51 protein-coding genes (1 of these 51 running past the window's edge) are annotated in these 57,671 nt (G+C 55.5%); 24 read left to right on the top strand and 27 right to left on the bottom strand.

Annotated features, from left to right (window positions below; genetic code table 11):
* A protein-coding gene (katG, locus tag ACR0AD_RS18155; RefSeq protein WP_480488844.1) for a catalase/peroxidase HPI crosses the window boundary here: on the bottom strand, positions 1 to 198 show its 5' portion. It extends 1,983 nt beyond the left edge of the window; only the first 198 of its 2,181 coding nucleotides appear in the window; its start codon is at positions 196 to 198; its stop codon lies off the left edge, out of view.
* Between the two features lie 107 nt (positions 199 to 305).
* Here katG and ACR0AD_RS18150 point away from each other — a divergent pair, with 107 nt between their 5' ends.
* Complete coding sequence (locus tag ACR0AD_RS18150) at positions 306 to 1,238, top strand: hydrogen peroxide-inducible genes activator (RefSeq protein WP_480488842.1); 933 nt, start codon at positions 306 to 308, stop codon at positions 1,236 to 1,238.
* Positions 1,239 to 1,269: 31 nt separating this feature from the next.
* Here ACR0AD_RS18150 and ACR0AD_RS18145 read toward each other — a convergent pair whose 3' ends face one another.
* From ACR0AD_RS18145 to ACR0AD_RS18135, 3 genes are read right to left on the bottom strand one after another with little or no spacing between them, the layout of a single operon-like run.
* Positions 1,270 to 1,605 carry a carboxymuconolactone decarboxylase family protein gene (locus tag ACR0AD_RS18145; protein ID WP_480484652.1) on the bottom strand — a complete coding sequence of 112 codons (336 nt, stop codon included), beginning with the start codon at positions 1,603 to 1,605 and terminating at the stop codon, positions 1,270 to 1,272.
* 11 nt (positions 1,606 to 1,616) lie between these two features.
* A complete protein-coding gene (locus ACR0AD_RS18140; RefSeq protein ID WP_480488840.1) occupies positions 1,617 to 2,375 on the bottom strand; it encodes an amino acid ABC transporter permease in 759 nt (252 codons plus the stop codon).
* Positions 2,376 to 2,384: 9 nt separating this feature from the next.
* Entirely contained in the window at positions 2,385 to 3,125 is a 741-nt protein-coding gene (locus ACR0AD_RS18135; RefSeq protein WP_480488839.1) for an amino acid ABC transporter ATP-binding protein, read from the bottom strand.
* A gap of 121 nt (positions 3,126 to 3,246) precedes the next feature.
* Here ACR0AD_RS18135 and ACR0AD_RS18130 point away from each other — a divergent pair, with 121 nt between their 5' ends.
* A complete protein-coding gene (locus ACR0AD_RS18130) occupies positions 3,247 to 4,017 on the top strand; it encodes a transporter substrate-binding domain-containing protein (RefSeq protein WP_480488837.1) in 771 nt (256 codons plus the stop codon).
* 73 nt (positions 4,018 to 4,090) lie between these two features.
* Here the strand turns inward: ACR0AD_RS18130 and ACR0AD_RS18125 are convergent, their stop codons facing one another.
* From ACR0AD_RS18125 to ACR0AD_RS18095, 7 genes are all read right to left on the bottom strand, one after another.
* Positions 4,091 to 5,047, bottom strand: a complete 957-nt coding sequence (locus ACR0AD_RS18125) for a dipeptide ABC transporter ATP-binding protein (protein ID WP_480488835.1) — start codon at positions 5,045 to 5,047, stop codon at positions 4,091 to 4,093.
* Entirely contained in the window at positions 5,044 to 6,021 is a 978-nt protein-coding gene (locus ACR0AD_RS18120; RefSeq protein WP_480488833.1) for an ABC transporter ATP-binding protein, read from the bottom strand. Before ACR0AD_RS18120 ends, ACR0AD_RS18125 begins: the two co-directional genes overlap by 4 nt.
* A gap of 4 nt (positions 6,022 to 6,025) precedes the next feature.
* The gene (locus tag ACR0AD_RS18115) at positions 6,026 to 6,928 is read right to left on the bottom strand and encodes an ABC transporter permease subunit (RefSeq protein ID WP_480488831.1); all 903 of its coding nucleotides are present in this window, start codon (positions 6,926 to 6,928) and stop codon (positions 6,026 to 6,028) included.
* The gene (locus ACR0AD_RS18110; RefSeq protein WP_480477613.1) at positions 6,928 to 7,935 is read right to left on the bottom strand and encodes an ABC transporter permease subunit; all 1,008 of its coding nucleotides are present in this window, start codon (positions 7,933 to 7,935) and stop codon (positions 6,928 to 6,930) included. Before ACR0AD_RS18110 ends, ACR0AD_RS18115 begins: the two co-directional genes overlap by 1 nt.
* Positions 7,935 to 9,029 (bottom strand): M24 family metallopeptidase, encoded by a 1,095-nt coding sequence (locus ACR0AD_RS18105; RefSeq protein WP_480488829.1) that lies wholly within the window; start codon positions 9,027 to 9,029, stop codon positions 7,935 to 7,937. The genes ACR0AD_RS18110 and ACR0AD_RS18105 overlap by 1 nt, the downstream gene beginning before the upstream one ends.
* 68 nt (positions 9,030 to 9,097) lie before the next feature.
* Entirely contained in the window at positions 9,098 to 10,681 is a 1,584-nt protein-coding gene (locus ACR0AD_RS18100; protein ID WP_480488827.1) for an ABC transporter substrate-binding protein, read from the bottom strand.
* A gap of 303 nt (positions 10,682 to 10,984) precedes the next feature.
* The gene (locus tag ACR0AD_RS18095) at positions 10,985 to 11,359 is read right to left on the bottom strand and encodes a hypothetical protein (RefSeq protein ID WP_480488825.1); all 375 of its coding nucleotides are present in this window, start codon (positions 11,357 to 11,359) and stop codon (positions 10,985 to 10,987) included.
* 492 nt (positions 11,360 to 11,851) lie between these two features.
* Here ACR0AD_RS18095 and ACR0AD_RS18090 point away from each other — a divergent pair, with 492 nt between their 5' ends.
* Genes ACR0AD_RS18090 through ACR0AD_RS18080 form a run of 3 tightly spaced genes read left to right on the top strand, consistent with a single transcriptional unit; the run spans position 11,852 to position 15,079 of the window.
* Entirely contained in the window at positions 11,852 to 13,036 is a 1,185-nt protein-coding gene (locus tag ACR0AD_RS18090) for a M24 family metallopeptidase (protein ID WP_480488824.1), read from the top strand.
* Between the two features lie 3 nt (positions 13,037 to 13,039).
* Positions 13,040 to 14,197: an acetylornithine deacetylase gene (argE, locus tag ACR0AD_RS18085; RefSeq protein WP_480488823.1), complete on the top strand. Its 1,158-nt coding sequence runs from the start codon at positions 13,040 to 13,042 to the stop codon at positions 14,195 to 14,197.
* On the top strand, positions 14,198 to 15,079 hold the full coding sequence (locus ACR0AD_RS18080) for a DMT family transporter (RefSeq protein WP_480484641.1): 882 nt from the start codon (positions 14,198 to 14,200) through the stop codon (positions 15,077 to 15,079).
* Between the two features lie 90 nt (positions 15,080 to 15,169).
* Here the strand turns inward: ACR0AD_RS18080 and ACR0AD_RS18075 are convergent, their stop codons facing one another.
* The 9 genes from ACR0AD_RS18075 to pcaQ all read right to left on the bottom strand — a co-directional run bounded on the left by ACR0AD_RS18075 (position 15,170) and on the right by pcaQ (position 24,582).
* A complete protein-coding gene (locus ACR0AD_RS18075; protein ID WP_480488821.1) occupies positions 15,170 to 16,669 on the bottom strand; it encodes a mannitol dehydrogenase family protein in 1,500 nt (499 codons plus the stop codon).
* Positions 16,669 to 17,442, bottom strand: coding sequence for an L-iditol 2-dehydrogenase (locus ACR0AD_RS18070; RefSeq protein ID WP_480484639.1), 774 nt, complete (start codon positions 17,440 to 17,442; stop codon positions 16,669 to 16,671). Before ACR0AD_RS18070 ends, ACR0AD_RS18075 begins: the two co-directional genes overlap by 1 nt.
* Positions 17,439 to 18,443 (bottom strand): ABC transporter ATP-binding protein, encoded by a 1,005-nt coding sequence (locus tag ACR0AD_RS18065; RefSeq protein ID WP_480488819.1) that lies wholly within the window; start codon positions 18,441 to 18,443, stop codon positions 17,439 to 17,441. The genes ACR0AD_RS18070 and ACR0AD_RS18065 overlap by 4 nt, the downstream gene beginning before the upstream one ends.
* A 12-nt stretch (positions 18,444 to 18,455) precedes the next feature.
* Positions 18,456 to 19,286, bottom strand: coding sequence for a carbohydrate ABC transporter permease (locus tag ACR0AD_RS18060; RefSeq protein ID WP_480488817.1), 831 nt, complete (start codon positions 19,284 to 19,286; stop codon positions 18,456 to 18,458).
* A 12-nt stretch (positions 19,287 to 19,298) separates the two neighbouring features.
* The gene (locus tag ACR0AD_RS18055; RefSeq protein ID WP_480488815.1) at positions 19,299 to 20,165 is read right to left on the bottom strand and encodes a carbohydrate ABC transporter permease; all 867 of its coding nucleotides are present in this window, start codon (positions 20,163 to 20,165) and stop codon (positions 19,299 to 19,301) included.
* A 106-nt stretch (positions 20,166 to 20,271) separates the two neighbouring features.
* Positions 20,272 to 21,573 (bottom strand): ABC transporter substrate-binding protein, encoded by a 1,302-nt coding sequence (locus ACR0AD_RS18050; protein WP_480484636.1) that lies wholly within the window; start codon positions 21,571 to 21,573, stop codon positions 20,272 to 20,274.
* A gap of 93 nt (positions 21,574 to 21,666) precedes the next feature.
* Positions 21,667 to 22,692, bottom strand: coding sequence for a LacI family DNA-binding transcriptional regulator (locus tag ACR0AD_RS18045; RefSeq protein WP_480488813.1), 1,026 nt, complete (start codon positions 22,690 to 22,692; stop codon positions 21,667 to 21,669).
* 247 nt (positions 22,693 to 22,939) lie between these two features.
* Positions 22,940 to 23,596: a class II aldolase/adducin family protein gene (locus ACR0AD_RS18040; RefSeq protein WP_480488811.1), complete on the bottom strand. Its 657-nt coding sequence runs from the start codon at positions 23,594 to 23,596 to the stop codon at positions 22,940 to 22,942.
* Between the two features lie 44 nt (positions 23,597 to 23,640).
* Positions 23,641 to 24,582 (bottom strand): pca operon transcription factor PcaQ, encoded by a 942-nt coding sequence (gene pcaQ, locus ACR0AD_RS18035; protein WP_480488809.1) that lies wholly within the window; start codon positions 24,580 to 24,582, stop codon positions 23,641 to 23,643.
* A gap of 97 nt (positions 24,583 to 24,679) precedes the next feature.
* Here pcaQ and pobA point away from each other — a divergent pair, with 97 nt between their 5' ends.
* From pobA to ACR0AD_RS18000, 7 genes are all read left to right on the top strand, one after another.
* Positions 24,680 to 25,849: a 4-hydroxybenzoate 3-monooxygenase gene (pobA, locus tag ACR0AD_RS18030; protein WP_480488807.1), complete on the top strand. Its 1,170-nt coding sequence runs from the start codon at positions 24,680 to 24,682 to the stop codon at positions 25,847 to 25,849.
* Positions 25,849 to 26,637, top strand: a complete 789-nt coding sequence (gene pcaD, locus ACR0AD_RS18025) for a 3-oxoadipate enol-lactonase (RefSeq protein WP_480488805.1) — start codon at positions 25,849 to 25,851, stop codon at positions 26,635 to 26,637. The genes pobA and pcaD overlap by 1 nt, the downstream gene beginning before the upstream one ends.
* Complete coding sequence (gene pcaC / locus ACR0AD_RS18020) at positions 26,630 to 27,007, top strand: 4-carboxymuconolactone decarboxylase (RefSeq protein WP_480488803.1); 378 nt, start codon at positions 26,630 to 26,632, stop codon at positions 27,005 to 27,007. Before pcaD ends, pcaC begins: the two co-directional genes overlap by 8 nt.
* Positions 27,008 to 27,059: 52 nt before the next feature.
* Entirely contained in the window at positions 27,060 to 27,788 is a 729-nt protein-coding gene (gene pcaH / locus ACR0AD_RS18015) for a protocatechuate 3,4-dioxygenase subunit beta (protein WP_480488801.1), read from the top strand.
* Between the two features lie 2 nt (positions 27,789 to 27,790).
* On the top strand, positions 27,791 to 28,408 hold the full coding sequence (pcaG, locus tag ACR0AD_RS18010; RefSeq protein ID WP_480488799.1) for a protocatechuate 3,4-dioxygenase subunit alpha: 618 nt from the start codon (positions 27,791 to 27,793) through the stop codon (positions 28,406 to 28,408).
* Positions 28,409 to 28,456: 48 nt separating this feature from the next.
* Positions 28,457 to 29,278: a 3-oxoadipate:acetyl-CoA acetyltransferase gene (locus ACR0AD_RS18005; RefSeq protein ID WP_480488797.1), complete on the top strand. Its 822-nt coding sequence runs from the start codon at positions 28,457 to 28,459 to the stop codon at positions 29,276 to 29,278.
* Positions 29,279 to 29,344: 66 nt separating this feature from the next.
* The gene (locus ACR0AD_RS18000) at positions 29,345 to 30,406 is read left to right on the top strand and encodes a 3-carboxy-cis,cis-muconate cycloisomerase (protein ID WP_480488795.1); all 1,062 of its coding nucleotides are present in this window, start codon (positions 29,345 to 29,347) and stop codon (positions 30,404 to 30,406) included.
* 453 nt (positions 30,407 to 30,859) lie between these two features.
* Here ACR0AD_RS18000 and ACR0AD_RS17995 read toward each other — a convergent pair whose 3' ends face one another.
* Positions 30,860 to 31,642, bottom strand: a complete 783-nt coding sequence (locus tag ACR0AD_RS17995; RefSeq protein ID WP_480488793.1) for a DeoR/GlpR family DNA-binding transcription regulator — start codon at positions 31,640 to 31,642, stop codon at positions 30,860 to 30,862.
* A 146-nt stretch (positions 31,643 to 31,788) separates the two neighbouring features.
* Here ACR0AD_RS17995 and ACR0AD_RS17990 point away from each other — a divergent pair, with 146 nt between their 5' ends.
* The 11 genes from ACR0AD_RS17990 (at position 31,789) to ACR0AD_RS17940 (ending at position 47,447) form a co-directional block, all read left to right on the top strand.
* A complete protein-coding gene (locus tag ACR0AD_RS17990; protein ID WP_480488791.1) occupies positions 31,789 to 34,212 on the top strand; it encodes a GcvT family protein in 2,424 nt (807 codons plus the stop codon).
* A gap of 15 nt (positions 34,213 to 34,227) precedes the next feature.
* The gene (locus ACR0AD_RS17985) at positions 34,228 to 35,160 is read left to right on the top strand and encodes a phosphotransferase (RefSeq protein ID WP_480488789.1); all 933 of its coding nucleotides are present in this window, start codon (positions 34,228 to 34,230) and stop codon (positions 35,158 to 35,160) included.
* Positions 35,161 to 35,881: 721 nt separating this feature from the next.
* Positions 35,882 to 36,454 (top strand): helix-turn-helix domain-containing protein, encoded by a 573-nt coding sequence (locus tag ACR0AD_RS17980; RefSeq protein ID WP_480484623.1) that lies wholly within the window; start codon positions 35,882 to 35,884, stop codon positions 36,452 to 36,454.
* 221 nt (positions 36,455 to 36,675) lie between these two features.
* Positions 36,676 to 38,262, top strand: coding sequence for an ABC transporter substrate-binding protein (locus tag ACR0AD_RS17975; RefSeq protein WP_480488787.1), 1,587 nt, complete (start codon positions 36,676 to 36,678; stop codon positions 38,260 to 38,262).
* A 54-nt stretch (positions 38,263 to 38,316) separates the two neighbouring features.
* Positions 38,317 to 39,258 carry an ABC transporter permease gene (locus ACR0AD_RS17970; protein ID WP_480484621.1) on the top strand — a complete coding sequence of 314 codons (942 nt, stop codon included), beginning with the start codon at positions 38,317 to 38,319 and terminating at the stop codon, positions 39,256 to 39,258.
* Positions 39,259 to 39,362: 104 nt separating this feature from the next.
* Complete coding sequence (locus tag ACR0AD_RS17965; RefSeq protein WP_480488785.1) at positions 39,363 to 40,121, top strand: ABC transporter permease; 759 nt, start codon at positions 39,363 to 39,365, stop codon at positions 40,119 to 40,121.
* Between the two features lie 10 nt (positions 40,122 to 40,131).
* Entirely contained in the window at positions 40,132 to 41,127 is a 996-nt protein-coding gene (locus ACR0AD_RS17960) for an ABC transporter ATP-binding protein (RefSeq protein WP_480484619.1), read from the top strand.
* Entirely contained in the window at positions 41,124 to 42,125 is a 1,002-nt protein-coding gene (locus ACR0AD_RS17955; RefSeq protein ID WP_480484618.1) for an ABC transporter ATP-binding protein, read from the top strand. The genes ACR0AD_RS17960 and ACR0AD_RS17955 overlap by 4 nt, the downstream gene beginning before the upstream one ends.
* The gene (locus ACR0AD_RS17950; protein WP_480488783.1) at positions 42,115 to 43,914 is read left to right on the top strand and encodes an aminopeptidase P family protein; all 1,800 of its coding nucleotides are present in this window, start codon (positions 42,115 to 42,117) and stop codon (positions 43,912 to 43,914) included. Before ACR0AD_RS17955 ends, ACR0AD_RS17950 begins: the two co-directional genes overlap by 11 nt.
* A gap of 173 nt (positions 43,915 to 44,087) precedes the next feature.
* Complete coding sequence (locus tag ACR0AD_RS17945) at positions 44,088 to 45,191, top strand: M24 family metallopeptidase (protein WP_480488781.1); 1,104 nt, start codon at positions 44,088 to 44,090, stop codon at positions 45,189 to 45,191.
* A gap of 276 nt (positions 45,192 to 45,467) precedes the next feature.
* On the top strand, positions 45,468 to 47,447 hold the full coding sequence (locus ACR0AD_RS17940; protein ID WP_480488779.1) for a bifunctional 2',3'-cyclic-nucleotide 2'-phosphodiesterase/3'-nucleotidase: 1,980 nt from the start codon (positions 45,468 to 45,470) through the stop codon (positions 47,445 to 47,447).
* Between the two features lie 709 nt (positions 47,448 to 48,156).
* Here the strand turns inward: ACR0AD_RS17940 and pbfA are convergent.
* The 4 genes from pbfA to ACR0AD_RS17920 form a co-directional block, all read right to left on the bottom strand.
* Positions 48,157 to 49,509, bottom strand: coding sequence for a (R)-1-hydroxy-2-aminoethylphosphonate ammonia-lyase (pbfA, locus tag ACR0AD_RS17935; RefSeq protein ID WP_480488777.1), 1,353 nt, complete (start codon positions 49,507 to 49,509; stop codon positions 48,157 to 48,159).
* A gap of 106 nt (positions 49,510 to 49,615) precedes the next feature.
* Positions 49,616 to 51,064 carry a phosphonoacetaldehyde dehydrogenase gene (phnY, locus tag ACR0AD_RS17930; RefSeq protein ID WP_480495829.1) on the bottom strand — a complete coding sequence of 483 codons (1,449 nt, stop codon included), beginning with the start codon at positions 51,062 to 51,064 and terminating at the stop codon, positions 49,616 to 49,618.
* 18 nt (positions 51,065 to 51,082) lie between these two features.
* Positions 51,083 to 52,327 (bottom strand): phosphonoacetate hydrolase, encoded by a 1,245-nt coding sequence (gene phnA / locus ACR0AD_RS17925; protein WP_480484613.1) that lies wholly within the window; start codon positions 52,325 to 52,327, stop codon positions 51,083 to 51,085.
* Between the two features lie 18 nt (positions 52,328 to 52,345).
* Positions 52,346 to 53,533, bottom strand: coding sequence for a 2-aminoethylphosphonate--pyruvate transaminase (locus tag ACR0AD_RS17920; RefSeq protein ID WP_480484612.1), 1,188 nt, complete (start codon positions 53,531 to 53,533; stop codon positions 52,346 to 52,348).
* Positions 53,534 to 53,653: 120 nt separating this feature from the next.
* Here ACR0AD_RS17920 and ACR0AD_RS17915 point away from each other — a divergent pair, with 120 nt between their 5' ends.
* The gene (locus ACR0AD_RS17915) at positions 53,654 to 54,544 is read left to right on the top strand and encodes a LysR substrate-binding domain-containing protein (protein WP_480484611.1); all 891 of its coding nucleotides are present in this window, start codon (positions 53,654 to 53,656) and stop codon (positions 54,542 to 54,544) included.
* 30 nt (positions 54,545 to 54,574) lie between these two features.
* Here ACR0AD_RS17915 and ACR0AD_RS17910 read toward each other — a convergent pair whose 3' ends face one another.
* Both ACR0AD_RS17910 and ACR0AD_RS17905 read right to left on the bottom strand, forming a co-directional pair.
* Complete coding sequence (locus ACR0AD_RS17910; protein ID WP_480484610.1) at positions 54,575 to 56,596, bottom strand: putative 2-aminoethylphosphonate ABC transporter permease subunit; 2,022 nt, start codon at positions 56,594 to 56,596, stop codon at positions 54,575 to 54,577.
* Positions 56,593 to 57,669, bottom strand: coding sequence for a putative 2-aminoethylphosphonate ABC transporter ATP-binding protein (locus ACR0AD_RS17905; RefSeq protein WP_480488775.1), 1,077 nt, complete (start codon positions 57,667 to 57,669; stop codon positions 56,593 to 56,595). The genes ACR0AD_RS17910 and ACR0AD_RS17905 overlap by 4 nt, the downstream gene beginning before the upstream one ends.
* Positions 57,670 to 57,671: the final 2 nt, after the last annotated feature.

Genomic DNA, 57,671 nt, shown 5'->3' with positions numbered 1-57,671 from the left:
GTTGAAATCCAGCCCTTTGACTGCTTCGCGGTGGTTGTAATCCGCGTCCATCGGGTTGGTGCGCGTGTCATGCTGGCTCAGAATGTCCAGGTTCAGCGCATCCGGCCACCATTTGGTGACAGAGTTGCCCGTACCCGTGTTCCCGCCATGCAAGACTGGGCAGCCGCCGGATTGGTGATTGTGGGGATTACCGTCCATTGTAAATCTCCTGAGTATTTACCGAGGGGTTCAGATGTCTTGACTCGTACCCCACAGTTTCGATAATTGGAAATTTGTAATTACTATCGTTGCGATTAGTTTTTCCTATGAAGTCACTCACGCTTAAACACCTGCGCTACTTCGAAGCGCTTGCCACCTACCGCCATTTTGGCAAAGCCGCGGCGGCCAGCGCGATTTCGCAACCCGCGCTTTCCATACAAATCAAAGAGCTGGAGGCCATCATGGGTGGCCCCTTGGTCGAACGCGCAGCGCGCGAGACGCGCCTGACCGCGCTTGGCGAAGATGTCCTAAAACATGGCCGCGAAATCCTGACGCGGGTCGAGGATTTGGGGAACCTTGTGCAATCTTCCGCCGGTCCCTTGTCGGGTCGCATCAGAATCGGGGTCATCCCCACGGTCGCGCCTTACTTGCTGCCATCAATCATCAAGGCACTGTCCCAACGATTCCCACAGCTGACGATCGAGCCCAAAGAGACCATCACCCAAACCCTGATCGGCGAAATTTTGGACTCCAGGCTGGATTTTGCTGTTGTCGCTTTGCCTGTCTCGGAACCCAGCCTTCGGGAATTTTCGTTGTTCAACGAAGACTTTCTGCTGGTTCGCCCGGCGCGGGACGCCGGGTTGCCAATGCCAAGTTCGTCACAGCTCAGAACGATGCGGCTGCTGTTGCTGGAAGAAGGGCATTGTTTCAGGGATCAGGCGCTTTCGTTCTGTTCGATCCGCAACATCGAACCGCAGCACATTATGGAGGGCAGTTCTCTGTCCACACTGGTGCAGATGGTCGGGGCGGGCATCGGTGTGACACTGATACCGGAAATGGCGGTGGGGCTGGAAACACGGTCTGCCGACGTGTCCATCGCCCGCTTTCAGGATACTCCACCAACCCGGACCATCGGCCTGATCTGGCGAAAGACCAACCCGCTGGGTGAAAACCTGCTGAAAATCGGTGCAATTATTCGCAAAACTGCCGAGGAAAACGCGGGAGGTCTAGGGCACGCTGACCCGGAACCAAACGGCTGATCACAATCCGCTTTGGTGATTTGCGCGGCAATTACCCGGAAAACACATCATAAGCCTTCAACGCTTTGGCGCTGTAAGCATAAGACGGCCCGCCGCCCATATAGGTCGCCATCGCCAATGCCTCGCACATCTCGTCTCGGGTTGCACCCAGCCGGACAAGGGAACGCACGTGAAACCCTATGCAGCTGTCGCAGCGGGTCGCAATGGCGATGCCAAGGGCCATGAATTCCTTGGTTTTCTCACTTAGTGCGCCATTGGTCTTGGCGGCCTTGCCCATGATGCCAAAGCCGCGCACGGTTTCGGGCACTTCCTGCGAAAAAGTTCCGATATTGGCCTCGGTCTCGGCCATGAAAGCTTTCCAGTCCATATCAATTCTCCTTATCCGCGCTCGTCCGCGCCCATGCGACGCTCCAGCCAGCGCACACCCGCACTGATGATCAGAACCAGGATCAGGTATTCAAAGATCAACAGGGTATAGATTTCCAACGGGCGGTATTCCGTAACCACCAGCTCATTCGCGCGGCGGGTCAGTTCCTGCATCCCGATGACGCTGGCGAATGCACTCATCTTTACGATGTAGATGAACTGGTTTGCCAAGGGCGGCAGAATGCGCCGGATTGCCTGCGGCAGGATCACATAACGCATGGTCTGCACGTAGTTCAGCCCGATGGTCTGCGCCGCTTCGCTTTGACCTCGCGCAATGGATTGAATGCCTGCGCGGTAAATCTCGGCAGTGAAGGCGCTGTCAGAAATCGCCAATGTGATGATCGCACCCCAAAAGGGATCGATGGGGACAATCATGCCCATCGACTTGAACACGATGGGCAAGCCATAAAAGACCCAGAATAGCATTGGCAGCAGGGGAATGGCGCGAATAAATTCAACGTAAACACGGTTAACCAGCCGCCAGCCGCGTTTCTCGGACAATCCCGGCAGGGCCACCAACAATCCGATGATGATCGACATCGCCGCTGCGATCAGTGAAATCTGGATCGTTGCCCCCATCCCCGAGATCAGAAATTTCACATTGATCCAGCCCGATGCAGTGGTCGGGTCGATCACATACCAACCCCAGGTCTGGGAAGACGAACAGCCTACCAGCAGCAGCAAAGGTACAATTAGTAGAAGTTTTTTCATCTGCCCCTCTCAGTGCTGCAGTATCTGAGACAGGAATTTGCGACAGCGGTCAGACTGAGGGTTGGTGAAGAAATGTTCCGGGTTGCCTACTTCGACGATTTCACCAGCATCCATGAATATCATTTTGTCAGCCACTTTCCGGGCAAACCCCATCTCGTGGGTCACGACCACCATGGTCATGCCCTCACTCGCCAGTTCAACCATAACTTCCAACACTTCTGAGATCATCTCGGGGTCCAGAGCCGACGTGGGTTCATCGAACAACAGCGCGCGCGGTTCCATGCACAAGGATCGTGCAATCGCTACGCGTTGTTGCTGGCCACCAGACAACTGCATTGGCTTTTTGTCCGCCTGATCGGGGATATGTACACGATCCAGATAATGGCGCGCTTTTTCCTCTGCGTCCTTCCGGCTCAGGCCGCGCGCTTTGATCGGACCCAAAGTCAGGTTTTCCAAAACGGTCAAATGCGGAAACAGATTGAATTGCTGGAACACCATTCCGACATCGGACCGTATGGTTGCCGTAGACTTGACGTCATCCGACAGCTCAACCCCATCTACCCGAATGATACCTTTCTGGTGTTTTTCCAACCGGTTGATACACCGAACGACCGTGGATTTGCCTGACCCCGAAGGCCCGCAAATCACCACCTTTTCGCCGCTGCTGACCGTCAGGTTAATGTCCTTGAGAACGTGAAACGTGTCATACCACTTATTCACGCCCACAAGCTCGATTGCGGCGCCTGCCATAAGCTGAACTGCCCCCGTTTTTGCCCCATAGTAATATTTTCTTGAGGTTATCTTTCCCTTTGGACTGAAATCAATGAGGATTGCAATCACAAGGTCGTAACGCCACCAACGGGAGATACCTATGAGCGTTTTTTGGAAAGCCGCGGCGGTTGCCGTGTTGGGGCTTGTATTGTCCGGTTCCGCACAGGCGCAATCTGCGCTGAACGAGGTGCTGGATTCCGGCGTTCTCAAGGTTGGTACCACAGGTGACTGGAACCCGATGACACTGCGCGACCCGGCAACCAACAGTTACAAAGGGTACGACATCGACATTATGAATGCATTGGCCGCCGATCTTGGGGTTGAGGTCGAATTTGTCCCCACGGACTGGAAAACACTGGTCAACGGTGTGGTGGCAGGCAAGTACCACTTGACCGGGTCTGCATCGATTTCACCACCGCGCATGAAAGTTGCCGGTTTTTCCGACAGCTATATCTCGGTGGAGCTCTTCCCCTACACAACCAAGGACAAGGCCGACAAGTTCGACGGGTATGACTCGATCAATCAGGCCGGTGTGAAGGTCGCGACGACTTTGGGCACCACATTCGAAAAACGGGTCCGTGAATGGTTTCCAAACGCCGAGATCAAGGTGGTCGAGGCCCCGGCCCGCGGGTATCAGGAAGTAATCGCCGGTCGTGCTGATGTATTCATAACGTCGAACATCGAGGGCTCGACCCTTGAAGAGAAGTTTCCTGTTATCCGCGTGAAAAACGCCGGCCCCCGATCACCTTCGCCGATTGCGATGATCCTGCCACAAGGCGATCAGATCTGGATCAACTATGTGAACAACTGGATCGAAGTGAAAAAAGCGGAAGGTTTTTTTGAAGCAAACCGCGAGAAATGGGGGCTCTGACGCCTTCAAGGACGTGCGGACTTCCTGACGCCCGGTCCTATGGCCCGGGCGTTTTCGTCTGCCATCTGGTTCTTCAGAAAAGAGGATGCAGACACGCGACCTGATGGGTTTCGTCATCCAGTTCAGGCAATGTTTGCCTGCACTGGTCCGTCGCAAGCCAGCATCGTTGCGCAAAAGCGCACCCTTTCGGGATATTCATCGGTGACGGCAACTCGCCTTCCAGCTTGATCCGTTCTTTGCGGGCATCCGGGTCGGCGCGGGGCGTCGTGGACAGCAACGCCTTGGAGTACGGATGTCGGGGTGCCGCGAACAGCTGCTCTTTCGGACCTTTTTCAACCGCGCGCCCCAGATACATAACAATCACGTCATCGGCGAAATGCCGGACAACCGACAAGTCATGTGAAATGAACAGGTAGGCCAGGTTCAGCCGTTCCTGAAGATCGACCAGCAGGTTCAGGATCTGCGATTGAATCGAAACATCCAGCGCCGAAACAGGTTCATCCAGAACCAGCACCTTGGGATCCAGCATAAGCGCCCTTGCAATAGCGATCCGCTGGCGTTGCCCACCCGAGAACATATGCGGATAGCGGTCATAATGTTCGGGGCGCAGGCCTACCATCTCGATCATCTTGCGAGCGTGCTTTTCGCGATCGGCGGCTGTCATCTGTGGCCGGTTGATGATCAGCGGTTCCTGCAGGATCTGGCCGATGCGCTGACGCGGATTCAACGAGCTATAGGGATCCTGAAAGACGATCTGCACCGTCTCTCGCATCTTGCTCCATTGCGAAGGGGTAATTTCGACCCCGTTTATCGTCAGGCTGCCCGAGGTTGGTTCTTCGATCATTGTGATCAGTCTGGCCAGCGTAGACTTGCCACAGCCTGACTCTCCGACAATGGCCAATGTTTTTCCCGGTTGCAGGTCGAAATCCACCCCCGACAGCGCCTTTACGGTTGCGGGTTTGGACAGCAACCCGCCTTTGACCGTGTAAAACCGGGCCAGGGCGTTGGCCTGAACGATAGGTGTGGTCATACCAGCTCTCCGGCGGCAATCTTTTCAACATAGTGACAGCGCGCTTTGCCAAATGCCTCGGCATGAGGGGTCGGCGGGGTCTGAGCGCAGGTCGCATCGGCAAAGCGGCACCGTGGGCTGAAAAGGCATCCTTTTGGCCGGTCGAATTGCCCCGGGACAACACCTGGAATCGTCGGCAGAATCTTGGACGTTGCCCGCTCCGGCAAAGCACTTAGCAGGGCCGTGGTATAGGGATGACGCGGCGTTCGAAACAAATCCCTGACAGGCTGTTCTTCAACCTTTTGCCCGGCATATTGCACCTGAACCCGCTCGGCGGTTTCCGCCACGACACCCATGTCATGGGTGATCAGAACCAGACCCATGCCATGCTCATTACGCAACCGGATCAACAGATCCAGAATCTGCGCCTGAATGGTCACGTCCAGCGCCGTGGTCGGTTCATCCGCGATCAGCAGCTTGGGGTTGCAGGCAATGGCCATCGCGATCACAACCCGTTGGTTCATGCCCCCTGACATCTGATGCGGAAAGGAATTCAGGCGGCTTTCAGGCGCGGGAATGCCAACCTGATCGAACAATTCGACCGCACGCTCGTGACGCTCTTTTCGGTTCAGGCCAAGGTGGATGCGCAATGCCTCTTTGATCTGAAACCCGACAGTAAAACAGGGGTTCAGCGAGGACATCGGTTCCTGAAAGATCATCGCCATGTCCTTACCAATGATCTTGCGCCGTTCGCGGGCCGAGATACCGGACAGGTCACGGCCCTCAAAGCTCATCTCATCGGCGGTGATCGTGGCGGTCCAGGGCAGCAAGCCCATCAGTGCCAGCATCGACACGGACTTGCCCGAACCGCTTTCGCCGACGATGGCCAGCAATTCGCCTTTGTCGACCGACAGATCGACACCGTCCACGGCGCGGAAACTACCCGAAGATGTGGCGAACTCAACAGTCAGATTACGGATCTGCAAAAGGCTCATGCGATCAGCTCCGTTTCAGTTTCGGGTCCAGCGCATCCCGCAACCCGTCACCCATCAGATTGATGGCAAGCACGGTGACCAGAATCGCGAGACCGGGGAAGGTTACAACCCACCATGCGCGCAGGATGAACTCGCGCGCTTCAGCCAGCATGGTGCCCCATTCCGGCGTGGGGGGCTGCGCGCCCATGCCCAGAAACCCAAGGGCCGCCGCGTCCAGAATGGCAGTCGAAAAAGACAGGGCCGCCTGCACGATGATTGGCGCCAGACAGTTGGGCAATACCGTGATGAACATCAGCCGCGACTTGCCAGCACCGGCCACACGGGCCGAGGTCACATAGTCTTTCTGCCGTTCCGCCAGAACCGACGCGCGGGTCAGGCGCACGTAATGCGGTTGAAACACGATGGCGATGGCGATCATCGCATTGGTCAGTGATGGGCCCAGAATGGCGACCAGAACAAGGGCAAGCAGCAGAGACGGGAAAGCCAGGACGATGTCCATCACCCGCATAATCAACGTATCAACCCATTTGGGCGCAAAACCCGACAGAAGGCCGACCATTACGCCGCCCGTTACGGCAACACAGACCACAACGATCCCCACAAAGAAGGAATAGCGTGAACCCATGATCAGCCGCGACAGCATATCCCTGCCCAAAGGATCGGTGCCCAACGGGAAGGCCCAGCTTCCGCCTTCCTGCCAGGCAGGGGGTTGCAGGATATGGTCCCGGAACTGTTCGGTCGGATCATAGGGGGCCAACAAAGGGGCAAAGGCCGCACAGAACACAAAGGCGGCAAAAACCCACAACCCGATCACGGCACCGCGGTTTTCGCTGAAATAGTACCAGAACTCTCGCAGTGCGCTGGGACGATTTTCGGCCATTGGCTGGTTCGACGAAAGCTCGGTCATCATCGTCTCCGGATTTTGGGGTTGATGATGCCGTACAAAACATCGACCAGCAGGTTCACCAGCATCACGATCACCGCGATCATCAGCAAACCCCCTTGCACCACCGGGTAATCCCTGCGGAAAATACTATCGACCATCCACTTGCCGATGCCCGGCCAGCTGAAGATGGTTTCAGTAAGAATTGCCCCCGCCAGCAACGTACCAACCGACAACCCGATCACCGTGACAACCGGTATCAGCGCGTTACGTAGCGCATGCAGCCCGTTTACCCGGGTCGGCGACAACCCTTTTGCACGTGCAGTGCGGATGTAATCCTCGCCCAGAACCTCCAGCATCGCCGACCGGGTCTGACGCGCGATCACTGCCAGCGGAATAGTACCCAGCACAATCGTCGGAAGGATCAGATGACGAACGGCCGACCCGAATGCGCCTTCCTGCCCGGACAAAAGACTGTCGATCAGCATAAAGCCAGTGACACTTGGGAAGTAATAAAGCAGGTCGATCCGACCGGACACCGGTGTCCAGCCAAGATTGCCCGAAAACACGATGATCAGCAGCAGCGCCCACCAGAAGATGGGCATCGAATACCCGACCAATGCCGAAGACATCAGTGCCCTGTCAAAAAACTTCCCCCGGTTCACCGCCGCAATCACACCGGCAGGCAGACCCAATGCGATGGCGAAGATCATGGCGCAGAGCGAAAGTTCCATTGTCGCGGGGAACAGCGAAAAGAACTCCTCCCAGACCGGTTTTTTTGTGACAAAGCTTTCGCCGAGATCGCCCTGCAAAACTCCGGCAAGGTATTCCCAGTATTGCTGCAACACCGGTTTGTCGAAACCCAGCTTTTCTACCATTTCCTGATAGCGTTCTTCAGTCATGCCACGCTCGCCGGCCATGACGATGATCGGATCACCCGGCAACACCCGGATGAACATGAATGAGATCAACGTCACGCCCAGAAAAGTCGGGACGAACAGGCCAATGCGGGTGAGTAAGTAACCAAACATCAGCGACCTATGACTGTAAGCTCTTTGGGGAAATCGGTCAGCGACCGGCAACCATCCACAGTGACAAGCACGTCATCTTCGATGCGAACGCCAAAACTTTCGAGCGCGTAGAGACCTGGTTCATTCGTCCAGACCATGCCCGGCAGAATTTTCTGGTGGTTTCCGCGCATGATATAAGGTGCCTCGTGCACATCCCGGCCAAGCCCGTGGCCCGTTTTGGTACGTATACGATCCGCAAATGGCGAGGCCTCGAGCACGCTGATGACCGCATCGTCGATGTCATGGGCCGTTGCACCCGGGCGGCAAGCTTCGAACCCGGCTTTGTTGGCGCGCAGAACGGTATCGTAGACTTCCCTACCCTCGTCCGATACGTCTTGAACAAAGAAGGTTCGCGTGATGTCAGCGGCAAAACCATCGTTGCAGGCGCCGAAATCGAACAGTAACGCGTCGCCTGCCCTGATCTGGTAGTCGCTGCGTGCTTTCCCATGCGGCCGTGCAGAGTTGTCGGCAGCCGCAACGATTGGCGAAAACGCCAGAGACTCGGCTCCTTCTGCAAACAGCGCCTGTATCAGGGCCTGCTCGACCTGTTTTTCAGTCTGACCGACGCGCACATCTGCAATCACACGACCCAGAGCACGTTCCGAGATATCGATGGCCGCCTGCATCGCAGCAATGTCTTCATCGGTTTTGATAATGCGCAGGCCCGAGATTTCGCGTTCACCGTCAACGATCCGCAAGTCCGGCATAGCACGTGTGAAAGCCACAGAGACAAAAACCCGCATCACCTGACCTTCCACCGCAAGAGAGCGGATCGGCATATGTGCGGCCAAAGCAGTAAACGCATCATCATAACCGGTCTGATCGCGCCAATCGAAAACAGCGCCCTCGAACCCTACAAGATCCCATGACGCCAGTTCCAGATTGGGCACAATCGCTGCGGCCTGTCCCTCAGCCGGGACAATAACCACGAAAGGCCGCTCGTGGCTCATGAAAGCTTTTCCCAAAGCGCGGGTGAAGTTCGGGCCAGGCACAAGAGCTACTGCGTCGACTGACAGGTCCCGTGCCAGTTGACGATATTCGGACAGATCCGGCATTCAGGCCGACCTCCTCAATAAGAAAGCCGGAGCCGCCAAACAGGCGGCTCCGGTGAGTGAGTGGTGGCTTACTCGACGCTCACACCATAGAAGATGTGGCCGCCCAGCGGGTGCACTTTGTAGCCTTGCACCTTGTTGCTCATCGGCATGAATACAACCGAGTGAGCAATGGTTGCCCATGGGGCCTGCTCTTTGAACACGACCTGCGCTTCTTCATACAGCTTGGTCCGCTCGGCCTGATCGGTGCTTTGCTTGGCTTTCAGGATCAGATCCTCGAACGGCTGGTGGCACCATTGTGCACGGTTAGATGCTTCGACCCCGTCACAGCCCAGCAGAACGGCCAGGAAGTTGTCCGGATCGCCGTTATCCCCGGTCCAGCCCAGCAAAACAGCACCATCGCGGTTCAGTTCTTTCGAGCGTGACAGGTATTCGCCCCATTCGTATGAGACGATTTCGACGCCCACACCAACCTTGGCAAAATCCGCCTGGATCAGCTCGGCCATGCGGCGGGCATTGGGGTTATAGGGGCGCTGAACAGGCATCGCCCAGATCTTCATCGACAAGTCCGAGACACCTTCGGCATCAAGCATGGCCTTGGCCGCTTCGGGATCATAGGCATCGTCCACAATAGCGTCGTTATAGCCCCACATGGTTGGCGGGATCGGGTTCTTGGCAGCCTGGCCCGAGCCCTGGAAAACCACGTCGATGATCGCCTGTTTGTCGATCGCCATGTTCAACGCTTTGCGAACCTTGGGGTTGTCGAACGGCGCCATCGTGGTGTTGTAAGCCAGATACCCGACGTTCAGCCCTTCCTGCTCCATCATGTTGATGTCTGCATCATCCTTCATCGCCTGAATGTCAGCCGGGTTCGGGTAAGGCATCACATGGCATTCGCCAGCCTTCAGCTTCTGGTAGCGAACAGACGCGTCCGGCGTAATGGCAAAGATCAGGTTTTCGACCTGCGCCGGTTCCTTCCAGTAGTCGCCATTGGCCGCATAGCGGATCACCGCGTCTTTCTGGTAGGCCACGAACGAGAAAGGCCCGGTCCCGATGGGCGCGGTATTCAGTTTTTCAGGCGTTCCGGCAGCCATCATAGCATCGCCATATTCGGCTGACATGATCGAAGCAAAATCCATCGCCATGTTCGCAACAAAGGGTGCCTCTGGCTTGGACAGGGTGAACTTCACCGTGTAGTCATCAATCTTCTCGATAGAAGAGACCAGATCCGGCATCCCCATACCCTGGAAGTATTCCCACGTGCCGCCAGACACTTGGTTATAGGGGTGGTTCTCGTCCTTTTGGCGCATGAACGAAAAGATTACGTCATCAGCGTTGAAGTCTCGGGTCGGGGTGAATTCGTCATTCGAATGGAATTTAACACCCTGGCGCAGCTTGAACGTGTATTCCAGGCCATCATCACTGGCCTCGACACTTTCAGCCAGACCGGGGATCACATTGGTTGTACCGGTTTCGAATTCAAGCAACCGGTTATAAATGGGATGCGACGAGGCATCAAAGGTAGTCCCTGCGGTAAACAGTGCAGGGTCAAACCCCTCGGGTGAACCTTCGGAACAATACACCAGGGTATTTGCCTGTGCCACGGCACCCGACAGGGCTATTGCCGTGGTTGCGGCCAGAAGATTGAGTTTCATGATTTTCTCCCAGAAATGGACTTGGCAAGACAATCGCAGGGCTCTTTGTCGTCAGAGCGTTCAGTGACAATACAGGTCGTTGCGATATCCCTGACAAATGTATCCAAAATACAAAACCTGTTGTCAACCGGCTCTGTCACTGACTTTCGTGAAAGATTCCTGTTGCCAGGGCGTGTCTTGAACCTGAAAGCGCCCTGCCCCAAGGAAATCACGAAGGGCAACACTTACATTCCACTGGGCCCGGCGGTTTGGCCACAGATATCGACTGTCATTGACCCGAAGTCATTCAGGTAAGAAAGGAATCTAACTTTGACCGTTAGCTGATGAAGCATCCTTGCGCATATCGCGAATGCAATCGTAGCCCAGCCAGAATAAGACTGTCAGTGCAACCAGAAATACGTAGGGAAGCAGCGAGATATGCATAACCAACACGCCATAGAACATGGCGGCGTACGCAGCGATTTGGACTATCACCAACAAACCCCACGCAACCATTCCCCAAAGATTGCGCGCTTTCCTCTGACCGGCCGAGTTGCGCAGGCTCTGACACTCTGCCTCGTTCACCACAGGGGACGCGGCACGCGTTGAATTGAGAATGCCGTTGGTGTCGAGCGCGCTGGATCGACATGCATCGAAACAAGGGGCCGCCTCTCGACAGGTGGGCGCAGTGTGTAGCATTGATTGAGTCCTTGGACATCTGGGGTTTGGCAGCGAGCCTTCACTGTGCCCCAAGACACCGACCCCCTGCACCATGTCGCGCGCGAGATCAGGTTCCACCGTTGCCGTCTTGCAATCATATCCAGCGGAGAAATGCCGATCCTCGCTCAGGCGCAGCATAAAACCGCACAAATAGTCGATTGGCCCGCGAAAACCGCGATCAGATGAGGTCTGAAGAAATTTCTCATGACCCTCGGTGGCTCATGACTTTTGGCGCGGTTTCGGAAGCGCACTAACCACCGAACAGGGACTTCGCATGCTTCCAGCGCTCTATTCTACTGCGTCCTTCGATGCTGAGGGCGAATACCCTGTACGCGTACCATGATCTCCTCGTTAGATAACCCAATAACTTCTAATAGGGGTTTCGGTTCAGGTATCGCTTACAAGTTCATTTGTGTACAAATTGGTAAGATTGCGCTCAAGTACGTGTCATATCCAGCCTCCGAGGATGCCATGCCGATTGAACACGCCCCCTTCAGCCAAGCGGAATATGACCGCAGGATCGCCAAGACCCGAAGCGCTATGGAAAAAGCGGGGTTAGAGCTACTGTTTGTCACCGACCCTTCGAACCAGGCTTGGCTGACTGGCTATGATGGTTGGTCCTTTTACGTGCATCAGGGCGTATTGCTCGGCATGGAAGGTGAGCCGATTTGGTGGGGACGCCAGATGGATGCATTGGGTGGGTTGCGCACATGCTGGATGTCCAGGGACAACATTCGCGGCTATGCAGACCACTACGTTCAATCAACCATACGCCATCCCATGCAGGATCTGGCTGGCCACATTCGCGCACTCGGGCTGAGCACCGCCCGCATCGGCGTTGAGATGGAGAACTATTACTATTCCGCAAAGGCACACGAGGTTTTGGGCAAGGAATTGCCCGAAGCGACGCTGGTGGATGCGACGGCACTTGTGAACTGGCAGCGTCTGATCAAGTCGGAAGAAGAAATTGTCTTTATTAGAAAGGCGGCCCGGATTTCCGAAAAAGTAATCCAAACGGCCATTGATCGCGCCGCGGTGGGCGTGCGCAAGAACGACCTTGTCGCAGATATCCTTCATGCCGGGATTACCGGGGTTGAGGATGATTGGGGGGATTACCCGGCCATTGTCCCTTTGACACCCTCAGGGCTGGATGCCACTGCCGCGCACCTGACATGGAATGGCGCGCCGATGAAAGAAGGTGAGGCAACATTTTTCGAACTATCAGGCTGCTATCGGCGGTACCACGCTCCGCTTTGCCGCACGGTATTTCTTGGCACTCCGCCGCCAGAAATGCGGGACGCGGAACGCGCGCAGATCGAAGGGATAGCGGCGGGTTTAGAGGCTGCACGGGCTGGCAATCGGACAAGCGACATTGCAACCGCTTTTCTTAAGGTTCTTGCCCGTCACGGACTCGAACGGGAGGGGCGCATGGGATACCCTATCGGCCTGAGCTATCCGCCAGATTGGGGCGAACGGACAGCGTCGATCCGCGCCGAAGACGAGACCATTCTGCAACCGGGCATGGTTTTCCATTTCATGCCTGCGCTATGGATGGACAGCTGGGGGCTTGAGACCACGGAAACCATTCTTATCACTGAAAACGGCCCCGCCGAAGCCCTGTGCAATATCGAGCGAAAGCTCTTTGTGAAAGACTAAGCCTTGAGCACCCTCGAAGACGCCAAGACCCTGCTGGGCGAACTGATCAGCTTCCCCACGGTTTCGTCAGACAGCAACCTGGACATGATCAAACACCTCGCGGACCGGTTGAGCGATTGCGGTGCAGAGGTTGAAATATGGCATGATGAAACCGGCACCAAAGCCAATCTTTTTGCCACATTGGGCCCAAAGCGCGACGGTGGTATCGTTCTGTCAGGCCATTCCGATGTAGTGCCTGTCGCCGATCAGGACTGGTCCTCGGACCCGTTCGTGATGGAGGAGCGGGACGGCAAGTGGTTTGGGCGCGGAACCTGCGATATGAAAGGGTTTATAGCGGCGGCAGTCGTCATGGCCCCGTATTACGCAAAGCTGGACCTTCAGCGCCCGGTGCATTTTGCCTTTACCTATGATGAAGAAATCGGCTGTTTTGGCGCGCAGGCTTTGGCCAAGACCCTGCGGGAGAAAGCGATCAAACCCGCTGTGGTCATCATCGGCGAGCCCACCTCGATGCGCATCATCGAAGGCCATAAGGGTTGCTATGAATATACAGCGCATTTTACCGGGTTCGAAGGCCATGGCTCGGCCCCCGAGCGCGGCGTTAACGCAGTCGAATACGCGGTGCAATACGTGTCGAAACTGCTGGCGCTGAAGGCTGATTTGCAAGGGCGAGCACCGGCAAACAGCCCGTTCGACCCGCCATGGACAACAATCAATACCGGTACGTTGGTGGGCGGGGTGGCCCATAATGTGATCCCCGGTAAGGCGCGGGTCGATTGGGAGATGCGACCAGTGCAAAAGGCGGATGCGGATTACGTCAAAGACGAACTGCACCGGTTTTGCGCGCAAACCCTGATCCCGGCAATGCAGACTGTTCATCCCGGTGCCGGTATCAAAACCGAAGTAATCGGTGAGGTCGACGGGCTGGAGCCAATGGACGAGAACGAGGCGCGTGACCTTGTGATGGAACTGACAGGGGCAAATGGCGCCGACGTTGTACCTTTCGGCACCGAGGCCGGGATATTCCAGCAGTTGGGGATGAGCGTCGTTGTCTGCGGCCCCGGATCAATCGATCAGGCGCATAAACCTGATGAATACGTCTCGGTCGACCAGATGGCCCAATGCCTTGATATGCTTGGGCGATTATCTTCGAAGCTGGAATAGATGATGACCTCGGCCCGCGCGGTATCGATATTCTGGTTGGGTGCACCGGTTCTGTTCGTGCTGTTCTGGGCGGGTGGCTACAGCTTTGCCAAGCTGGGGCTGCCCTATGTGGAACCGATGACCATGCTTGCGATCCGTTATGGTCTGGCTGTTCTGTGTCTTCTGCCGCTGCTGGCGGTGTTCCGCCCTGCCCTGCCGCGTGATCCGGCGCACTGGGCCGCGATGGCGGCAAGTGGGTTTCTTATTCAGTGTGTTTACTTCGGTCTGGCCTACCAGGCGATGAAACAGGGGTTGGGTGCCGGCACCACTGCCATCGTGATGGCCTTGCAACCCGCACTTGTCGCCGCCTTCTCTCCGTTGGTCGGAGAAGCGCGTGGACGGCCCGTGATGTGGGTCGGCCTGGCGCTGGGTTTTGCGGGGGTTGCAATCAGCGTCTTTGACAAGACCAGCGCAGTGCCTCTTTCCGCCGGGCTGCTTGCGGTTAGTGCATTGGTCGGCCTGACCGCCGCCACTTTGCTGGAAAAACGTCACGGGCGGCGCAGCGACCCAGTGTTGGGTGGTGCTGTTCAATATGTGATCGGATTTGCCGTGCTGCTTCCCATCGCAATGGCGACCGAAACAATGGAAGTCACCTGGCATCCAAACCTGATCCTTTCCCTTGCGTATCTGGTCATCGCCAATTCCCTGATCTCGATCAGCCTCTATGTCGCACTTGTTCAGCGCGGCGACGCGACCCGCGTGTCCACATTGCTTTACCTTGTCACACCTTTGGCAATAGCACTGGCCTGGATGATCCTGGGCGAGCCGGTCACCTGGCGCATCGCCTTTGGTTTCGCTCTCTGCCTCGCAGGCGTATATATCGTGCGGAAATCCAAAGATTGACGCCTATGGCAGTTTTCGATCGGACAACCGGAAATTCAAAGCCTGCGACCAGTTCTATAATGGAAACCACCTGAACCGAGATCACATCCGTCAGGAAAGCGCATTCAGATAGCTTTTGATCGTCGTCCGGCTTCCGTGCTGCCAAATCCGTGGCAACCAGCGTATGAAGGCTTCTGCGAACTGGGCTTCACGGCCAGTACTTCCGTATAGGTTTGCTGCCTCAAGCCACTTTTCGGGCTGTTCCCTGGCGGTAAGGGCCGCACTCTGCAAATCGCTCCAGATGGGATCATTGGGCGCAATCTCTGATCCGTCCTCACGCAGACCGGCGCACATCCGGCACCAGAAAGCTTCAACGAGCGCCAGCCCGGTGACAGATGTACCCGAGGCCAGTGCATCGCGAAGGGACGGGAGCAAGAATCCGGGGTGTCGTGCAGACCCATCAAAGGCCACGCGCCGCGTGGTGTCATGAATAGCCGTGTTCGAAAACCTACGTTTGACCAGATCCAGATACTGTTCAGGCGTCATCCCGGGAACCGCACTGGCATGAGGGAGAATTTCTTCGGTCTGGACTTTCAGAAAGAATGCCGAAATCTCCCGGTCGTTCATGCAGTCCGCGATTGTGGGGATGTTCAGAACCTCGCCCACATTCGCCAGAATTTGGTGCCCGCCGTTCAGAATGCGCAGTTTCAGGGTTTCAAATGCGTGCACGTCTTTGGTGATCGTTACGCCGACTTTCTCCAACATCGGCCGCCCGGCGCAGAAATCATCTTCAATCACCCATTGGCGGAAATTCTCGTGTGACACCGGAACGCTGTCTTCAATTCCTTGGGCGCGGGTCTGGGATCGGACATGATCAGTGGTGGCGGGGACAATGCAATCCACCATCGAATTCGGAAACGCCCCGTTCTGATCGATCCAATCCGCAAGATCAGGGTCCGTAAGGCGCGCCAGTTCAACAACGCAATTGCGCAGGATGGTACCGTTGCCCTGAAGGTTGTCACAGCTTAATGCCGTAAAGGGCAGATGTCCGGCAGAACGGCGATTGCCAAGTGCTGCCACTATGGCACCAAAGACCGTGCGAGGCTGTTGCGGGTTTTGCACGTCGTGTCGAATATCATCGTGGTCCACGTCGAAAGCACCCGACTTGGCATCCAGAAAATAGCCGCCTTCAGTAACGGTAAGGGACACGATCCGAATGGCGGGATCGGACATTTTCCTGATCAGAGGTGCATTTCGGGGTTCAATGGGCAGATAGTCGATCAACGGGCCGATGACTTCGGCAGAAACACCGGACGGGTCAAGCTCGATCAAAGTTGTCAGACAGTCTTGCCCAATCAGCTTTTCGCGCATGTCCGCGTCATAGGCCCGAACGCCCGCCCCGATGATCGCCCAGTCGAGGGCCAACCCTTTTTGCATCAGCCTGTGTATGTACCATGCCTGATGCGCACGGTGAAAATTCCCAAGCCCAATATGAACAATTCCAGGGGTCAGGTCTTCACGCCGGTATCCGGGTATTTTGACATCCGCAGGAAGCGATCCGAGGCGTTCGAGGCACAGCTCTACCGGTGTTATGTCCGCCAAAGGGGTCATCAGCTCATCCAGTTTCCGCCATCGACATTGTAAGTCTGGGCCACGATGTATTCCGCTTCATCAGACGCCAAAAACACCGCTATCCCGGTTAAATCCTCGGCCCGTCCCATACGGCCGAACGGTACCGCTGATGCAACTTCACGCTTCTTCTGCCCCGGTTTTTTATTTTCGTACTTCGCAAAGAAGGCGTCGACGCCGTCCCAATGCTCTCCATCAACAACACCGGGCGAGATCGCATTCACATTTATCCCGTGAGCGATCAGATTGAGCCCCGCTGACTGCGTCAAAGATATTACGGCAGCCTTGCTGGCGCAGTAAACGGCGACCAAAGGTTCGCCACGCCGACCAGCCTGTGAGGCCAGATTTATGATCCGGCCTTTGACATTGGCGTCGATCATGTGCCGCGCAACGGTCTGCATTGTAAACAAGGTGCCCGAAACATTGATATCAAAAACGCGCTGGTAATCGGAGCGGTCGATTTCGATGATTGGCGCTGCTGAGAAAACGGCAGCATTGTTGATCAGAATGTCAATCTGGCCGAACTGATCCACTGCGCGCGCAACAGCAATGTCGATGCTGTCCTGATCAACAACATTCATTTCGACCGCCATTGCAGCGTCACCGATTTCCGAGGCTGCGGATTGCGCCCGCGCGAAATCTATGTCGGCAATGGCCACACGCGCACCTTCGGCGACGTAAGCTTTTGCGAAGGCCAGCCCGATTCCACGCGCAGCACCAGTGATAAGCGCGGTTTTTCCGTCCAGTCGCTTCATTCGATCCGCAGCCCTTGCGCGTCAAAACGATGAAGCACGTCGGCACGTGGTGACAGGTAGATGCGGTCGCCATGCCTAAATCCAACCTCTCCGTCTGCTCGCACCGTGATTGTTTCCGCCAGACCGGTTTCATGTATGTGGAAAAACGTATCTGATCCAAGATGCTCGGACACGCCTACAACACCGCTCCAGGTTCCGTCGCTCTCGGACACAGCAATATGTTCGGGGCGGATGCCGATTGTATGTGCGCCGTGTTTTGCAGCTTCTTCGCCTTCGATAAAGTTCATCCTGGGCGAACCGATGAACCCGGCGACAAAAAGGTTTCGTGGCGTACGATACAGGTCCAGCGGGCTTCCGACCTGCTCGATCACACCAGCCTGAAGCACGACGATCTTGTCGGCCATCGTCATTGCTTCAACCTGATCATGGGTCACATAGATCATGGTGGTCGCCAGCCGTTCGTGCAACTCGCTGATCTCCAACCGCATGCCAACGCGCAGCGCAGCGTCCAGGTTGGACAGCGGCTCATCGAACAAGAACGCTGCGGGTTCACGGACAATGGCACGCCCGATAGCAACGCGCTGACGCTGGCCACCGGACAGCTGGCCGGGGCGGCGATCCAGATAGTCGGTCAGGTTCAGAACCTGCGCGGCCCCTTTCACACGTTTGTCGATTTCGGCCTGATCCAGTTTTGCCATGCGCAACGGAAAGGCGATGTTCTTGCGAACAGACATATGCGGATACAAGGCATAAGACTGGAACACCATTGCCAAGCCGCGTTTTGCGGGTGGTACGTTTGTTGCGTCGGCCCCGTCAATGTCGATTGAACCCGAGGTGATGTCCTCCAACCCCGCAATCAGGCGCAGCAAAGTGGACTTACCGCAACCCGATGGTCCGACGAACACCGTGAACTCTCCGTCTTCGATGGTCAGATCCAGTGGCGGGATAACCTGTACGTCGCCAAAGCTTTTGGTCACGGACCTGAGTTGAATACGTCCCATGATAAGTTTTCCTTATTTCACAGCGCCAAAAGTCAGGCCGCGGACAAGTTGTTTCTGGCTAAACCAGCCAAGGATCAGGATCGGTGCAATCGCCATTGTCGAAGCCGCGCTGAGCTTGGCAAAGAACAGGCCCTCGGGGCTGGAATAGCTGGCGATAAATGCGGTCAGCGGGGCCGCGTCAACGGCTGTCAGGTTGAGGGTCCAGAATGCCTCGTTCCAGGCTAGAATGAAGTTCAGCAGGACAGTCGAAGCGATGCCCGGTACAGCCATGGGTGTCAGGATGTGCAGGATTTCCTCTTTCAGCGTTGCCCCGTCCATCCGCGCGGCTTCAAGGATTTCACCGGGAATTTCGCGAAAGTAGGTGTAGAGCATCCAGACGATGATCGGTAAGTTGATCAGCATCAACACGACAACCAGTCCACCTCGTGTATCAAGCAGCCCCAGACGGATGAACAGCAGGTAGATCGGGTAAAGGACCCCGACTGCCGGCAACATCTTGGTAGAGAGCATCCAAAGCAGAATGTCCTTTGTACGTTTTGAAGGAACAAACGCCATTGCCCATGCTGCCGGTACGGCAATGATCACACCCAACAGGGTTGACCCACCTGCGATGATGACCGAGTTCCAAAGGAAACGCATGTAGTTCGAGCGTTCCTGCACGACAGCATAGTTCTCGAGCGTCCAGTTGAAGTTCAGGAACAGTGGCGGGCTTGCGATAGCCTGTGCTTCGGTTTTGAAGCTGGTCAGGATGGTCCAGAGGATCGGGAAAAAGATCAGCAGACCGACGGCCCAGGCCAGGGCAGTGTTCAGCGACTTGCGTTGGATTGTAACGGTGCGGGCCATGGTTTTACCTCTTCACGCGTCCAGGTTCTTGCCGACGATGCGCATCAGGAAGACCGCAACGATATTGGCGAGAATGATCGCATAGACACCTCCGGCTGATCCGAGACCGACATTCTGGCTTTCCAAAACGCGCTGGAAGATCAGGTAGGTGAGTGTACGGGTGCCGAACGCGCCACCGGTGGTGACGAAAATCTCGGCAAAGATCGAAAGCAGAAAGATTGTCTGGATCAGGATTACGATTGTGATTGCACGGCTCAGGTGCGGCAGAATGATGTGGTAGAACCGCTTGAGCGGCGGTGCGCCATCCATTTCAGCAGCTTCCAGTTGCTCACTATCCAGCGACTGAATTGCAGTCAAAAGGATCAGTGTCGCAAATGGCAACCATTGCCACGACACGATCATGATAATCGAAGTCATTGAAGCTTCGGACAACCACGAGACCGGTTCAGCCCCGAAAAAGCGCCACAGATGGGCCAGCAACCCGTTGACCGGGTCCATGAACATGTTTTTCCAGACCAGAGCTGACACAGTCGGCATAACAAAGAATGGTGCAATAACGAGGATGCGCACCACCCCCTGGCCCCACATCGGTTGATCTAAAAGCATCGCCAGCAGGATGCCCAGTAGGACCGTAATCGCCAACACGCCGATAACAATGACAAGCGTTGCCTGTACCGCAGGCCAAAACGAACTGGACGAAACAAACCGGATATAGTTGTCGAAACCCACCCATCCGAGATCACCGCCCCGCAAGGGAAGGTATTTCTTGAAGGAAAAATACAGGGTCATCGTCAGCGGCACGAGCATCCAGCCAAGCAGCAGCACCACTGCGGGTGCCATCATCAGGCGTGCAACTGATCTGGAATGTTGAGTTGCCATTGTGCAAGACCTCTCTGTTCAGGCGTAAGGCAGCCTGCGAGAAAAACACGAATTGTGGAAGTGGGAGCAGGGGGCAGAAGGTCTGCCCCCCGCTGGGAAGGTTGCCTCAGTACCCTGCGGCTTCCATCTCTTCTGCTGTGAAGGCCTGCGCTTTGGCAAGCGCCTCATCCACCGTTTGCTGTCCGGCATAGACGGCCGAGAACTCCTGGCTGACTTGCGTGGCGATACCTGCAAATTCCGGAATTGCCGCAAACTGAACGCCAACATAAGGCACCGGCTTCACTGTCGGGTTGCTTGGATCGGCAGACAGGATCGAGTTCAACGTCATCTGAGCGAATGGAACTTCCTGATAGTTAGGGTTTTCGTACAGCGATTTGCGCGCACCCGGCGGCACGTTCGCCCAACCTTCGGCTGCGGCAACCAGTTCAATATAGTCCTTGGACGTGGCCCACTCGATGAATTGTTTGGCTGCATCCTGTTTTTGTGTGCCCGCTGGAATGGCCAGCGCCCAGGCCCAGAGCCAGTTGGACCGCTTGCCCAAACCGGTGTCTGGCGCAAGAGCAAAGCCAACGTGATCCGCCACTGTCGAGTCGTTGGGGTTGGTCACGAAAGAGGCTGCAACTGTCGCATCGATCCACATGCCGCACTTGCCCTGCTGGAACAGCGACAGGTTTTCATTGAAGCCGTTGGTGGCATATCCGGCCGGTCCGGATTCCGACATCATTCCAACGTAGAAATTCAGCGTTTCAGCCCATTCGGGCTGGTCGAATTGCGGCTTCCAGTCTTCGTCAAACCAACGTGCACCAAACGAGTTGGACATGGCCGTAATGAACGCACCACCTTCACCCCAACCTGCCTTACCACGCAGGCAGATGCCGTTGATGTCGTTGTCACGATCGGTCATGGCAGCCGCAGCTTCACGGATGAATTGCCATGTAGGTGCTTCGGGCATTTCCAGACCGGCCTTTTCCATCAGGTCGGTGCGGTACATGATCATCGAGCTTTCGCCATAAAACGGCGCAGCGTAAAGCGTGCCATCATGGCTCAACCCGCCTGCCATCGCAGGCAGCAGATCACCAACATCATATTCATCGGACAAACCGTCCAGCGGTACCAGCCAGCCGTTCGCGCCCCAGATCGGAGTTTCGTACATGCCGATGGTCATGATATCGAACTGACCGCCCTTGGTCGTGATGTCGGTGGTCACGCGCTGACGCAGTACGTTTTCTTCAAGCGTCACCCACTCGACATCGATGCCGGTCGCTTTAGAGAAATCGTCTGTGTAGCCCTGCATCCGGATCATGTCGCCATTGTTGACGGTCGCGATCGTGATGGTTTCCGCTTGGGCTGCTGCCGTAGCGACGAAAGTCAACGCAGTCGCCGCACGAAGTGCGTTCTTCAAATACATCCCTGTCCTCCCTGAGCTTGGATGCTGTACAGAGACCCTAGTTTATAAATTGTCGCGGCGTCAATAATAACTTTACGCGCGTTAAGTTTTAATTCACGCGGATTCTCTCAAGACAAGCCGCGCAGGAAACAGAGTCTCCGTCCGGTCGTCAAATTTTCCGCCGCTTTCAATGAGTTCAAACAAGGTATCCACACTGCGCCCAGCCACGTTGTCATAATCATGCGCAGCTGTTGTCAGCGATGGGCAGGTAAATTTTGCAAAGGGGTGGTCGTCATTTGATGCGACACGGAGTGAGCAATCTTCCTTTCGCCCAACCCGAATCCCCTGCTCATAACAGGCTGCCAGAAATCCGATCGCAAGACGGTCATTGCTGCACAAAACCGAGTTCGTCCTGAGAGCACCTTTCTCCAACACTCTCAAAGCACCCTGATGCCCGATCTCTTCAAACGCCCAGCCTTCACCATCGATTTTTATGACATGGGGTTCGAACCCCAGACGTTCCATAACCTCAATATATGCCTTGCGTCGCTTGTTGGCGTTTGGGTTTGCTGGCGTGCGCATTTCAAAGAAAGACGGAGGTTCACCCGTCCGGGTCATGTATTCCACGGTTTGGGAAACAAAACTGAAATTGTCCGACCCTATAAAGGCTGCACCCAAACCTTCGAGGTTGCTGTCAAACAGAACTGTTGGCACCTCGGCACAAAATTTCTCGATGTGAGCTCGGTCCGACCCGCGCCCCAAAGGAGCAAACAGTACTCCGGCCGGCTTGAGCGACCGCAGGCTGTCGAGTATATCGTTCTCGAGTTCCTGCTCACCGTGCGAGCTGAAAAGAGATGGACGATACCCGGCGACAATACAACTCTGCTCAAGGTATCTGGCCATCTCGGCGAAAAATGGATCGGCAAGATAGGGAACAACGATACCGATATTCTTGGTCAGCTTTCGGTTCTGGTTCACCGCATAGATATTTGGACGGTAATCGAACTTTTCCAATGCTTCTTCGATACGCGCCCGCGTAGAGGAACGAACGCTTTCCGGGTCGTGGAAATATTTGGAAACCGTTGGCCGAGAAATCCCGCTCAGGGCCGCGAACTCCTCCATATTTCTTATTTTTACCATACCTACCCGCTTGCGGAACTCTTTTGCTTTGACCTTACATCTTCTTTACGCGCGGCAATAAATCAATAGGCAGCCGTATCCGCGCGAATGGCCAGATGCGTGACACCAACGCCGACAGGCGAAAACCTCCTGATCACGTCGCGACGTTTTGGAATTGAGCCCAATATACCGCCCCTCAGCGCAGCCATCTTGGCAGTCAGGTCTGTTCAGGCTCATTTTGCTTCTTAGCAGTACCTGCTGCGACGTCCTAGTAGTCGCCCTGAACACCATAAGAAGCGAAACCGGATAGCGTTTCGAAAATCTGTTCATCGGTCAGGATCACCGGACCGAGGGTCAGGGAAAGGTAATATTGACGGGCAATGGTTTCCAGCTCGACTGCGCGCCATATGGCCTTGTCCAGGTCCTCTCCCATGGCAATGGACCCATGATTTCCAAGCAGACAGGCGGTTCGACCTTGCAGCGCTTCGATCACCAGCTCCGACAGCTCGGGCGTTCCAAAGCGCGCATAGGGTGCGCAGCGAACATTGGGACCGCCGAAGGCCGCGACCATGTAATGCGCTGCCGGGATTTCTTTGTGTGCAATCGCCAGCGCCGTGCAATAGGTCGGATGTGCATGGACCACCGCGCCCATATCGGGGCGGGTCTTGAGAATGTCGAAGTGAAACCGCCATTCGGTCGAAGGTTTGAGCGGGCCATCCCAGGTCCCATACTCTCCATCAAATGGCATTGAGACGATCATCTCGGGGGTCAGCTTGTCATATGGCGTCGCCGAAGGTGTGATCAGCATCCGGTTCTCGTATCGGGCCGAGATATTGCCGGATGTGCCCTGGCTAAGACCGCTGGAATTCAGAAAAAGGCATTTCTCGATAATTGCCTCACGGATTCTGCGTTCCTTGTCATCCATCTTGTGCTCCTGTCCTCGCGCCACCCCGGCAGAATGGACCAGCCTTAGTTATCAGAGGTCGCACCATCAGGCGACAAGCCCAACCTCGCAATTGCATTGTCCAAAGCCAACCCGAAAACCTGCGCCTGAGGTGACAGGACCTGGTCAGGCCGACGCATCAGCCCAACGGGCCCGCGTGTGATCGACGTATCAAACGGCAGCGCCACAAGGTGGCCATCGCTGATTTCATTGGCGACCACCCCCGCCGAGATGATCCAGATCGCGTCGGTCTGCCGGGTATACACCCGCCCGAAAGCACCCGAGACAGTTTCCAGACGATCTTCGATTTCACCAATCCCATGCGCGATCATGAGGCGATCCACCAAGGGCCGAATTGCCGATCCTTCAGGCGGGTAAAGCACTTGCCACTCGGTAATCCGCCTGAGATCGGGGGCTTTCAGCAGCGGGTGATCCGCGCGCACGACAAAGACGACTTTCTCCTCGTAAAGCTGGGTAAAGGAAATGCCCTGCATGGTTTCAGGGCGACCCAACCGCCCGATAACAAGTTCCAGGTCGCCCAGACGAAGACGCTCCATCAAATGGCCATGTGGACCGTCGAAAACGCTCAGTCGGGCATTGCCCGCAAGTTCGGAAAACTCAGTGGCAACGGCTGGCATCAAACGGGCCGCAACCGAAGGCAGCACCCCGACCCGGAGACTGGCTCTGCCCCGCGCCTCGATCTGCTCCACACCCGAAAAGCCTTGCTGCAAAGCGGCCAGCGACATTTCGGCGAAATGCAGAAACACTTCGCCCTGCCGTGTCAGAGAAACACCGGACCGGTTACGGGACAACAGCACAGTGCCCAGAATATCCTCAAGCTCCTTGAGCGTCTTGGATATCGCCGGTTGCGTGAGAAACAGCTTCTCTGCCGCAACTTTAAGGCTTTTCTCGCGACATATCTCAATAAAACATTGAATATGCCTAACTTTGATGCGGCGATCTATCATTACTTTCCAATTCCGGCAACTAAGTCCAAGCAGAACTCATTTTACATATCGAGAAATGGCGTTCAATTATTAGATACGCGAAATCAGGAGAGCCAACATGCGCGTTCAGGTCGCGATCATCGGCGGTGGACCTTCAGGTCTTTTGCTCAGCCAGTTGTTGCACCGCAAAGGCATAGACACCATCGTGTTAGAGCGCAAAACCAGAGAATACGTTCTGGGCCGCATTCGCGCCGGCATTCTGGAAACCGGTTTTGTGGAACTGATGCGCGAGGCCGGTGTAGGAGAGCGGATGGACAAGGAGTGTTTTGTCCATGACGGCACAGTGATCTCATACGGCGATATCGAATTCGGCATCAACTTTAAAAAGCTGACAGGCAGTCATGTGGTTGTTTACGGACAAACTGAAGTAACCCGCGACCTGTATGATGCGCGCGAGGCAATGGGCGGCAAGATCGTTTTCAACGCCGATGATGTTCAGATTCACGGGGCTGACAGCGATGCACCCTATGTGACGTATCAAGCGGATGGGACCGGACACCGGATTGATTGCGATTTTGTCGCCGGGTGCGACGGGTTTCATGGGGTGTCGCGTCAAACCATCCCGCTGACCGTGCGCCGGGAATATGAAAAGGTCTATCCATTTGGCTGGCTGGGCGTTTTGTCCGAAACACCCCCGGTCCATAACGAACTAATATATGCCGGATCGGAACGCGGTTTTGCGCTTTGTTCCATGCGCAATGAGAACCTCAGCCGGTACTACATTCAATGCTCGCTGTCTGACAGTGCCGATGACTGGACTGATCAAGCCTTCTGGCAGGAGCTGAAACGCAGGATCCCCGCGCAATATGCTGAGACACTGATCACCGGGCCATCTGTCGAAAAATCAATTGCGGCGCTGCGGTCTTTTGTGACCGAACCAATGCGCTGGGGCCGTTTGTTCCTGTGTGGGGATGCCGCGCATATCGTGCCCCCCACCGGGGCCAAGGGGCTTAACACGGCGGCAAGCGACATCCACTATCTGCACAACGCACTGCTGCAATTCTATGAAGACCACGACAGCGAAGGCATCGACCGCTATTCCGAAAAAGCGCTGGCCCGGATCTGGAAGGCCGAACGGTTCAGCTGGTCCACGACCAATCTGTTGCACCGTTTTCCGGAACAGAACGGCTTTGACCTGAAAATGCAGAAGGCTGGCATTGATTTCCTGCGCGAAAACAAAGAGGCGCAATCGGTGTTTGCACAAAACTATGTCGGGCTGCCCTACTGATGCAGATTGCGGCGCTGGATAACATTCACCTGCATTGGCGTGAGGATGGCGATCCAGATGGCACGCCTGTGGTGTTTGCCAACTCGCTGGGAACTGACCTGCGCCTTTGGGACAAGGTTGTGCCCTTGCTGCCCAAGGGCCTGCGCCTAATCCGGTTCGATCTGCGTGGTCACGGCCTGTCGGAATGCCCTCAGGCGCTTTACAGCATGGCTGAGCTGGCGGATGACGCCGAGGCTTTGCTTGACCATATCGGGGTTCGCGACACGGTGTTTGTCGGCCTGTCTATTGGCGGGATGATCGGTCAGGCGCTGGCTTCGCGCAGACCGGACCAGATCCGCGCCCTTGTTCTGTCCAACACCGCCACGAAAATGGGGACGGCGCAGATGTGGCGTAACCGGATGGGCGCGATCCGGTCGTCCGGCATCGAGCCTGTCGCAGACGCAATTCTGGACCGTTGGTTTGCGGCGGGTTTCAGGGCAACCGATAACGTGCTGCTTTGGCGCAACATGCTGGTACGTACCCCTGTTTCTGGGTACCTGGGATGCTGCAACGCGATTGCAGATGCGGATCTTGAACCCATGACCCGGGTGCTGCGATTGCCGGTTCTGGCCATTGCCGGATCAGATGATCGCGCCTGCCCGCCCGAACTGGTCCGGCAGACCTGTGCTATGATCCCCGGGGCGCGCTATGCCGAAATACCCAACACCGGGCACCTGCCATGTGTGGAAGCCCCCGCCACCTATGCTGAAGACTTGTCCGCCTTCCTGATGGAGAACCGCAATGAGTGACAAATACGAGTCCGGTATGCGAGTGCGGCGCAGAATTCTGGGCGATGCCCATGTGGATCGCGCCGAAGACGCCAAGTCTGATTTGGACGGTCCATTTCAGACGCTTATCACCGAAGGCGCGTGGGGCACCGTCTGGGCCTCGGACGGGATCAGCGACCGTGAGAGATCCATGCTGACGCTGGCTTTGCTGGCTGCGTTGGGCAATTTCGAAGAAATCCCGATGCACATCCGCGCCACAGCCCGTACCGGCGCCAGCAAGCAGGATGTACTTGAAGCGTTTCAGCACGTCGCAATTTACGCGGGCGTGCCACGCGCCAATCAGGCCCTCAAACTGGCAAAACAGACCTATGATGAAATGGAACAGGACTGAATGGGAAACGCGTAGGAACCCCAGTCAGACAAAAAGGAAGTGTGATCCGACAATGTTGAAACAAGGTGAATTCTACCAGCGTGACCGCGAGTGGCACCCACCTGCGCTGACACCCGACTACAAGACCAGCGTGACCCGTTCACCGCAATATTCGCTGATCTCGCTGCAAAACTCGATCAGTGAGGTCACCGGCCCGGTTTTTGGCCACAACGATGTTGATCCTCTGGATAACGACCTGATCTCGAACTATGCGCAGCCCGGTGAAAGCCCGATTGGCGAGCGTATCATTCTGCACGGCAGGGTGCTGGATGAAAACGGACGTCCAGTGCCAAACACGTTGGTGGAAATCTGGCAGGCGAATGCGGGTGGGCGCTATCGTCACAAGAAGGATACCCATCTGGCACCGATCGATCCCAATTTCGGTGGTTGCGGCCGCACCCTGACAGATGAAAACGGTTATTATTTCTTCCGCACCGTAAAACCCGGTGCCTACCCCTGGCGCAATTGGGTGAACAGCTGGCGTCCCGCCCATATCCACATGTCGATATTCGGAACAGGTTTTGCACAGCGCCTGATCACACAATGCTATTTCGAAGGTGACCCGCTGATCGACAGGTGCCCGATCGTGAAAACTATTCCTGATGCCGATGCGATCAGCCGCCTGATTTCGCGGCTCGATATGAATTCAACGATCCCACTGGATACCATCGCCTATAGATTTGACGTGGTCTTGCGCGGTCGGCGCTCGACCCTGTTTGAAAACCGTTTGGAGGGGAACTGAAGATGCAACAGCTGAATTATCTGAAGGAAACCCCCTCGCAAACAGCCGGGCCTTACGTCCATATCGGTCTGGCACCCGGGGCTGCCGGATTTGAAATCTACAGGCAGGAATTGGGCTGGGACATAGCCGGACCAAATGCCGAGGGTGAGCGTATCAGGGTCGAAGGACTGGTCGTGGACGGGGCAGGATCTCCCATCAAGGATGTTCTGCTTGAGGCTTGGCAAGCAAATGCCAAGGGCGTTTATGCCCATCCTGAGGGCGGCGGCGATGTCGAAGACGGCTTTCGCGGCTGGGGACGCGTCATTACCAATTTTGAAACCGGCGAATGGGCGTTCGACACTGTCAAACCCGGTCCGACACCGGGACGAAACGTGGGCCAGCAAGCGCCTCATATAAACCTCTGGGTCGTTGCCCGGGGCATCAATGTCGGCCTGAATACGCGTATCTATTTCGAGGACGAGGAAGAGGCCAATAGCAAGGACCCGGTCCTTAATCTCATTGAATGGGAACGCCGCCGCGCAACGCTGCTGGCCAAACGCACCAATCGGGACGGTCAAGTTGTCTATCGCTTCGATATCAAGATACAAGGCGAAGATGAGACCGTCTTTTTTGATATCTGATTACTTGGTGCTGCCTTGCCAAGGCGGCACTTAATTCAGGAAGTCACCATGACCAAACCCTGCATCATTTGCGTGGCCATCACTGGTTCCCTGCCCACCAAAAAGAACAACCCCGCGGTGCCGATCTCGGTTGCGGAACAGGTCGAAAGCACGCAAGAGGCGTTCGAGGCCGGGGCCAGCATTGTCCACGCCCATGTTCGCAACGATGATCAGACACCCAGCAGCGACCCCGAGAAATTCGCCCTCCTCAAAGAGGGTTTGCAAAAACACTGCCCCGGAATGATTATCCAGTTCTCTACCGGTGGGCGGTCAGGCGCCGGTCAGGCAAGGGGCGGAATGCTGCCCCTGTCACCTGACATGGCTTCGCTGTCTGTTGGGTCGAACAACTTTCCCACCCGGGTTTATGAAAATCCACCCGACCTGGTGGACTGGCTATCAGCCGAGATGCAAAAATACAAAGTTACACCCGAGATCGAGGCGTTTGACCTGTCCCACATCCTGCAAGCGATCAGATTGCACAAGGAAGGCAAGCTGTATGGCAAGCTGTATGTTCAATTTGTCATGGGTGTCAAAAACGCGATGCCGGTCGACAGGGCCGTGTTCGACTTCTACGTAAAATCCATGCAGGATCGCGCACCGGATGCCGAATGGTGTGCCGCCGGGATCGGTCCAAACCAGATTGTGGTAAATGAATGGGCCATTGCTGCGGGCGGACACACGCGGACAGGTTTGGAAGACAATGTCCGGCTGGATCGGAATACACTAGCGCCTTCGAACGCTGCGCTGGTCAATCGCGTGACCGAGCTATGCGCAAAGCACGAACGTCCGGTCGCCACCTGGCAACAGGCCCGCGAGATTTTGGCTCTTTGAGCGCAGGGAGGAATGATGCCATGACGATTGATATCCGCTCGCTTCATTTCAAAGGCCACACATAAGATGGAACAGCTTTCCACTCATCCCTGGCTCAGCGGGCTGTTTGAGGACCCACAGACCTCAGAGTTGCTGGGTGCAGAGGCTCAGCTGAGACACATGCTGTCCGTCGAGGCCGCATATTCAGAGGCTTTGGCGGCGGTCGGCACCGTACCACCAGAGGTGGCGGAAACCGCGGCAAACCTTATCCGACAACACCGTCCCGACATGCAGGCGCTGCGCGACGGGACGGCATTGGATGGCGTTGTGGTGCCCGCGCTGGTGCGGTCGCTCAAAGCGGCATTGCCTGAACATTGCCACGTCGCGCTGCATAAGGGGATGACGTCGCAGGATGTTGTCGACACCGCTCTGGTTTTGTCAATCAAGGACATTCTGGAGGTGTTTTCGGCCCGTCTTTCTGACCTGATGGATGCGCTTGTGGCGTTGGAACAGGCATATGGCGAACACGTGATGATGGGGCGAACCCGAATGCAGGCGGCATTGCAGATTTCTGTTGCCACGCGCCTGCGAAACTGGCGGTTGCCATTGGCCGATCACCAGAAACGCCTGACCGAATTGCAACCCAGATTGCTTGTGCTGCAACTTGGCGGCGCCGTTGGCGACCGCGCCGGGATGCACGGGTCCGGACAGGTAATCGCAGATCATGTGGCCCGTGGGCTTGGCCTGGCCAGCTGCGATGCAAACTGGCATACCCGCCGGGACAATCTTGCAGAGTTTGCCTCATGGCTTTCATTGATAACCGGATCGCTGGGAAAGATCGGTCAGGACGTGTCGCTCATGGCCCAGCAGGGGGTGGACGAGGTTTCGCTGGCAGGTGGCGGCGGATCTTCGGCGATGCCTCACAAGCGCAACCCGGTCCGCGCGGAACTGCTGGTCGCACTTGCTCGTTTCAACGCAACCCAACTTTCGGGCATGCATCAGGCGCTGGTGCACGAGCAGGAACGTTCCGGCGTTGCCTGGACGCTGGAATGGATGATCCTGCCCCAGATGATCCTGGCAACGGGGCAGGCTCTGATCAGCTGTGGTACGTTAGTGCAACAGATCGAACGGATAGGCATGGTGGAGTGACTGCACTGGCCTCTGAGCCCGACGTTATTCAGGCGCGACACTGACTTGGCGTCGCAGGTTGTGTCACTTGTTTCCCATCGTGTTTCCTCCGTTTTCCCAATCCCAACGACGGGCCACTTCAGTAGCGAAGGATCAGTGACGGTGCGGGCAACCTAAAGTCGCCGAAGAACCGAGAACAGGCGGCGTTCCTGATCAAGGTGATGGCCGAGGATCGCCCTGACGATCTGTCGCTGGCCTATTTCACGGCCAAGGAAGTCAGCCTACGTTGGACGGAACATATCGGAATTTCGTTGACGCGGATATCAGGACAGCTGCCATTTTGGAGTGCCGGAGTATGTCAGATGTCGCCGACAATATTGATGCGGCCCACGCGTTATGCAAGCGACGCAATCCCGCCACTCCACACAGCTTTGTGGTAAATAATAGGAAAAAACGTCCGTTCCCAAAGGCCAATCACTCATCAAAAGCTTGAAACTGATCTGCGGCGATTACTGTCTTTGCCCGACCTATGACGCCTTCAAATTTTGGCGCAGGCTTCCGCTCGGTTATCAGGAAGTCACTTGCCGAAAGAGCCGGAAGACGCAAGGCTGGTTTGGGTTCGGATGCCTGGAACTTGGTCGAGTCAACTGCCATGAAACATCGTTCACTGATCGCCTTCATTGCGACCGCAATATCGACTTCGCATTGTTCGAACACCAAAAAACCCTGTTTCGGATCCACACGTGACGCCGACAGGATTGAGTACTCCACCGACATATTTGCAATAACGTCAAAGGCCGCGCGGTCGAACGCTGCCCCGTCATGATTTCGAAGCTGTGTGCCCGCCATAAAGACCCGGTTGCCGTTCCCCATGGCCAAAGTTGTTGCGATGAACGCTGAATTCGTCACCACGGTAAGATCTCTGCGCGCCTTGAGGGCTTGGGCCACAAAACCCGACGTAGATCCCGTATCGATAGCAATGGACGCGTTATCTGGTACAAGGTTCAATATTGACTTGGCAATGGCGACTTTCGCTGCGCGGTTGGTTGTCATACGCGCGATGAAAGGGGGATCCAGAACCTTTTGGGTGCTGATCAACGCGCCGTGAACCTTGTCGATTTGCCCCGCATCCACCAACGGCTTTACAATTCGACGGATTGTCTGATCGGAAACGTTAAGCCTCTGCGCCAGGTCCATGACCGAGATTCGGCCATGCATGTTAACCGCGCTCAGGATGTCCTTTTCGTATTTTGACATTCAGTCACTCGGATGTTGGACTTTAACAGGATAAATTGTAGTTACCCCCTTAAATCAACAGATTTCAACACTATTGTTTAATTTTTGTTGATTTATATTGGCCGATACGGTGATCTGGCACCCAATTTGTCGACAGGGGCGAGGCCATGACAACCCATTCTGCAAAACACCTTATTATTGGCGGCGGCATCATCGGATGCTCAATCGCTTATCATCTGGCCCAGGCAGGTGAGACGGATGTCGTCCTTCTGGAAAAGGCATCTCTGACAGAGGGGGCAACATGGCACGCTGCCGGGCTGGTTGGGCAATTGCGATCTTCCCGCAATACAACCCGGATGCTGAAACGTTCGGTCGCGCTCTATGACCGGCTGGCCGACGAGACTGGTATGGAATTCGACTGGAAGAAAGTCGGCAGCTTGCGGCTGGCGGCAACCAAGGAACGGTTGCTGGAGGCAAAACGCTTGGCAACGATGGCACGCAGTTTTGACCTGGAGATGGAAATCATCTCACCAGCCGAAGCGAAAGCCCTGTTTCCCTATATCGATGCCGACGGGTTAGAGGGGGCCGCCTTTATTCCGTCGGACGGCCACGTTGACCCCGCTGGCCTGTGTCTGGCGATTGCAGCCGGTGCGCGTAACCACGGCGCACAGATCAGGCAGGGGGTGAAGGTTGAGGATTTCGAAATCCGCAATGGTCGCATAACCAAAGTGATGACAACCAACGGCGACTATGAGGCGGAAACCGTTGTGCTGGCCTCGGGCATGTGGAGCCGTGAACTGGCGGCAAAACTGGGCGTCGTGGTGCCAGCCTGCGCTGTCGAGCACCAATATGTCGTAACAGAACCGTTACCAGAGCCGGAATTGGTCAAGGGCCTGCCCACACTGCGCGACCCCGAGCGTCTGGTCTATTACAAGCCCGATGCTGGCGGGCGTCTGGTCATCGGAGGTTACGAAGACGACACATTACCATTTGGAAAACGGGGCATTCCCGGAGAGTTTGTGCGCCAGTTGCTGCCTGACAATCTTGACCGTTTCGCGCCGCTGGCTGAACTTGCCGGTGTCGTCACCCCTGTCGTGAACCAGGTCGGAATCCGGCAAATCATCAATGGACCGATCCCCTATTCCGCCGATGGTGATTTTGTCATGGGCTGGGCCCCTGAGATCAAGAACTTGATGCTTTCGACCGGGTTCCTCTACGGCATTGCGGCTGGCGGGGGCGCGGGGGAAATGATCGCGGAATGGATTCTGAACGGGCGCCCAAGCCTGGATCTTTGGCCATTGGACGTGCGGCGGTTTAGCCCACATCATGCGACCAAGGCCTTTATGTATCCCCGAGCCGTCGAACATTATGCACATCACTACAAGATGCGCTATCCGGGCCAGGAGGCCGAGACCGCACGTAATTTGCGCTTGTCTCCACTATATAACCGATTGAAAGAACACGGGGCGGTTTATGGATCGAAGAACGGGTGGGAACGGCCTTTGTGGTTTGCCCCAGCTGGGGTCGCCCCAGTGGATCAACTCGATTTCCTCAATCCCGGTTGGCATGTCTTCGCGGCCGAAGAACACCGCGCTGCCCGCGAAAGTGTCGTTCTGATCGACCAGTCGAGCTTTTCCAAGTTCGAGCTGATCGGCTCTGGCGCGTTGGATGTGTTGCAACACCTGGCGGTCTCAAACATGGACAAGCCGGATGGCAGCGTAATCTATACCCAACTTTGTAACGACAAAGGCGGCGTCGAGGCGGATGTCACCATCACCCGCCTGGGGCGCGACCATTTCTATATCGTGACCGGCGCTGGATTCGGGGTTCACGATTCCGACTGGATCCGACGTCATCTGCCGGAAGACGGATCAGCACATTTAATCGAGGTTACCTCTTCCCGGGCCGTGATCAACATCTGCGGACCAAAAGCGCGCGACGTCCTGCAGGCGGTAACCGAAGAGGATATCTCAAACGCTGCGTTTCCCTTTGCAACAGCGCGCGACATTACAGTCGGAGCAGCAAGAGTGCGTGCAGTGCGCATAGGCTATACCGGCGAGTTGGGCTGGGAACTGCACATCCCAACCGAATTTGCACTTCATGTCTATGATCAGCTTTGGAAGGCCGGGCACGCCCATGGCATCCGCGATATCGGCTACCGGGCCATTGACTCGCTGCGCCTGGAAAAGGGGTATCTTTACTGGAGCACCGACATCACCCCGGACTATACACCTGTAGAAGCGGGCCTGGGCTCTCGCGTCCACCTGAAATCGAAGGAAAGTTTCCTAGGGCGCGATGTGCTGGAGGACCAGAAATCCAATGGCACGGCACAGATACTCTGTACCTTCGTGACCGAAGAAAAACTGCCGATGACCGGGGGAGAAACCATCCTGCACAATGGCGTAACCGTTTCGCGCGCCAGCAGCGGTGGTTATGGGTACCACGTCGGGAAAACGATCATCTACGGCTATCTTCCGGTGGCGATGACGGACCAGACGGAATTCGAACTCGAACTGTTCGGTGACCGCAAACAAATCTGCCGGGTGGACGGGCCTCTGTTCGACCCGGCCAATGAACGGCTAAAAGCCTGAGGGGGAGGGCAGAAAATGACTGACGGAAACACTGACCGTGTCCTGAGTGAACTTCGCAACCTGAAAGGCTTTGAAGACACCTCAGCACAAAACAGCGAAATCAAGCGGCTGGGTGGGTTGACCAACCTGGTCTACAGAGTGGAAACCTGCGGACACACCATGATCGTTCGCATCCCCGGAGACGGCACCGCGGATTATATCGATCGTGGCGTTGAGATTCACAATGCCAGGGTCGCAGCCGAAGCTGGTATCGGTCCCGCTGTGCTTTGGGCGGATGCAGACACCGGTGTGATGATCAGTGACTGCATCGACGATATCGTCACCATGACACCCGAGCTTTTCGCAACGCGCACCGGAGCGGCTGCGCGTGCCGGGCATGCCCTGCGGCAACTACACGAGTCACCCCGCCCTTTCGAATTCCGGTTCGAACTTTTTTCGATGATCGATGAATATCTTAAAGTCCTGGCAACAAAGGATATTTCCCTGCCCGAAGGCTATACTGAAATCGTCGCCGAAGCGGCGCCGATCAAACAGCTGCTGCAAGACAAGCCGGGCGCGCTGGTTCCCAGCCATTGCGATCCGCTTTGCGAGAACTTTCTCGACAACGGTGACCGTATGTGGATCGTGGATTTCGAATATTCCGGGATGAATGATGCTCTTTGGGACCTCGGCGATTTATCAGTCGAAGCCGGGCTGACCGAGAAGCAGGAAATCGAGATGCTGACGTCCTATTTTGGCGCGGCACCAACAGCGGCTCAATTCGGGCGAATGGTGATCTACAAGGCGATGTGCGATCTTCTGTGGACACTCTGGGGCTTGATCCAACATGCTGATGATAACCCGGCCGAAGATTTCTGGGCCTATGCTACGGGTCGGTTCGACAGGTGCAAGGCACTGATGTTCAATCCTGCTTTCGCAGCCCATGTTCAGGCAGTTGCGAACGAATAGTGCAGATGGATAAGTTGCGATCTCTTGATGAATGACTGGCATGTGGAAATGAAAAATGGTTCGGACAAATGGGATTCGAACAGGTTTCACGGTAGGCTCTTTGAGGGGCCGCAACGTCCCCAAAACGGCAGTTAAAATGCTGTGCTGTTCTACCTGAGGCACAGTTTCCTGTCGTGATCGAACAGATATCATAGCTGAATGCGGTCCGAGAGTTGATCTGGCGACCTCAACATACGGGTTGCGATTTTCCACCGTTGGTCTTTGCACGGGGCACATTTGAAGGAACGCTAAGTGCAGATTTCCTGGCGCTTGGGCCAAACGTATATCAACGCAACAGGTACGCGGGCGTTTCTACGCCCCTTCTTGAATGATGGCGTCAAAATCACTGATTTCCTTCTGTGCGCGCGGTGAAGTAAGTCGACTGCAACAAGGTCCCCTGTCAGATCTGAGTCTGTCATAGCGGCGGGCTGATTTGGCTAGGTTCCTCACACGTGTTCGCCAAGACAACGCCTCTCATTCAGAAACTTGTAGCGACACGAAGGACCGAACCAAATTTGCTTTTCAGGGTCAAAAACGCTTTTAGTAGAAACTTAGCCAATGATAACCGTACCGGTTATGAAGTTCGCCTAGGTAAGCGAATCGCTGTCCCCTTCGGACACTGGTACAGGATTTGCTGAAACAAGGCCTTTGAGAGCTGTCGAGCTCTACCACTAGAGAAGAAATGATGGATCAGAAAAATCACCCGTCTCAACTGGGGAAAGCAATTCGACGCCGCCGGAAAGCGCTTGGCAAAACACTTGTCGAAGTTGCGGATGAAGCTGATTTGACGACAGGGTTCATATCGCAGGTTGAACGCGGCATCAGTGCCCCGTCCCTGTCTTCGCTTATGGCAATTGCTGCATCTTTGAAGACCAGCATTGAACAGCTAGTCAGCGTTCCCGAGGAGTACACCGAATACGTTCGCAAAGATCGACGTCAAACCTATGCTTTGGGAGTCAACGGGCGGTTCTATGAAAAGTTGGGTCCGGGGTTTTCGGGCGCGCTTTTGTATCCTTGTATTGTACATCGCCCTGCGGGTCACATGTCCGAGAAGATGTGTCACGAAGGCGAGACCTTTTGTTATCTGATTTCGGGTCAGTTGGAATATCATCTGGGTGACGAAGTCCACATCATGTCGAGCGGTGACACGATACATCACGACGCGTCCAAGCCGCATTATTCGATCGTTCTAGGAGATACCGAAGCGGTTGAATTGTGGGTGGATACGACGCCGATCAAAAATACGTCCAAGTAATCGCACCGGCTGAAAAGCTCACCGAAAGTTCTCCGAATTCTATCGCGTGGTCGCACTTGAAAGTGCTGCCCCGAACGTCGTGGCGTGCCCTGAAATTCTCAATCAATGCTCCTGTGAGCGCAATATGCAATTTACGCATTACTAAAAGAAGTTTTAGTAGTAATGAAATTAATGTATAACACCTTCACGCGATGAAGAATCGCTTTGGGAGGAACTCATCAATGAAACGTAATTTGATGGCAGCGACTGCCGTCGTGGCCACTGCAATGGCCCTACCTTTGTTTGCACAAGAGCGTGGTGGCATTCTGAATTTCGCCAGATATGACGGATCAAACCTGATTGACCCTATTTATGCCGATCGAAACCCTGACATCTGGATGGTTGGCAGCCTTTTCGACACGCTTTTGCGCCCCAGTGAAGATGGGAATTCTGTCATCCCAGGACTGGCCGAAGAATACAGTATCTCCGACGATGGACAGTCTGTATCGCTTACCTTGCGCAGCGGCGTCTCGTTTTCGGATGGAACACCTTTGACCGGAGAAGACGTTGTCTTTTCGCTGGATCGCGCCCGCAATCCCGATCTGAGCCCATGGGCTGGGCTTCTCGGATCCATCGACAATGTAAGCGCGGAAGGAAACGTCATCTCGATCAGCCTGAAAGCGGCTGACCCGACAATCCTCTCTATGCTTGCCACTTTCACAACCGGCATTGTCTCTAAAGCCGTCTTTGAGGCGGCCGAAGGTTCCACAGACCAGGAAAAGTCCGCCGCAATCTTTGCAGCCAAAGGCCCCGGTGTCGGGTCCGGTCCCTTCTATCTGTGTGGATTTGAGCAGGGAACTTCCATGGAGTTCTGTGCCAACAAGAATTATTGGCGCAAAGGATCCGACGGCAGAGCGCTGCCCTATCTGGACGGCGTGCATTTCGAGATCATACCCGATGACGCAACCCGGATTCTGAAGCTTCAGGCCGGTGAGGTGGATGCCGCCGAGTTCATTCCCTTTTCACGTGTGCCGGAGCTTGAAGCAGACCAAGCGATCAACATGAACCTCTATCCGTCCACACGGATCATATATTCGCCGATCAACACGCGTGAAACCCGTGCTGACGGATCGCCTAACCCTTTGTCAGACGCTCGGGTACGGCAAGCACTCAACTATGCCACCAACAAAGAGGCACTGATCGGGCTTGTGCTGCAAGGCGCCGGCAAGCCAATGACGTCGCCTTTGATGGCGGCGGCGACCCAGCTTTCCGCAAATCTTGATCCGTTGTATGCCTACGACCTTGACAAGGCGAAAGCTCTGATCGCCGAGGCCGGCGTAGCGCCAGGAACCGAAATCACCTTTACGACTTTGGCTGGCTCTGCGGATGACAGCACAATATTTGCGGCTCTTCAGCAAATGTGGGCTCCGTTGGGGATAAACCTGTCAGTCGAACAGGTGGATGGACCGACACGTGGCGCCAAGAACCGCTCGGGTGAGTTTGACATCCACACCTATGGTTGGGTGAACGACGTAAACGACCCCAGCCAGGTCGTGGGCTGGTTGGGTCATACACCTACGGCCAATGCGGTCGGTACTGGTTGGGAAAATGCGGAATTTAACGCTCTGTTTGAAGCTTCGGCAACCGAAATCGACGCCGAAAAAAGAGCGGCCCAGTATGCTGAAATGCAGGAAATATATGCAGATGCTGCTCCCTTGCTTTTCATGTATGAGACGCCTTTTGCGGTGGCCGTTTCGACCAGCGTGGACGGTTACGTTCAGACACCACTGGGAAATAACGTCTTCGATCAGGCGACCGTCAGCCGCTGATCGCTTATATGCCGCCGGCAGTACCTGCCGGCGGTTCTTTTGACGGAGGCCTTGATGGCAACCCTTCAATACACGTTCAAACGCTTGCTGTTGATGATCCCGACATTCATCCTCGTGATGATCATTATCTTTGTTCTGGTTCGTCTCTTGCCGGGGGACCCGGCCATCGCCATCGCAGGAGATCGGGCATCGGATGCGGATCTTGCTGCTATCCGCGAACGGTTGGGACTGAACGAGCCGCTTTTGGTACAGTTCTGGCTGTTTCTGACAAATACGCTGCAAGGCGATTTGGGCCGGTCAATCCTGATGCGCGCACCGGTAACTGAAGTCATCATCAACCGACTTCCGACCACGGCTTTTCTGACGATCTATGCTGTCCTCATGTCTTTGTTGATTGCAGGACCACTGGCGTTTGTTGCAGCTCTGAACCGCGGACGGTGGCCCGACGCAGTGATCCGCACGGTTTTCCAGGTGGGGTTGTCGATGCCTGTGTTTTACATCGGTCTGATTCTGCTAACCTTTCTTGCCGCACAGCTCAGGTGGTTTCCAGTCGGCGGCTACGGCGACACCTTTGGCGACAGGCTATATCATCTGTTCCTGCCTGCCGTAGCGGTGGCGTTATATACGTCGGCGATCATCATGCGAAATCTGCGTGCTGCAATCATCGAGGTTCTGGATGCTGAATACGTTCAGTTTGCCCGAGCCAAGGGTTTGCCTGACAGGCTGATTTTGGGACGCCATGTGCTGCGTAACGCGCTGATTTCGACCGTTACACTTTTGGGTCTGTCCATCGGCAACCTCATGAGCGGAACACTGGTTACCGAAACAGTTTTTGCCGTGCCTGGTGTCGGACGCTTGATGCTTGAGGCGATTTTCGCGCGCGACTACCCGCTTATCCAGGGATTGACGTTGACCTTTGCCGTTCTGGTCTCGGTCGTATTCCTGCTTACGGACCTGTTTCAAAGCTCGTTGGACCCGAGGATGCGATTGACATGACCAACACTGCCACTTCTCCTGTTGGGGCGGGTGAGCCGCCAAGGACGCGCATGCCAGCGGCGCTACGAAAACCGGGTTTCATAATAGGCCTTTGCATCATTGGAATGTCGACTTTGCTTGCGATCATGCCAAATGCTTTCGCCCCCTATGATCCCAATTTCATTGATTATAACGCGGTTCGCCAGCCACCAAGCTGGGCCCATCCCTTCGGCACCGACCTGCTGGGGCGCGACAGTCTGAGCCGCGTTATTTCAGCCTATTCGGTAAACATGCAGATGGCTGTCCTTGCCACAGTCTTTGCCCTGATCATTGGCGTCGTGATTGGCGCGCTTGTCGGCTACTACCGCGGAATTGCCGATATGATCTTCGGGCGTGTTGTAGACGCGATCATCACGTTCCCATTTCTGGTTCTTGTTATCGCGGTCGTCGCCGTGCTTGGGCCGGGTTTGGTCAATATGTACATTGCGATAACGGTTGTTGGTTGGGTCTACTATGCCCGGTTAATGCGGGCCGAGGTCATCGCGCAGATGGGAAACGACTATGCTGCTGCTGGCATCGTCATGGGATACTCTGACAGGCGCATTATCTTTCGCCACCTTCTGCCGAACGCGATCACGCCGGTTATCGTTTACTGGATGACGGACATGGCACTGGCAATTCTGCTGGGTTCGTCGCTGGGTTATCTGGGTCTTGGCGCACAGCCACCGCAGGCGGAATGGGGTGTCCTGATCGCGGAAGGACGCAATTTTATCACAACGGCCTGGTGGTTGAGCCTGATGCCCGGCATCGCGATCGTTATCACAGGTCTTGGATTTTCCCTTGTTGGCGATGGGTTAGCAGACCTGCTCAGGCCACGTGGGTAAGGAGTTGACAATGACAGGCAATCAGCAACCTATCCTCGAAGTCAAAAACCTGAGTACAACCTTCTGGAAGGAAGGGACCCCTCTGCCAGCTGTGCGAGACGTAAGTTTTTCCGTTCGACGTGGCGAAGTGCTGGGATTGGTCGGTGAAAGCGGTTCTGGCAAGAGTGTCACTTTGCGTTCGGTTCTGGGACTGTCGCGGCGCTATGGTGAAGTCACAGGAGTCGTGAATTGGCAGGGGCAAAACCTTGTTTCGCTTTCCGAACGAAAACTGAGGCGCATTCGCGGTGGCGAAATTGCGATGATCTTTCAAGAGCCGATGACATCGCTTAACCCGTTGTTGACGGTTGGCATGCAGCTGACCGAGACGTTGAAAGCGCATACCGACCTCAGTCGCGCAGCGCGCCGTGATCGGGCGGTTGAGATGCTGGATCATGTAGGGATTCCATCTGCTGCGTCACGTTTGGACGAATACCCACATCAGTTTTCTGGTGGTATGCGGCAGCGCGTTATGATCGCGATTGCTCTGGCAGCAAATCCGAAACTGTTGCTTGCCGATGAACCAACCACCGCATTGGACGTAACAATTCAGGCACAGATTCTTGATCTGATCCTGTCCTTGGCCGATGAGCTTCAAATGGGCGTGGTTCTTGTCACGCATGATTTAGGTGTGGTCGCTCAGACCTGTGAATCCTTGGCGGTCATGTATGCCGGGCGGGTGGTTGAACAGGGGGCTGTGCGTCAGGTTTTGAATGCACCACGCCACCCTTATACCGTAGGGCTGATGCGGTCTGTCCCTCAGAATGTGCCGCCGCGTACACCACTCTATTCGGTGCCGGGCACGCCTCCGAGTCTTGAGAAGTTGCCGGTCGGATGCGCCTTTGCCCCAAGGTGTCAGAGCACCATCGACGCGTGCCTGAACGCGCGTCCGCCTTTGTCGGCGATATCCGAAGGCCGTCATGTGGCGTGCTTCAATCATGTGCCCGCAGCTCAGGGAGACGTCGCATGACAGATACGGTCATGGAGATAAATGATGTGGGTCTTCAATTTCATTTGTCACGGTCGGTTCTTGACCTGATCAGCCAGCGACCCGGGCGGGTTGTCAACGCGCTGAACGGTGTTAGCCTCGAGCTCAAGCGAGGAGAAACACTGGGAGTTGTCGGTGAGTCCGGCTGCGGTAAGTCCACACTTGCACGTTGCATAGTTAGGCTCCACCAGCCTCAGACCGGCAGTATCCGTTTCACTGGAAAAGATATCTTTGACCCGAAATATCGTAACGAGCGCGATTATAATCGTCGCGTTCAGATGATGTTTCAGGATCCTTATTCGTCCCTGAACCCCCGCATGACGACTGGTCAGATTCTGTCCGAGGCTCTTAGTGTTCACAAGATGCGCCCCGAGAGTGAAATCCCCTCGCGTGTTATGGAACTGTTGGATCTGGTATGCCTGCCACAGGACGCCGCAAACAAATTACCGCACGAGTTTTCGGGGGGCCAGAGGCAACGAATTGCGATCGCTCGCGCACTGGCAGTCGAGCCGGAAGTTTTGATTGCCGACGAACTGGTTTCCGCGCTGGACGTTTCAGTACAGGCACAAGTGGTCAATCTTCTGCTTGAATTGCAGGACAAACTGAACCTCACAATTCTGTTCGTCGCACACGACTTGCGACTTGTACGTCACGTCTCGAACCGGGTGGCTGTGATTTATCTGGGCCGGATTGTGGAGATCGGCGACAGTGAAACCTTGTTCTCCGATCCCTCACATCCTTACTCCCAAGCTCTGCTCAGCGCCGCGCCTTCGCTTGATCCGGATGACAAGGGAAACGTCATTCGACTGGAAGGTGAATTGCCATCACCTATGAACGTACCGCCCGGATGCCCGTTCCACGTGCGCTGCCGCTTTGCCACAAGCCTGTGTCAGCGCGACGTTCCCGCACTCAGACAATTTGGGGGTTTTGGAGAAGTCGCCTGCCACCACGCGGAAGAGATCAAAGCAAATGCTGGATAGGTTTCACTTATGTCCGAGCGAGAGAATTTCGCTGTTCCGTGACCAACTGATTGTGCAGGACCTGGATGCCTTTGTACTACCGCGATTTGATGCTCATCAAGGTGAATACGTCGCACCGCATGACGAACGTCTGGCGTATCTGACCGGGTTCACCGGATCTGCCGGACTTGCTTTTGTAACACCCGAGATCGTCGCTCTTTTTGTCGATGGTCGATACAGCTTGCAGGCTGCGCAAGAGTGCAAAGGCGCGTTGTTCTCTCATCACCACCTTCATGGCGAGACGCCCGAAAAGTGGCTGAGAAAAGAAATGCGTATTGGTTGGCGGCTCGGATTTGACCCGATGCACATACCCCCGTCGTGGTTTGACCGGTTTGACGCAGCTTGCAAGGAAGTAGGCGCAACGATGGTGCCGCAACAAGTCAATCCAGTCGACGCGGTTTGGACAGATCAACCAGCACCACCCTGCGGTCGTGTGACAGTTTTACCGTCGCAAATTGCCGGGAAAAACTGTGCTGAAAAATGCACTAGTCTGGCAAACTATCTGGTTGAGCGACAGGCCGACTTTGTCGTCGAAACACAACCTGACAATATCGCCTGGTTACTGAACATCCGCGGGGCGGATGTTAACTATAATCCGGTAGTTAATTCCTTTCTTCTCGCACATCGCGATGGGGCGCTGGTTTGGTTTGTCGATCCGAAAAAGCTGGATGATTTCGTAGAGGGGGCACTGCCTTCTAATCTTCAGATAGTTCCTCAGGCTGAGTTTTTACCCACGCTCAAGGCCAGCTTTCAGCCAGGTAAGTTTGTTTTGGCTGATCCGGATTTCTCACCTGTCGCGGTAAGGCAAACCATTGAAGAAGCCGGCGCGAAGCTTGGTTCTGAACGCAGTGTGATTACCCTGACTAAGGCATTGAAAAACACGATAGAACTGGAGGGTCTTCGAACCTGCCATTTCATCGACGGAATTGCGTGGGCAGAATTTGGGGCCTGGCTTGCAAACACCGTTCCCGTTCGCGCCGAAAGTAGTGACCCCCTGACCGAGCGTGAAGCAGAGCAAAAACTGAGGGCGCTGCGTTGCGCACAACAAGGTTTCCTTGATGACAGTTTTCACGCGATCTCAGCAGCAGGCGTGAACGCGGCGATGTGCCACTATAGCGCAACCGCGGATCGGAATGATCCTATCCGACCGGATCAAACCTATCTTATGGACAGCGGCGGACAATACGAGACTGGCACAACCGACACCACCCGGTGCTACGCTTTTGGATCACGACCGGAAGGGTATGATGAGGCATACACGGCAGTCTTCAAGGCCTTCTATGCCTTGGCCACCTTACGGTTCCCACCTGGTACCCAAGGACACCATATCGACGGGATCTGTCGTCGCCCGTTGTGGGACCTCGGGCTGGACTATGACCATGGGACCGGTCACGGCATCGGCCATCGACTGTCAGTGCACGAACACCCGCAGAGAATAGGAAAACCCTATAACCCGATTGATCTGGAACCGGGCATGGTCATGTCGATTGAACCGGGGTTTTACAAAGCCGCCAGCTTCGGCATCCGCATAGAAAATGTCTTTGAGGTCGTCACAGAAGACAACGGTTTCCTCGCCTTCCGCAATATGACTTTTGTGCCAATTCAGACTGACATGCTGATTGTTGAAAACCTGACTCAGGCCGAACGGCACTGGTTAAATCAATATCATCGTCAAATCAGACAGATGCTTTCACCGCGATTGAGTGAGCCTGCAAAGGGGTGGCTGACAAAAGTGACGACTGCAATCTGAAACACGAAACGAACTATTGGCCGGGCTGTATACTGCTGTGCGGCGAAACGAATGGCAACGTTTCCAACTGTCAGAATACCAAACCAATGACGGTTCGCGTGTGGCGTAAGAATAATAAGATCTGCCGAGATCGCCGAAACGGGTGGTTTTGGTCACAATAAGGGTTGGTAAGGATGCCAGATTTATCAGAATATAGCCGGTTGGCCCGTGAAATCTCTGTCGATGCCGTGGCATTGGTGCCGGGTCCGAATTTCGACCGAGCCATGGGCAAGTCTTTCATGACCAACGAACGCCCCATCGTGGTTGTGATCCCCGCATCAGGAGAACCCGCTGCCGTTGTTCCAAATCTGGAACTTGGCTCGTGGGATCAATTAAGGTTCGAAGGAGCGGTATTCGATTGGCGGGATGAGGCGGGTTACAAAGGGGCTTTCACCGCTTTGGCGAACCACCTGAGCATCGCGTCCCTTGCAGTTGAAGGGCAGGTCATGCGTGTTTTTGTCTCTGACGCGCTGACCGAAGCTATGCCTGGGTTACAAATAACTGATGCGGAACACCAAATCTCGAACCTGCGACTGATCAAGTCCAGCAAGGATGTGGCCTCCATGCAAGCTGCGATCACCATCTCGGAACGTGCGCTTGAGCGGGTTATCGGAACGGTACACGCAGGTCAGACCGAGAAACAGATCGAACAGGATTTGATCCAGGCAATGTTTGCCGAAGGCGCCGATTCACTGGCCTTTACACCGATTGTGGTCGCTGCCGACAACTCGGCCCGACCACATGGGAAAGCGCGTTTGGATTATCGGATTCAAACCGGCGATGCGCTGCTCTTTGACTTTGGCGCGCGCAAGGATGGATTTGTCGCGGATATCACGCGAACCTTTTTCGTTGGCGAAGTCTCAGATGAGGGCAAGGCTGTCTACGAAACTGTATTGCGAGCAAATCAGATGGGTCTGAACGTGTGTCGCCCCGGTGTGACGGCCCATGATATCGATGATGCTGTCATCGGCGTTCTTGAAGCATCCCCTTTCGCCAATCGCATCCGCACCAAGACAGGCCACGGATTGGGTCGGGATGTGCACGAGGCTCCATATATCATGCGCGGAAACAACCAGGTAATGCGCGCAGGCATGGTCTGGACCAACGAACCGGGTCTGTATGACCTAGGCAATTTCGGTGTCCGTATTGAAGATGACGTCTTGGTCACAGAAGACGGATGCCTATCACTGACCAGTTTCCCGAAAGAGCTTATTGTCCTGGGGGCGGGACGTCGATAACCGGGCTGTCCCAGCCACACGGTTGGGGTCAGTGAATGGCAGCCAACATGATGCGGGTTGGATATGTCGCAAAGCACTGATTGTGAGGCATTGTCTTGGCAATCGCAGGGCACGGGTTCCCCTTCTACCATGTCTTATCAAGTACAGGAAGTTGGGCTATTGTACCTAGCATTGCGCCTACACATGACGCGTCTAAAGCGCTGGCAACCGGTTTCATATGGATGTTGCGAATTACAGGCAAAAAGACGCGTTGACCACAAACCTGAAAGGTGACCCATGTCTTTCTCAAGCCGTTCTTCAATTTCGCGACGCCGCTTCCTTGCCACGACAACCGCTGGTGCGGCGGCAATTACCCTGCACCCGTTTTCGGTGGCGGCGGCCAATAGTCAGGCGCATCTGCGCATCATGGAAACCACCGATATCCATGTCCATGTGTTTCCTTATGATTATTATGCGGACAAACCCCGCGACACGGTGGGCCTGTCCCGCACAGCTTCGATCATCAACGAAGTCCGATCTGAGGCGACAAACTCGATCTTGGTGGACAACGGCGATTTTCTGCAAGGCAATCCGATGGGCGACTACATCGCTTACGAGCGCGGCATGAAGGACGGCGACAGCCATCCCATCATCACGGCCTTCAATACGGTCGGGTATGATGCCGCGACGCTGGGCAATCACGAGTTCAACTACGGTCTGGAGTTCTTGGACAAGGCTTTGGCCGGTGCCGAGTTCCCTGTTGTTCTGGCAAACGTCGCCAAGGAAAAAGGTGCAAACCCGCGTGACGACAAGACCCTTGTTCAGGCCTATGCCATTCTCGACCGTGAAATCGAGATGGGCGACGGCACCAAACATCCGATCAGGATCGGTGTCATCGGTTTTACCCCGCCACAAATCGTGAACTGGGACCGCAGGCACCTGGAGGGCAATGTTCAGGCCCGCGATATCGTCGAGACGGCTCAGGCCTATGTGCCCGAGATGAAGGAACAGGGATGTGACCTGATCATCGCCCTGTCGCATTCGGGGATCGGGGGGGCCGATCATGAGGACGGCATGGAAAACGCATCGGTGGTTCTGGCAGGGGTCGACGGGATCGACGCGCTGGTCACCGGCCACAATCACCTGGTTTTCCCGTCACCGACATTTGCTGACCGCCCCGGGATCGACGTGGAAAAAGGCACGCTGATGGGCAAACCTGCCGTCATGGGCGGTTTCTGGGGGTCGCATCTTGGCCTGCTGGACCTGCTTTTGGAACGGGACGGCAATGAATGGCGCGTCGTTACCACAACTTCCGAGGCGCGACCGATTTCCAAACGTAACGAAGATCGATCAATCACCGCTCTGGTCGAAGATGATCAGAAGGTTCTGGAATCGGTTGCGAAAGCTCATGACGAAACGCTGGCCTATGTTCGGCGCGCGGTCGGCAAGACCTCGGCCCCGCTGCACAGCTATTTTGCGTTGGTCGCGGATGATCCGTCTGTGCAGATCGTCTCAATCGCGCAGAAATGGTATGTCGAAGACATGCTGAAAGGCACCGAGCATGAAGGGCTGCCAATCCTGTCTGCGGCAGCACCGTTCAAGGCTGGTGGCCGAGGGGGTCCGGAGTATTACACCGATGTCCCGGTCGGGGACGTTGCCATCAAGAACGTGGCCGATCTGTACCTCTATCCAAACACGGTCCGCGCTGTTCGCGTGAACGGGGCGCAGGTGCGTGGCTGGCTGGAACGCTCGGCCGGTATGTTCAATCAGGTCGAAGCTGGGTCCAAGGATGCGATCCTTCTGAACCCCGAGTTCCCATCGTACAATTTCGACGTGATGGACGGTGTGACCTATCAGATCGACCTGTCGCAACCGTCGCGCTTTGGACCAAAGGGCGAAGAGGTGAACCCCGACGCAGCACGGATCGTGAACCTTGCCTTCAATGGAGCGCCTGTTACGGATGACATGGAGTTCATCATTGCCACCAACAATTACCGTGCATCCGGTGGTGGCGCGTTCCCGGGCGCAATGGGCGACACGATCGTGTTCGAAGCACCGGACACCAACCGCGACGTCATTGTGCGCTACATTGTCGAACAGGGCACAATCGATCCCAAAGCGGATGCCAATTGGTCGTTTTCGCCGCTGGCGGACACCACGGTGTTGTTCGAGACGGGTCCAAAAGCCCGCGACTATATGGGCGACGTCAAAGGTGTGGCAATCGAGGACGCCGGGGAAGGCGCCGACGGTTTCGCAGCCTTCCGCATTAAGCTCTGATCCAAAAGAAATGTCGCAACGATAACCTGACCCGCCACCTTGGTAACTCGGTGGCGGGTTTGCGCTGAACACCCGTACAGCTCGAAGGCACTGCCCCTGCAGAGTCAGATGCTACATTTTCAATTCGCGTTCCCGACAAGCGTCGTGGCGGCAGGTCATAGAACTTAGCGAACCGTTTGATCGCCAACTGAACTTCTGCGCTCCCAGTTCTGTCAAAGAAGCTGAATGGGTGAAGGCAGGGGCAAGTTGGTGAAATCTGTATTCAAGGATCTCGCGGCAAAGGGAGATTGAATATCCTATGGCAGGTAAAAAGTAGTCGCCTGCTGAACGGCATCTTGTTTCTCAGTTTTTTGCAAAGACCACGGACTGCGATCTGTAGAGCACAGCAACAAAAGGTCTTTCAGCTTCTGAACTACATTCGATACCATGAAAGACTCCGCTCTGTTGATTTTGAGTTCCTGTAATCCCGTCAGTTTGTTCAGTCTCATTTGTACCAGAGGCCGAATTGAAGATTTTGCCTTTCCCGTTACTTTCGTCAGCGTTTTAAGCCTGAGTGCAGTTGGATATTACAACGCCATGGGCCAAATCCAAATTCTATTGTACGCCGTGCGCCATCGGACTCGTTGTCTTACGTCGCACTTTGGGGTCTTCGTCGCTGTCTCGGCCAGCCTCTTTTTACGAACTGGCGAGTTTTGACTGATCCGACGTGTCAACTCTCGGCCTTGATAGCAGCGATCACAATGTCGATTGCGTGGTCCAGATCCGATTGCGAGATGGTCAGCGGCGGCGACAGTGTCAGAACGCATCCCTGACTGATCTTATAGCTCAAACCGGCCTGCAGACAGGCGTAGTAAATCCGTTCGGCACGCGCATTGCCCGGTATCTTTTCAACGCGATCATCAACGATTTCGACCCCGAACATCAAACCCCTTCCCCGGATGTCTCCGACGGTGGGTACGTTCTGAAGTTCGTCCATCAGACGACCAATTGCGTGCTCACCCAGCATGGCCGACCGATGAACCAACCCCTCATCTTCGATGATCTGAAGTGTTGTCAAAGCGGCCCGCGCGGTGACCGGGTTCTTTTCGTGTGTGTAATGACCAATGGCAAAATCCCCGCAAACATCCAATTGTTTGCGAGTAACACATGCGGCAATGGGAAGGATACCACCGCCAAGCGCTTTTCCAAGCGTCACAATGTCGGGAATGATCTCGTCATGTTCAAAGGCGAACATCCTGCCGGTTTTGCCAAGGCCGGTCGGGATTTCATCCATGATCAAAAGCGCGCCGTGACGATTGCACGCCTCGCGCACGGATTTCCAAAACCCCGGCGGTGGCACATAGGGCACCGCACGCATGGGTTCGGCTATGACCGCCGCCACATCTCCTTCACGCTCCAGAACATATTCGACCATTTTCGCGCAGGCCAACCCGCAGGTTTCCGGTCCCGCGTGATTGTATGGGCACCGGTAGCAGGCGAAAGGCGCGACATGTTCAGTCCCCGACAAGAGGGGGCCCGCGATATGACTGCGGAACGTCGCCTCGCCACCGACGCTTGCGGCGCCGAAGCCCGCACCGTGGAAGGCATCCCAGAAGCTGATTGTTTTGAACCGACCGGTCGCGGCACGCGCGATTTTGAGGGCAACCTCGTTGGCGTCAGAGCCGCCAGTGGTAAAGAGCATCTTCCCCAGATCGCCAGGCACGATATCTGCCAGTTTTTCTGCCAAATCCACTGCCGGGTCATTGGTAAAGCGGCGGGGTGCAAAAGGAAGATCATCAAGCTGCGCTTTGATGGCGGCTATCAGACGCGGGTGCCCATAGCCTATGTGGTGCACCGAGTTGCCATGGAAATCCATGTACCGGCGACCCTCCATATCCTCGATCCAGATCCCCTCGGCCTTTGCAATAGTGCTGACGCAGGGTGATGACAGAGATTGATGCAGAAACACATCCGCATCGCGTTTGAGCAGAGGTGCCGACTTCGGTCCCATGGACTTTCGCAACCATGCCTTGCGCGCTTCGGATGTGTTTGATTCCCCTTCCGTGTGGACAATCTGTGGCATGTCCGCTCCTCATTTCTGTCATCAAAAGATGCGGGCCCCAAAAGGCCCGCCAGTATCAGGGAGGATATGAGGCGCCCTTCCCGTCTGTGGGGAAAGGGCGCAAGGTTTAGTTGGGCCAGGGCAGCGAATAGGTTTTGACGTTGGTGAAAAACTTCATCGCCTCGATAACACCCTCCTTCACGCCGTTTCCGCTGTCCTTGATGCCGCCAAAGGGTGACATTTCAATGCGGTAACCCGGCTGTTCCCAGATGTTGCAGGTGCCGACATTCAACCCGTTGATAAAGGCGATGGCCCTGTTCAGGTCATTGGTGCAGACCCCAGAAGACAGGCCGAACTCGGTCGAATTCGAGATCGCCATCACCTCTTCGTCGTTGTCTGGTACGCGCACGATCGGCACGATAGGACCGAAAGTTTCTTCCATCACCAGCTCGCTGTCATGGGGAACCTTGTCGACAACGATAGGCGGCAGCAATGCGCCCTGACGGCCCGGGTGATACAAGATTTCTGCACCCTCTTTCTCAGCCTGCAGAACGCGGTTCTCGAATATCTCCGCGGCTTTGTCGTGGATCACACACCCCAGCTCGGTTTCGGGGTCTTGCGGATCGCCGAATTTGATCTTCTTGGCCTTCTCCAGAACCAGCGGCACAAACTTGTCGGCCACACTTTCCTGCACGAGGATGCGCTTGACTGCCGTACACCGCTGACCGGAGTTTCCGGTCGCACCCGCCACTGCAATTGTTGCGGCTTTGTCCAAATCCGCATCGCTGAGGTCATTCAGAACGATCAGAGGATCGTTACCCCCAAGTTCCAGCGCCTGCCGCTTGTAGACGCCTTTCTCAGCGATCAACTTGCCCACCGGCACACCCCCGGTGAAGGTGATGATGTCGATATGTTCATTGGTGATCATCTCATCGCCAATGTCAGCCGGCCAGCCGGTCACCACTTGGAACATCTCATGCGGCAGGCCTGCTTCATAAAGTATGTCGGCCAATGTCAGCGCAGTCAGCGGCGTCAGTTCCGTGGGCTTGCAAACCATGCAATTATTGGTCGCAATCGACGGCGCGATTTTGTGGCTAACCATATTCAAAGGGTGATTGAACGGGGTGATCGCACTGATTGCTTTCACCGGCTCTCGGGTGGTGAAAATCTTGCGGGCTTTGCCATTGTGGGTCAGATCGCAGGAAAAGATCTCGCCATCGTCCTTTAGCGCCTCAGCCGCCGCAAACTGATAAACATCCTGTGCGCGTTTGGTTTCGTAGATCGCATGCTGGTGGCAGATGCCCAGCTCCAACGTCAGCCATTTCGCAAGGTAATCGCGTTTCTCGCCGATCAGCTCGCCTGCGCGCTGCAAAATCTGGCTGCGCTCGTACCGGGTCAGTTTAGGTTTGTAATTCGCCGCGATTTCGAATGCCCTGCGTGCGTGTTCTGCGGTGCCAGCGGGAACATGGCCCACGACCTCGTTGGTGTACGGGTAAAGAACAGGAATGGTTTCATCGGTAAAGACGATTTCGCCACCGATCCGCATTCCTTCGTTACGTACTTCGATTTTCGACATGGTCTGGTCTTTCATGGCTTACTGTGCCGCCGCTGTAGTTGCGTAGAAAAAGGCATCAAAGTTGCGCAGCACGGGTTGGTTTGGCAGGTCGATGACACGGTTCACGATGAAGGGAACTTCTTGTTCCGTCAAACCACCATGGCTGCGCAGGGGCTCTTTGAGCGCTGCCAGATCGTGGCGATGCTCGGACGTTCCGATGCAAATGTTTTCGCCAGAAACCATCACAATGTCGCCAATCCGATCACCGGGCAATTCGAACCGTTCAATGGCCTGAGCCTTGGTCAGCACATGGGTGATCCCTTCGGTCGCCTTGAGTTTGGCAATGATGTCACTCTGATCCGCGCCATCCGGCAGGTAAGCGGTCGCGAACGAACCCAGTGCACCATGATGCACGACATAGGGGTCAGTGATCGGAAGGATGACCCGCGCCGCATCCTTGCCCAGCCATTCGTCCATCAGGTCCTGCACATAGACGACCGAAGGGGATCCATCTGCCAGGTGCTTAGGCTTCATGCCATGATCAGCCGTCACCACGATGGCGGCCCCCAATGCGTCCAACTCGCCCAGATAGCGGTCGAACATGGCGTAGAAATCAAGTGCGCCCTTTTGATCGGGTGCAAACTTGTGCTGGATATAGTCGGTAGTCGACAAATACATGACGTCGGGCTTGAACTCTTTCAGCAGCTTGACGCCAGCAGCAAAAACGAATTCCGACAGCTCGGCCGAGTATACCTCGGGCACGTCCATACCCAACCATTTGCTGGCATTGTCGATGCCATGTTCCTCAAGCGTCGTTTCGCCCGAACGCTCAGAAGAGAATGCAACCGCCCTGCCCTCGTCAAACTTCAGCCCGGCACCAAGCAGCGCGCGAAGCTTGTCCTTGGCGGTTACCATCGCCACGCGGAAACCTGCATCATAGAACTGTGAGAAGATGGTCGGCGCGCGCAGGAAGCGGACATCGTTCATCATAACCTCTTCACCGGTGTCGGGATCAATAAGGTAGTTGCCGCAGATTCCATGCACGATCGGCGGACGCCCGGTGGCAATCGAAAGATTGTTGGGGTTGGTGAACGACGGAATAACAGAATGCGCCAGACGGTCTGTACCTTCCTCCCGCATCCGTTTGAGGTTGGGCATCAGCCCTTTCGCAATCGCCACGTCGAGGTATTCAGGTTCACATCCATCAAGGCAGATGGCAATTGCGGGCACCTTCGGCGTTGGGTAGACGCGCTCATTTGCTTCGACAGGGGTTTGAATGGTCATCTGTGTTTTCCTTGATTTTTATGCGGCCAACTTGGCGCGTTCTTCCAGTGCCCGGAGAGGAGGCGCAGCGCTTGTCACGCCCATTTCTTCCAGAGATTCTTTTGCAGCGATCACAACTTTACGCATGACATCTTCGTCCATCTGGCCGATGCAACCGACGCGGAAACTGTCGACGACAGTCAGCTTGCCCGGGTAGATAATGAACCCTTTTTCTTTCATCCGGTTATAGAACTGATCAAAAACGAAATTCTCATCAGCCGGGCAGAAGAAGGTAACGATGATCGGGCTCAACCAACGATTATCCAGCAGTGTTTCGAAACCCAGTTCCCGCATGCCCGCGACCATGACGTCCCGGTTGCGGGTATAGCGGGCGCCTCGACCTGCAACACCGCCTTCGGCAGTGTGCGCCCGAAGTGCCTCGATGAAGGCCGCAACCACATGCGTCGGCGGGGTAAACCGCCACTGTCCCGTTTTGTTCATATGCGCCCACTGCGCATACACATCCAGAGACAGCGAATGACTGTTGCCTTTTGCGGCTTCCAGCTCGGTCTTGCGCGCCACGATGAACCCGAAACCCGGAACGCCCTCGATGCATTTGTTCGCCGAAGACACCATGGCCTCGTAACGAATTTCAGTTGGTTTGAGCTCAATCGCTCCAAAGGCGGACATCGAGTCAATCAAGAGCTTGCGCCCGGCGGCATATGTGACCTCCGAAATCTCTTCGACCGGGTTCAGAATGCCCGAGCTGGTTTCGCAGTGAATGGCGACGACATGCGTGATGTCCGGGTCATCCGCGAGAATGCGCGCAACCTCATCACCCCTCGGCGGCAGGTAATCGCCTTTGTCCAACACAACATGATCACGACCCAGGTACTGCAACGTTTGTGCTGAACGCTGCCCGTAGGCACCATTTGCCAATACCAACGCCTTTCCGTCTCGCGGAATAAAGGATGCCAGCATCGCCTCGACGGAAAACGATCCGCTGCCTTGCATCGGTACGCAATCGAACGCGTCGGCACCCTCGCCAAGCAGGTTCAGCAGGCTTGACCGCACCTCCCGCGTCATGGCGCGGAAATCATCGTCCCAGCTACCCCAGTCACGTAACATTGCCTCTTTGACCGCGTAGGACGTTGTCAAAGGACCGGGCGTCAAAAGGTAGGGTTCACCAAGGCGCGGTTGCTCTAATTTTGGTTTGGATGGCGTCATTACCAGGCTCCAGAACAGCGTTTTCAGGAACACAATTGCAGCAACGCTTGCTATATGTGAAATTGCAATTATCAATCTAATCATAAGCGCAGCCTATGAACGCATCTACAGGGAACTGCCATGCGACACAGCCAGTTGAAAGCCTTTCATTACGTGGCCAAACATGGGGGATTCTCCCGTGCGGCAGAGGCTTTGTATCTGACCCAGCCAGCGATTTCCGAGCAGGTCCGAAAACTGGAACAGGATCACGACCTGCTGCTGTTCCAGCGTGAACGAAAACGCGTGAACCTGACGCCCGAAGGCGAACAGCTTTACAGATTCACAAAACAATATTTCGAGATCGAAGATCAGATTGAGGATTACCTCTCTGAAACCAAAGCCGCGATCGATGGTGAATTAAGGATTATTGCCGATTCAGCGCATCACATGACATCTTTTCTAGGTTCGTTCCAAAAGAAATACCCGAAAATCACGATCACTGTGCGATCCGGCAACACCGAAGAAATCCTGGAAGAGCTTCGGTCTTACAATGCGGAAATCGGCGTTGTTGGCAGCCTGTCTCCTGGCAAGGACATGGACGTATTGAATTTGGGGTCCACTGAAATTGTGGCCTTTGCTGCCCGGGGCGTGCTGTTGGCATCCAAACCCACCCTGACCCTGGAGGAGCTTGCCGAGTTGCCCCTGATTTTCAGAGAGCACGGGTCAAAAACACGCGAGAAACTGGAAGAAGCCGCCGAGAAACAAGGTATCAGGTTAAACCCGGCGATTGTTGCTGAAGGCCGAGAGGCCGTTCGCGAACTTGTTGCCTCGGGTGCAGGTATCGGTTTTGTTTCTCAGGCGGAATATGGGCACGATGATCGATTGCGGCAAATCAAATTGAAGGGCGTGAATCTGCAAATGGGTGAGAGCATGATTTCCCTTTCCCAGCGTCGTGACGTCAAGATCATACGTGCGTTTATGGATTTTGCGGAGCGGGTGCATAAGGAGAAGGAAACCCCCGCAGATATGTGATCTGCGGGGGTATTGAGTTTTTTGTGTGGATTACCTGCTGCGCCAGGCCTGTGTGCGGGCCAGGATGCCTTTTGATGCCATCAGATGAAAGATCCGGGCGGCTGCGTTGGTGTAGAAGATCATCATGCCCATTGCGGCTGCGGGTGCGATATCCCCGGCATCATCCATGTTCAGCACCGCGATGGACGCGAGTGTGGTTTTGGGTGAGTAGAGGAACACAACCGCCGACACGGTCGTCATCGCGTTGACGAACAGATAGATCGAGATGTCCAGCACCGCAGGCAGGCAGACCGGCACCGTCACGCGGGCAAACAGCTTCATTGTTGGCTGTTTGAGAGAGGCCGACACCGACTCGAACTCTTTATCCATCTGCTTGAGAGCGGTGACCGCCGTCAGGTGCGATACGGTATAGAAATGCGTCACCGTGCAAACCACCAGGATCGCCATGGTGCCGTAGATCGCATTGAACGGATTGGACGGGTTGTTGAAGAAGAAGATATACGACAGTCCCAGAACCATGCCCGGGATGGCCATCGGCAGCATGGCGAACATCTGAAAGATCGACCGCCCGGTTTTGAAGCCGTTCGATTTTTCCACCAGGTACGCCCCGAAGAAGACAACCGTCGTGCCGATCACCGCCGTCAGGAAAGCCAGTTTGATCGAGTTGAAATACGACCCCCAGCCGCCGCCATCCATCTTGTCGAACTGGTAGTTCTTGAGGCTCAGGCTCAGATCGTAGGGCCAGAACTTGATCAGCGCCGCAAACTGACACACGGCCAGAAGACCAACGATGAACAGGCCGATCAAACTGCAGTAGATCAGGAATATGCGATCAGTCTTTGGGTTTGGTGTTGCCTGATATGGAACCGAACGCGCAGACAGCAGCGCCACCTGCTTGGACTGAACCATCCGGTCGATGGCAAAAGCCAGAATTGCGGGGATGACCAGAACCACCGAGACCACGGCGCCCATCTCAAAGTTCTGCTGGCCGATCACCTGTTTGTAGATATCCACGGCAAGCACGTTGAACTGGCCGCCGATCACCTTTGGCAGGCCAAAATCGGTGATCACCAGATTGAACACGACAAAGGCTGCGGAAATCAGGCCATAGCGCGCGCCGGGTATGGTAACGGTCCAGAATGTCCGCCAGGGGGTTGAGCGCAAGCTGACAGCGGCCTCGTACAACCGCGCATCCGATATCGCGAGCGCGGTCGATATGATCAGGAACGCGTGTGGAAAGGTAAAGAAGACCGATCCGATCACGATGCCTATGGGGCCGTAGATACTGGCGCCGAACAGCAACTCCTTGATCATCCCCTGATTGCCGAACAGGTAGACCAGCGCGATGCCCGGCAGCAGCGAGGGAACCAGAATCGGCGCCATCGCGATCAGGCGAAAGACCCCCTTGAACCGCATGCAGCTTCGGTTCAGCGCATAGGCAAACCAGAACGCCAGCGTCACCGTAACGATTGTGCTGACAACCGAAATCCAAAGGGAATTCTTGATCGAGTTGAACAGGGCCGGGGTTGAGAAGTAGTTGATGAAGTTGCCCAGACCCCGCGCTTGAACCGGCCGCATCTGCACCCGGCGGAACGTGTTGGAATCAAGCTCGACCCAATCGGTGCCTTCGTTCAAAGTCGACCCGACCAGAAAGCGCCCGGCCTCCGTCGTGTTCCGCATCTGGTACATGACCGGGCTGCGAAAGCTGAAATCCGGAAAGAACCCGGTCACCGGCAAACGCCCGTCCGAGCCGGTTGTCAGATCGGTGTCGGAATACACCCCCAATTGCCTGTTCAGTTCGTCAGCCGTCAGGATCGTTCCGTCGAACACACCCGCTTCATCACTGACCTGAAACTCATACTGGGACAGCTCGACCCGGTAGGTCGAGAAGGACTTGGAAAGCATCGTGTAAAGCGGCAGCGCCAGTGTCACGATCAGATAGAGCGCGATCACCATCATGCTTCCGCGCATCAGGATGTCATCGCGGCTGAGCCTGGGCCTGATATCCGGCCCGACAGGCAATGTGTCGTGATTGGTCGACATCGTGCTCATGCCGCAGCCTCCGGAAGGTCAAACGCCATCAGGCGGTTCTCGGGAAGCTCGATCACCATGCTGCACCCCTCTTCCAGCTCAAGACGACGCACGGCGTTGATCGAAAAATCCGCGATCAGTTCAGAAGATCCGAACCGCTCGTTGTTCAGGCGGCAGCGCCAGAACGAGCCCAGAAACTCCATTTCATCAAGCGTGACCTCGATGCAGTTCCGATTGCCGCCCGTGTCAAGATAACCAGCTTCATGAGGGATGATGTCTTCGGGACGAATGGCTGCGATGACCGGAGTGCCATCATTGAACGTGTGGCTGAGGCAGGCAAAGGTCTTTTCCCCGACGCTCAACCGCCCGCCTTTGGTGACCTGAGATCGGATCTGGTTCATTTCACCGATAAAGTCGGCCACGAACAGGTTGGCCGGTTCGCGGTAGATCTCCGTGGGCGATCCGACTTGTTCAATCACCCCGTGGTTCATCACCACGATGCGGTCGGCCATGGCCAGCGCTTCTTCCTGATCGTGCGTCACCATCACGGTGGTCACACCCAGCTTGCGCTGCAATTCCTTGATCTCATGCCGCAGGTGAACGCGCACCTTGGCGTCCAGCGCCGACAGGGGTTCGTCCAGCAGCAGCAAACCGGGATTGGTTGCAATGGCGCGGGCCAGAGCAATCCTCTGCTGCTGGCCACCGGACAATTGTGCCGGGTATTTCCTGCCCTGATCCGGCAGACCAACAAGGTTCAACAGCTCGCTCACCCGAACTGCGATATCCGACTTGCTGCGGCCCGTGTTTTCAAGGCCAAATGCGATGTTCTTTTCGATCGTCAGGTTCGGGAACAGCGCATAGGACTGAAACACAATCCCGAAATCACGCTCGGACGGGGGCAGGTTGGAGACGTCCTTGCCATCCTGCATAACCGTACCCTTGGTCTGCAGATCCAGCCCGGCAATCGCCCGCAACAAGGTGGTCTTGCCGCAGCCGGACGGGCCAAGGAAACAAATGAATTCACCTTCTTTGATTTCAAGAGAGATGTCCTTGAGTGCCAGAAAGCTGCCGAACGCTTTCCACAAATTCTGGATGC

The sequence above is a fragment of the Ruegeria sp. BH8 genome (genome assembly GCF_056538065.1).
The sequence above is the reverse complement of the archived record's forward strand: the minus strand, read 5'-3'. Positions and strand labels throughout refer to the sequence as shown.

What these genes read in the sequence shown, in the direction of transcription:
- ACR0AD_RS18150 (WP_480488842.1), top strand. Translation starts at nt 306, where the DNA reads ATGAAGTCACTCACGCTTAAACACCTGCGCTACTTCGAAGCGCTTGCC.
- ACR0AD_RS18145 (WP_480484652.1), bottom strand. Translation starts at nt 1,605, where the DNA reads ATGGACTGGAAAGCTTTCATGGCCGAGACCGAGGCCAATATCGGAACT.
- ACR0AD_RS18140 (WP_480488840.1), bottom strand. Translation starts at nt 2,375, where the DNA reads ATGAAAAAACTTCTACTAATTGTACCTTTGCTGCTGCTGGTAGGCTGT.
- ACR0AD_RS18135 (WP_480488839.1), bottom strand. Translation starts at nt 3,125, where the DNA reads ATGGCAGGCGCCGCAATCGAGCTTGTGGGCGTGAATAAGTGGTATGAC.
- ACR0AD_RS18130 (WP_480488837.1), top strand. Translation starts at nt 3,247, where the DNA reads ATGAGCGTTTTTTGGAAAGCCGCGGCGGTTGCCGTGTTGGGGCTTGTA.
- ACR0AD_RS18125 (WP_480488835.1), bottom strand. Translation starts at nt 5,047, where the DNA reads ATGACCACACCTATCGTTCAGGCCAACGCCCTGGCCCGGTTTTACACG.
- ACR0AD_RS18120 (WP_480488833.1), bottom strand. Translation starts at nt 6,021, where the DNA reads ATGAGCCTTTTGCAGATCCGTAATCTGACTGTTGAGTTCGCCACATCT.
- ACR0AD_RS18115 (WP_480488831.1), bottom strand. Translation starts at nt 6,928, where the DNA reads ATGACCGAGCTTTCGTCGAACCAGCCAATGGCCGAAAATCGTCCCAGC.
- ACR0AD_RS18110 (WP_480477613.1), bottom strand. Translation starts at nt 7,935, where the DNA reads ATGTTTGGTTACTTACTCACCCGCATTGGCCTGTTCGTCCCGACTTTT.
- ACR0AD_RS18105 (WP_480488829.1), bottom strand. Translation starts at nt 9,029, where the DNA reads ATGCCGGATCTGTCCGAATATCGTCAACTGGCACGGGACCTGTCAGTC.
- ACR0AD_RS18100 (WP_480488827.1), bottom strand. Translation starts at nt 10,681, where the DNA reads ATGAAACTCAATCTTCTGGCCGCAACCACGGCAATAGCCCTGTCGGGT.
- ACR0AD_RS18095 (WP_480488825.1), bottom strand. Translation starts at nt 11,359, where the DNA reads ATGCTACACACTGCGCCCACCTGTCGAGAGGCGGCCCCTTGTTTCGAT.
- ACR0AD_RS18090 (WP_480488824.1), top strand. Translation starts at nt 11,852, where the DNA reads ATGCCGATTGAACACGCCCCCTTCAGCCAAGCGGAATATGACCGCAGG.
- ACR0AD_RS18080 (WP_480484641.1), top strand. Translation starts at nt 14,198, where the DNA reads ATGATGACCTCGGCCCGCGCGGTATCGATATTCTGGTTGGGTGCACCG.
- ACR0AD_RS18075 (WP_480488821.1), bottom strand. Translation starts at nt 16,669, where the DNA reads ATGACCCCTTTGGCGGACATAACACCGGTAGAGCTGTGCCTCGAACGC.
- ACR0AD_RS18070 (WP_480484639.1), bottom strand. Translation starts at nt 17,442, where the DNA reads ATGAAGCGACTGGACGGAAAAACCGCGCTTATCACTGGTGCTGCGCGT.
- ACR0AD_RS18065 (WP_480488819.1), bottom strand. Translation starts at nt 18,443, where the DNA reads ATGGGACGTATTCAACTCAGGTCCGTGACCAAAAGCTTTGGCGACGTA.
- ACR0AD_RS18060 (WP_480488817.1), bottom strand. Translation starts at nt 19,286, where the DNA reads ATGGCCCGCACCGTTACAATCCAACGCAAGTCGCTGAACACTGCCCTG.
- ACR0AD_RS18055 (WP_480488815.1), bottom strand. Translation starts at nt 20,165, where the DNA reads ATGGCAACTCAACATTCCAGATCAGTTGCACGCCTGATGATGGCACCC.
- ACR0AD_RS18050 (WP_480484636.1), bottom strand. Translation starts at nt 21,573, where the DNA reads ATGTATTTGAAGAACGCACTTCGTGCGGCGACTGCGTTGACTTTCGTC.
- ACR0AD_RS18045 (WP_480488813.1), bottom strand. Translation starts at nt 22,692, where the DNA reads ATGGTAAAAATAAGAAATATGGAGGAGTTCGCGGCCCTGAGCGGGATT.
- ACR0AD_RS18040 (WP_480488811.1), bottom strand. Translation starts at nt 23,596, where the DNA reads ATGGATGACAAGGAACGCAGAATCCGTGAGGCAATTATCGAGAAATGC.
- pcaQ (WP_480488809.1), bottom strand. Translation starts at nt 24,582, where the DNA reads ATGATAGATCGCCGCATCAAAGTTAGGCATATTCAATGTTTTATTGAG.
- pobA (WP_480488807.1), top strand. Translation starts at nt 24,680, where the DNA reads ATGCGCGTTCAGGTCGCGATCATCGGCGGTGGACCTTCAGGTCTTTTG.
- pcaD (WP_480488805.1), top strand. Translation starts at nt 25,849, where the DNA reads ATGCAGATTGCGGCGCTGGATAACATTCACCTGCATTGGCGTGAGGAT.
- pcaC (WP_480488803.1), top strand. Translation starts at nt 26,630, where the DNA reads ATGAGTGACAAATACGAGTCCGGTATGCGAGTGCGGCGCAGAATTCTG.
- pcaH (WP_480488801.1), top strand. Translation starts at nt 27,060, where the DNA reads ATGTTGAAACAAGGTGAATTCTACCAGCGTGACCGCGAGTGGCACCCA.
- pcaG (WP_480488799.1), top strand. Translation starts at nt 27,791, where the DNA reads ATGCAACAGCTGAATTATCTGAAGGAAACCCCCTCGCAAACAGCCGGG.
- ACR0AD_RS18005 (WP_480488797.1), top strand. Translation starts at nt 28,457, where the DNA reads ATGACCAAACCCTGCATCATTTGCGTGGCCATCACTGGTTCCCTGCCC.
- ACR0AD_RS18000 (WP_480488795.1), top strand. Translation starts at nt 29,345, where the DNA reads ATGGAACAGCTTTCCACTCATCCCTGGCTCAGCGGGCTGTTTGAGGAC.
- ACR0AD_RS17995 (WP_480488793.1), bottom strand. Translation starts at nt 31,642, where the DNA reads ATGTCAAAATACGAAAAGGACATCCTGAGCGCGGTTAACATGCATGGC.
- ACR0AD_RS17990 (WP_480488791.1), top strand. Translation starts at nt 31,789, where the DNA reads ATGACAACCCATTCTGCAAAACACCTTATTATTGGCGGCGGCATCATC.
- ACR0AD_RS17985 (WP_480488789.1), top strand. Translation starts at nt 34,228, where the DNA reads ATGACTGACGGAAACACTGACCGTGTCCTGAGTGAACTTCGCAACCTG.
- ACR0AD_RS17980 (WP_480484623.1), top strand. Translation starts at nt 35,882, where the DNA reads ATGATGGATCAGAAAAATCACCCGTCTCAACTGGGGAAAGCAATTCGA.
- ACR0AD_RS17975 (WP_480488787.1), top strand. Translation starts at nt 36,676, where the DNA reads ATGAAACGTAATTTGATGGCAGCGACTGCCGTCGTGGCCACTGCAATG.
- ACR0AD_RS17970 (WP_480484621.1), top strand. Translation starts at nt 38,317, where the DNA reads ATGGCAACCCTTCAATACACGTTCAAACGCTTGCTGTTGATGATCCCG.
- ACR0AD_RS17965 (WP_480488785.1), top strand. Translation starts at nt 39,363, where the DNA reads ATGTCGACTTTGCTTGCGATCATGCCAAATGCTTTCGCCCCCTATGAT.
- ACR0AD_RS17960 (WP_480484619.1), top strand. Translation starts at nt 40,132, where the DNA reads ATGACAGGCAATCAGCAACCTATCCTCGAAGTCAAAAACCTGAGTACA.
- ACR0AD_RS17955 (WP_480484618.1), top strand. Translation starts at nt 41,124, where the DNA reads ATGACAGATACGGTCATGGAGATAAATGATGTGGGTCTTCAATTTCAT.
- ACR0AD_RS17950 (WP_480488783.1), top strand. Translation starts at nt 42,115, where the DNA reads ATGCTGGATAGGTTTCACTTATGTCCGAGCGAGAGAATTTCGCTGTTC.
- ACR0AD_RS17945 (WP_480488781.1), top strand. Translation starts at nt 44,088, where the DNA reads ATGCCAGATTTATCAGAATATAGCCGGTTGGCCCGTGAAATCTCTGTC.
- ACR0AD_RS17940 (WP_480488779.1), top strand. Translation starts at nt 45,468, where the DNA reads ATGTCTTTCTCAAGCCGTTCTTCAATTTCGCGACGCCGCTTCCTTGCC.
- pbfA (WP_480488777.1), bottom strand. Translation starts at nt 49,509, where the DNA reads ATGCCACAGATTGTCCACACGGAAGGGGAATCAAACACATCCGAAGCG.
- phnY (WP_480495829.1), bottom strand. Translation starts at nt 51,064, where the DNA reads ATGTCGAAAATCGAAGTACGTAACGAAGGAATGCGGATCGGTGGCGAA.
- phnA (WP_480484613.1), bottom strand. Translation starts at nt 52,327, where the DNA reads ATGACCATTCAAACCCCTGTCGAAGCAAATGAGCGCGTCTACCCAACG.
- ACR0AD_RS17920 (WP_480484612.1), bottom strand. Translation starts at nt 53,533, where the DNA reads ATGACGCCATCCAAACCAAAATTAGAGCAACCGCGCCTTGGTGAACCC.
- ACR0AD_RS17915 (WP_480484611.1), top strand. Translation starts at nt 53,654, where the DNA reads ATGCGACACAGCCAGTTGAAAGCCTTTCATTACGTGGCCAAACATGGG.
- ACR0AD_RS17910 (WP_480484610.1), bottom strand. Translation starts at nt 56,596, where the DNA reads ATGAGCACGATGTCGACCAATCACGACACATTGCCTGTCGGGCCGGAT.